Source organism: Marinobacter sp. (assembly GCF_965229985.1).
In the GTDB taxonomy this organism is placed as follows: Bacteria; Pseudomonadota; Gammaproteobacteria; order Pseudomonadales; family Oleiphilaceae; genus Marinobacter.
Map to the genome: position 1 here is coordinate 4,184,953 of NZ_OZ245935.1, position 54,646 is coordinate 4,239,598.

A 54,646-nucleotide genomic window follows, 5' to 3' on the forward strand; every position below is an offset into this window, starting at 1 on the left:
CGATAACCTCAAAGGAAATAGCCTGGCGAACTCTGTCTTTGGTTGATCTCATAGCAAGTCTTGTACGAAGGCGGGTCGTCCCGCGTTCACTGCCCGGAAAGGGTGGGGTCGTCCCCAGGAACTGGATGCGAAATTGATTTTAACAACTATATTCAGGGTGAGTTGGTCATAACGATGACAGGTTGACCCGTATTGTTTTACTGCTCGTACAGCACGTAGGGACTAACGTGTCTTGGAGGTGATTTCATGGATAGGCTACTTCCGTTCAGGCTTGCCTCGATTATAACTATTTTGCTCGCCTCGACCGTATCCTTCGCTTCGTCGAAAGATCCATACACTATAGGGGTTTTCGAGGGCATCGAGCGTGAAATTGCAGTCTCCGACGGTGAGCTGGTTGGCCGCTTCTCTCCTTATTACCGGTGCGTTTTCAACCGTGTTGAGGGTGACTTCAGGTTTCTGGAAATGCCGCTCGCGCAGATGCTTTATCGCCTCAAGAAAGGTGGAATAGCCGCCGGACTACCGCTGGTGCAAACTTCCGATAGGGATGAGTATGCCGACTTTGGCGGTCTGTTGTTCCAGACAGAGTATGTCTATCTTCTGATCGAGGATCTCCCACCATTAGATAGTCTGACAGGTCTCCGGTTCGCATTTGTCCGCAAGTTCGTTGGTGACAAGCTTTTGAGAGGTGATGACCCTCAGGTTATTGATGTGTCTGATTGGGCGCAGGCTGTTGAACTGCTCAAACGAGGACGTGTGGATGTTGTAGTTCTGCCATGGGCGCTCATCGACACCTACATGGCGGGTTATGACAATCCATACTTTGACAGGACGGCCGCCTGGGTAGATCTGTCCATGTATATTTCCCATCGCGTGGATGACAGTGATTTGACGCAAGATCTCAGGGAGGCAATAAGAGAATGCCGGTTCATTGCCGAGCAGAATCAGGGGGGATGGGATATTCCTCAGAGAAGCCGTGATTCAAAGAACTGACTACGCCATTTTGAAAGTCTCGCCATCGGAGAGGTGACCTGGTCAGGTTGTCTCCAGTGGTTGATCTCGCCTCTTAATCCCGATCAATGTAAAAAATTGTGTAAGTTTTAATCATGAGTGCTTATTCAAAATGATTCTCATCTATAGTGTGATTGTTAACAATTCTCTATAAGCTCTGTTCCTTATTTCACCAATGGAAGGCTTGTTTTGCGCTGAGTGGGAGTTCGGTTTTTGATTCCAAGTCGTTTTATTCCAATTCTTTTCGTGTTCCTCTGTTTTTCAGATTTGTCGGTTGCAGAAAATATAATTCGGGTTGGCATCAGCGAAGGGGTTTCTGGACTGGTGGATCATTCCGAGGGCCATCTTAGCGGCTCCCTGTCCTCGCTTTACACGTGTGTCTTTGAGACCTCGGGTCTGGAACCTCAATACGTTTCTATACCTTTGAAGAGAGGTCTGTATTACCTGGAAAGGGGGCACCTGGATGCTTTGCTACCTTTGGCAAGGACGCCCGATCGTGATGAGTCCCTGATATTTGCAGGTGAGTTGATTCGTGCCGAATATGCCTATGTCTCTTTCAAGCCCTTGCCTGAGGTTTCGGGCAACACGAGTCTGCGCTTTGGCATTGTGAGAGGCTTTGTGGGCCACTTATTCATCCCTGAATCGGCTTCATTGATCGAAGAGGTGACCAGCTGGTCACAACTGGTTCCGATGCTAGAGCGTGGAAGGGTGGACGCTTCCGTGATTCCCTCGATACTGGTAGACGATGTGCTGGGAGAGCGAGCTAAAGAAGCGGTTATTCAAAAGGCTGGAGAGCTTTCTGCCTCAATGTATATTTCACCGCGCCATGAACTGACCAATGTGTCCTTTCGGATCATGCACGCCGTTGAGGCCTGTCGCCCAGAGAACGGAATGTTATCCAGCCGCTAAAGGGTGGTTTGAAGGGCAAGTTGTCTTGCTGTAGTCAATTTGTAGTCAACCAACAAAAAGGGTCACGACGTGAATCGCAACCCTTTGAATCTTGGTAGCAAGGGGCGGAGTACTCGGGCCTGCGGCCTCACCCTTCGGGCCGTCGTCGCGTCGCTCCGACGTTCCTCCGCACGCGCTGCGTGCTCCGGTCGAACCGCCGACCCCAGCACTATGAGACCTGTGTGAGGCGTACAGTAAAGGACACAGGCGTTCAAAATCAGCTGCTTGCGTGTTCTGTCCAGCCGTTAACGGGCATTAAGGTACACGGCGGTAGGCTAGGGGGCAACCGACCTCAAGCCGATGCCCGGTTGTCTTCAACGGCCTCCAGCTTTACCCGAAAACCACAGGCAGCAGCGTATTTGTTAAGGGTGCTCCAGCTCGGGTTGCCCTTGCCATGCTCAAGCCGGGAAATGTTGCTCTTATTGGTGCCCAGCTTGTTGGCAACCTCCTCCTGGGTAAGACCAGCCGACGTTCTCATGGTGACCAGCTGATCAATGAGGTTGAACTCGTCCTGGAGTGCGTCGTACTCCCTCCGGACTTCGGGGTTTTCCAGTGCCTTCTTCTTAAAGTCGTTAAAGCTTTTCATTTCCTGACCTCCTTTAACCGCTCTTTCGCCAGCTCCAGGTCTTTCTTAGGTGTCTTCTGATCTTTCTTCACGAATACGTGCAGAATGACGATTCGTTTTCCCTGCATGTAGCAGAAGATGCCTCTGCCGATCCCCTCTTTCGCCTTGGCCCGGATTTCGAACAGCTCATCACCCAGCGGCTTTGTGTGCGGCTCCCCAAGATTGGCGCCGTGCTTCTCCATCAGCTCCATCAGGCTAATCATTCTCGCCTGAATTTTGGCTGGCATTGCTGCCAGGTCTTCGTCTACCTTTCCGTAAAGCTCGATTTCCCAAACCATTCGGTCTCCCATTTCCTTGGATTGTTATCATAAATGATAACCTGTGCCGGTGAGAAATATTTGTATGGAATAAGGCATGTCCTCCTTAATCTATGGTGGGAAAAGAAAACCGTTAACCCTGGAACGTCTGCTTGTCCCCTGTTTTTTTGTGGAGTCGTACTATTTAGTGGTATCAACTTATCTGTAAAGCTATGCAGTTGTGCCAAGAACATGCGTGACGCAGTCAATGTGGTTAATCAAAGGGATTGGAAATGTCGTCTGTAAAATTCTTCTCAGTGGTGATGGTCGTTTTTCTGTTAGCCGGATGCGCTACCCAGAATCAGTTCTCTGGTCCAGAAAGACCTGATTCTGAACTGGGGGTTCTCCATGTTGACGACGGGCTGTTAGTCGAGAGGATAAACGGAAAATGGCGAGGTGTTGGACTCATAGACACGTATAGATTTTTGCCTGGTGTTGCTTCTGTCGGAGTAAAAGCCAATTGGGGCCTAGTAGCCTCTGGCCGTCTTACACTGGAATTTGAGGCCGTAGCCGGCGAGGAGTATCAACTACTACTGATTCGATCGGGTAAGAATGAATGGACTGCCGAGATAATTGAATTAAGTAGTAAAACTGCAGTTACCCTAGACAAGAGTTATGACAAGAATGCGCTGTGGAGTCTTTAAAACTGAGCTTCGCTTTTGCCCCTCTGGTATCAAAACGGGACCCCTGAAGTCAGGGGCCGATTCGGAACCGTGCAAAGTAGTCGTTCCAGCTTTATCAGACCTGTGTGAGGCGTTCATTAAAGTGCACAGGTTTTAAAAATCAGCTACTTGCGTATTCTGTCCAGTCGTTAACCGCCACTAAAGTACATGGCGGTAGGCAAGGGGACATCCTAAACCGAGTCGACGTTTTTGCAAGTAGCCGCGCTTGAGGTGGGACTGCTCCTTTATGTTTTACCGATTCCACTTCTTCACTATTCTACATACCTCAGTCATTTTCTCATCTAGATCAAGAACATTCTTTAGGTCCTGTATTTCCATGTGCTTAATAATGTTCTCTGCAAGGACGCTCTTCTGTTTTCTATACTTGTCTCCGAGGCCTTTCTTGAAACCATTTATGTGAGAGAAGTAGTCGGCGTATTTTTCGGTAGGCGTAATTCTTTCACTTTCAAAAAAAGCCTTTGAAGCATTCTCAGGTATATAGTTTTCGATTTCTTTTCCTTTTGTTATCCAGCATAGCGCTCCAATCTTTTTAAACTCTGACTCGATTCTTCTTTTTGTAGAATTGACTGGGGTCTGTTGGTTTCTTTTGTCACTGTCGATAATAATTATCGCATTTCTATTTGTGTTGAGGATTGATATCCCTTCTTCACGTTCATCTGGTGTTATTCCTGAAAGGTGAGACAAAAGTCGACCTCCATAAAATATAATTTGATAGTGTGTCCCTTCTTTGAGTTCGCCTTTGCTCCACAATTCGATCCATCTGTTAAGGTAAATTCGATCAGACGGCCCCTCAACCCATATAATGCCGTTAGATTGAAGTAAGTCACTGGCGCGAATATCAAGGTCGTCCAGTATTCCATTGTTGTGGATATAAGTTGTTGCAGTCTCCGTGAAAGATTCTCCATTTGCATGCTTTACATGTACTATTTGGGCATCAGACTGTTTGCTAAATTGATCTATTAGCGTGTTCGAGTGCGTTGTGAGAAAATATACAAAATCGTGTTCAAGCGCGGCCATATAAACATACTCGTTTAAACGCCTAAGGAGGGCTGGGTGAATGTTGTTTTCAAGCTCTTCGAAAGCAAAAACAAAGTCTTTTAATGGCTTTTTTTCAATGTGAGGGGCGAGGATTAGGCTTGATATGACTAGAATTACAGTTTTAAGGCCACTCCCCGATTGTGATAGAGCTATTCGCCCTTTTTCTTCTTCCTCTAAGAATATTTCCCACGTGTCGTTTTCATGTAATTGGCACACAATGTCTGTGAAGTGTGCATCCTGTAAAAATACAGAATTTATAGCATTAAGTAAGTCTATTTCGACTAAGTTAGATGGAAGGCTTGAAAGATTAATAAAAGACTGTATGGTGTTGGTTAAGCCAATTCCATTGCTCTGGAATCCTAAATTTCCAATTTGCGCTTTTTCTGGAGCGATGTCCCTTTCTGCCTGAAGGCGTTTGAATAGCTTGCCTTCTAAAAATATCTTCAAATGTTGGCAAATTTTTTGTTCGTAGTTGTCGCTATTCTTTAGAGGCGGAGTTATCCCAGTGTCATCTACTTCAATCAGATCAGAGCTGAGCGAGCCTCCTGGCGACCTTCCTTTTCTGAGAAACTTTATTTTCCTTCCAAGATACTGTGCACCATACTCCCGGTGGTTTCGCCCTATCTTTCCTCCATGTGTACCTTGCGGAAAGGTAGCATTTATTTCTGATTCTTGTAGCTTTTTGGAGAATAGAACCTGTGGGTGTTGCCCCTTTCTCCAGGTGGATTGAGGAAATTCAAAATTTTTTTGCAAGTCGCTTCTATTATATCAATGAGTGACGACTTTCCAGAGTTGTTTCGCCCTACTATCAGATTTACTCTTCTTATATCATCAAATCCGGATTCTTTAGTGAAGCACTTGTAATTGGTTATCTTGACTGAAAGGTAATCCATGACGTTTTGCTCACTGTCCATCCTGAGAGTGTATTTTGATACTTTTTTTCTGAGAGCACTGAAGACTTCCCCCGGTGCTGCTGATGAGTGCCTTTTTCACGTCTACCGATCGTGGAACCATCTTTCCATGACTTTTTTCGTTACTGCTATCCCTCGGCTTGACTGTCTAACTTTGATTTCACTTCATCGTATTCGGGGCTAGTTTGTCCTACTTCTGGCGCGATTTTTCCACTGATTAGCCATAGAGCGTACTCAGGAAATATTTGCTGTAAGACCTCAGTTCATTTGTGCTGATCCTGATGTTTCTGTACCGAACGCTTTTCCATCTGGCGTGACCAATCTCGCTTTCTCTGATTAAGCGATCAAAGCCTGCCTTAGATATTAATTGCTTAGCTCTATCTTCTATCGATTACATATTGATCTAAAAAACAGGCGAAGTTGGGCGAGGTAAATTATTTACCTGTCGCGTTCAGTTTGATATTCGGGTCGTAGTTAAAATATTGAACTACCAATGTTGTGCTTTAAAGTCCGTTTTTGACGGTTTCGGACCTTGACCATGATAGATGAACAACTAGCCGAACGCATTAAACAGCTTAACTGGCCTCCACTTATGGACTGGCGCGAGTTCGCCGATTGGGTCCGCGTAGACCAGGGCGTAGTAGAGGGCTGGATCAAGCGCGCCTACATCCTGACCCACAAGATCGGTCGTCACCGCATGGTCAACATTCCCCGTCTCCTGGAACAGATGGAAGAAGAGGAGGTTTGACCATGAAGCCCCTGAACCGAGTCGGTCGAAAGACCCAGACCATCGTTCGTGTAGCCCACCAGAAAGGCCGCACCCTTTCCTGCACCTTCTACTTTTTCAACGGCTCTGAGTTCGTCGCGTCCTCTGACCGCCTGGGCCCGGCAAGAATGGTGAGACCTGGAACCGTGGCTGTCAGCAAGTCAGGCCGTCAGTGGTTGGCGGTTGGCGGTGATCACACCAACGGTGCCGCCGGCTGGCGCTTCGTCTTTTCCCAGGTCGACCAACCACCGGTTGGTGGCGACGTCGTCCGGTTTATCGACAACCCCAGGGCCCTGAAGATCCGCGCCAACCTCGATGCCTACCTGAACTACTACCAGAGTGTGAAGGGCGTTCTTCCTCGCTCTGTCGTGCTGCGTCGCGAACAACTGAGAGCCTGCGGGGCATCTCCAGGTCAGGATGAATGAGCGTGAAATGTCCTTCCTTACCATCGAGCAGTGCAATCAGCTCCTGGAGGAATGCTGGCAGAGTTCAAATGAGTTTGTCTGGTCGGGCGCGATGATTTGCCTGGCGACTGGTGCTAGGTGGATAGAGGCGGAAACCCTCATCAACTCAGGGTTTGTTTTAGGCAAGGTCATCTTCAGGGATACGAAGAACGGAAAGAGCAGGGCAGTGCCCATCGAGCCGAAGATCCAGGAACAGATCCTGGAGAATGCTTTACCTGGTCCAGGGCGTTTATTCGGTCCCTGCCGATCGGCATTCCGGGCTGCCTATAACGGTGTGGGTACTCGACGCCTCAACAGCTGACCCGCATCCTCAGGCACACCTTCGCCAGTCATTACATGATGAACGGGGGAGATATCCTCACGCTTCAGAGCATCCTTGGGCATGGAAACATCACCATGACCATGAAGTACGCGCACCTCTCGCCGGATCACCTTGAGTCGCCCATGAAGCTATCGCCGGTGTCTCAACTCTTGTCCTAGTAATCCTTAGAACCTTGAATCGTTTTCACATGGAATGCCGTCACCGTCGCCATCCATCTTTGTGTTTGGGCAGTTTCGGATAAAGAACTCTGCCTCTGACCTGGACGTCATCTGACTGCAGTGCTGCCGACCGTCACATTGGAAGCTCGTTACCCGTTTGGCTTCGTCGATCAACGCCTTGTGTTCAGCCATTGGGTTAGCCACTGGTGTGGGTTGGCTTTCGGGTTGTTTGGACTGATAGAACTGCCATGCGCCGAAGGCTACCAGGGCAATTAGAATGAGGTTCTTCAAAGTCACTTCCTTATGGTTATCTTGCTTCCGATAAAAGAGGTAGGCGGAATATTAACACCGTCCGGGGCAACGGGGGACAAAAAGGGGACAACCATAAAAAAAGGGTCACGACTTGCGTCGCAACCCTTTGAATCTTGGTAGCAAGGGGCGGAGTCGAACCGCCGACCCCAGCATTATGAGTGCTGTGCTCTAACCAACTGAGCTACCTTGCCATTTCGCTTTGGGCATCGCCCCAAACGAGGCGCGTATTTTCAGTATTTGGGCCCTTTCTGTCAAGGCTTGGGGCCCAGTTTTTCCTGAAAAATTACACGTTGAAGCGGAAGTGGATAACGTCGCCGTCTTTTACGATGTATTCCTTGCCTTCCAGGCGCCATTTTCCGGCATCCTTGGCCCCGGCTTCGCCGTTGTACTGCACGAAATCATCGTAGCTCACGACTTCTGCCCGGATAAATCCACGCTCGAAGTCGGTGTGGATCACGCCGGCGGCCTGAGGCGCTGTGGCGCCGATTTTTACGGTCCAGGCGCGGACTTCCTTCACCCCGGCGGTAAAGTAGGTCTGCAGGCCCAGCAGGCCGTAGCCGCCGCGAATAACCCTGTCGAGGCCTGGCTCTTCCATGCCCATTTCTTCCAGGAACATGGATTTTTCATCGTCTTCCAGTTCGGAGATTTCGGCCTCTATCTTGTTGCAGATAGGCACAACCACGGCATTTTCCGACTCGGCGATCTTGCGAACCGTGTCCAGATGCGGGTTGTTCTCGAACCCGTCTTCGCTGACGTTGGCAATGTACATGGTCGGCTTCACGGTCAGCAGGCAGAGCTCGCGGATCAGGGCCATCTGGTCTTTGTCCAGATTCATGCTGCGCACCGGTTTGCCCTCGTTCAGCACGGGCAGCAGTTTCTCGAACATCTCCAGCTGGGCCTTGGCTTCCTTGTCACCGCTCTTGGCCACGCGTTGAACGCGCTTGATGGCTTTCTCAACGGTGTCCAGGTCGGCCAGAGCCAGCTCAGTATTGATTACTTCGATGTCTGAGGCGGGATCTATCTTGTTGGCCACGTGAATGACGTTGCCGTCTTCAAAGCAGCGCACCACATGGGCAATGGCGTCGGTCTGGCGGATATTGGCGAGGAACTGGTTGCCCAGGCCCTCGCCCTTGGACGCGCCTGCCACCAGGCCGGCGATGTCGACGAATTCCATGGTGGTCGGGACGACCCGTTCCGGCTTTACGATCTCCGCCAGTTTGTTGAGGCGCGGGTCAGGCATGGCGACAACACCGGCGTTAGGCTCAATGGTGCAGAACGGGAAGTTTTCCGCGCCAATGCCGGATTTGGTCAGTGCGTTGAACAGGGTGGATTTGCCGACGTTGGGAAGGCCGACGATGCCGCAGTTAAATCCCATGGAATGCCTCTGCTGGTACTGGAAAAATTTGAGCGGATTATACCGGTTTGAAACTGTGCAGGCGATTCATGGCGGCGGGGAGTTTGCCGCAGGCTGCATCCGGTAATACCCGCATGATTTCGTCGATCACTGCGTTCAGTTCCTCGGTTTCCTGTTTGCCCAGGCGGCCGAGAACATAGCCGGTTACCCTGCGGCTGTCGCCGGGGTGGCCAATGCCGATGCGCAGTCTCTGAAAGTCGTTGGTGCCCAGGTGAGCAATGGTGTCACGCAGGCCGTTGTGTCCGCCGTGGCCGCCACCTTTCTTGAGCTTGGCGGTACCCGGAGGCAGATCGAGTTCGTCGTGGGCAACCAGAATCTGTTGGGGCTGAATCTTGAAGAAATCTGCCAGCGCCTTGATGGCCAGGCCGCTGCGATTCATAAAGGTAGTGGGATTCAGGAGGTGCAGGTCCAGGCCCTGCCATTGAATGCGGGCGTAGAGCCCGTGGTATTTCTTTTCGGGGCGGAGCGTCTGGCCCGCGGCGCGGGCCAGAGCTTCCACGAAGAGAGCGCCGGCGTTATGGCGGGTATTCTCGTAGTCAGCGCCGGGGTTCCCCAGACCAACCACCATGACAATATCCTGCGCCATTCGCCGTTGCCCTCCTCAGTGCAGGAGTGATTACTCCTTGTCTTCGCCTTCTTCGCCTTCTTCACCTTCTTCGGCGTCGTCGGCCTTGGCACCGCGCGGCTTATGGATAGCCACTACAGGCAGGTCGTGATCTTCACCCTGGAACAGGGCGGCAATCTTGACGTCTTTCGGCAGTTTCAGATCGCTCAGGTGAACTACCTGGTCCATCTCGACAGTGGTCATGTCCACTTCGATGAACTCGGGCAGGTTCTGCGGCAGACAGATCACTTCAACTTCGTTGATCTGGTGGTTCGCTACGCCGCCGTGGAGCTTGATAGCCGGTGCGGTGTCTTCGTTGATGAAGTGCAGCGGTACGTTGACGTGGATCTCGTGATCCTTGTCGACGCGCAGGAAGTCAGCGTGGGTCAGGATCGGCTTGTACGGGTGACGCTGCAGATCCTTCAGGATGACGCTTTCTTTCTTGCCGTTCAGCTCAACGGTCAGAACGTGCGAGAAGAAGGCTTCGTTTTCCAGAGCTTTTTTCAGCTCGTTGTGCCAGATGGCAACCGGAGTAGCGTCTTTTCCGCCACCATAGATGATGGCCGGAATTTTACGCTCCTCACGACGCAGGCGGCGGCTCGCACCTCTCCCCTGATCGTCGCGAGGAAATGCTTCGATAACAAATTCCTGAGACATGGTAATAACCTCAATCGTCACCTGAACTGCCCGCGACCAGGCGTTGGATCAGGTGATGTTTCTGAAAAGCCGGATTTTTCCGGCTGACTAAAAGGGTCGGGAGCCTGTGTAGGCTCCCGACCCGGTAACTGCTTGTAATGCCTTGATATTACGACCGGAAGGTCACTCAGGCATTCTCGAACATGGCGCTGATGGACTCTTCGTTGCTTACGCGGCGAATAGACTCCGCAAGCAGTCCGGCCATTCCGAGGACGCGGATTCTATCACAATTATGCGCTTTGTCACCCAGCGGGATGGTATCGCAGACCACGAGCTCATCCAGCTGCGAGGCATTGATGTTATCAATGGCCGGGCCGGAGAGAACCGGGTGGGTGATGTAGGCAACCACGCGGGCAGCGCCGTGTTCTTTCAGGGCGTTGGCCGCTTTGCACAACGTGCCGGCGGTATCGATGATGTCGTCCACCAGGATACAGGTCTTGTCTTTGACATCACCAATGATGTGCATGACCTGAGATACGTTCGCCTTCGGGCGACGCTTGTCGATGATGGCGAGATCGGCGTCGTCCAGGCGCTTGGCCACGGCACGGGCACGAACCACGCCGCCAACGTCCGGAGATACCACTACAAAGTTCTCGAAGCGCTGCTTGAAGATGTCTTCGAGCATGACCGGTGTGGCGTAGATGTTGTCCACCGGAATATCGAAGAAGCCCTGGATCTGATCAGCGTGCAGGTCGACGGTCAGAACCCGGTCTACGCCGATGCTGGAAATCATGTCGGCTACCACCTTGGCGCTGATGGCAACACGGGTAGAGCGTACCCGGCGATCCTGGCGCGCGTATCCGTAGTAGGGGATAACGGCGGTGACCCGTGTAGCGGAAGCACGGCGAAGTGCGTCGGCCATCACGATCAGTTCCATCAGGTTGTCGTTGGTGGGATAGCAGGTCGGCTGAATGATGAAGACATCATGGCCGCGGACATTCTCATTGATCTCGACGGTGGTTTCTCCGTCGCTGAAGCGGCCTACAGTGGCCTGACCCATGGGAATGTGGAGTTTGCGGGCAATCGCCTGTGCCAGTTCAGGGTTGGCGTTACCAGCGAAGATCATCAGTTTGGACACGACGGCATCCTTCTCAGTATCGGCGTTTGATTCAGAAGAAGCGGGAGAAAGGTGGCTGGGGTGGCAGGATTCGAACCTGCGCATGACGGGATCAAAACCCGTTGCCTTACCACTTGGCGACACCCCAGTATCGTGCTTTTTTGGCATCATTTCAGCTCTGTTAGCTTTTTGTGTAGAGGTGAACTGTTCACCCCTTTAGCTACGAACCCCGTGACGCCGGAGGGTTTGCTTTCCCAGATGATCCGGGCTGCGGATTCTGTCGGGAAACGTCCAAATATGCAAGCCCCGGTTCCGGTTAATCTTGCAGGTCCGAATTGTGAAAGCCATTCCAGGCTCTGGTTAACCTCAGGATACAGTTTTCGAACTACATCCTCACAGTCGTTTCGGTACCTCGAGGCGTCTCCCTCAAAAGCGGGCGCTATTTTGATTCTCGGGGTGTTCCTTGTCAACCCTTGCTCGGAAAAAATCTTGCCAGTGTTTATGTTGCAGCCAGGCTTGAGAACAACAAACCAGTCTTCCGGCGGATTTGCGTTGGTCAGTGTTTCACCAACGCCTTCGCCGAAGGCCGCGTGGCCACGAACAAACACCGGTACATCGGCGCCCAGGCTCAGGCCGACTTCTGCAAGTTCATCGATACTCAACTTGAGCTGCCAGAGGTGATTCAGTCCCAGCAGGGTGGTTGCGGCGTTGGAGCTGCCTCCGCCAAGGCCGCCGCCCATGGGTAGCCGTTTGGTGATGCCGATGGTAACTCCGGGCAGGTCACCCTGAGCCCGTTCCAGAAGAGCTCTGGCGGCGCGAATGATGAGATTGTCGTCATCTTCGACACCCGGAACGGGCTCCGCGAGCCTCACACCGGGCTCTCCGGGTGTGAGGGTAAAACTCAGGTCGTCGCCATAGTCGAGAAACTGAAACAGGGTCTGGAGTTCGTGATAGCCGTCGTCCCGGCGCCCGACAATGTGCAGGAACAGGTTCAGTTTGGCCGGTGACGGCAATATCAGGTCGGGTGTCATTCAGGCTGCTCCTGCCAGTCGCTTACCACCAGCCGGACACGCTTCTCTTCTTTGAGGGCGGTGATGCGGGCGGGGAGTGCAGGATAGCTGGAAAGGAAGCTCTGCCAGCGGTCGTAGCGGATTTCCCAGCCGTTCTGGCGGATTATGGCAAGGGTGCCCTGATCATCGAACAGCAGGCGGTAATCGCTGGCCGGAGAGGGCAGGCCCCGAATCCACCAGGTCAGGTTTTCCAGGGGCAACTGCCAGCCCGTGGCGGCCTCGACCAGCGCTTCCGGCTCACCCGAGCGGTAGGTTTCGCCGTTCGGCAGGGTCAGCTCAATAAAGCCGGGCACGCCTTTAAGGGTTGTGCTGCCCATACCGAGGAAAGATGAGGAAAGGGCAAGATTGTAGGCCTCGCCATCCTGGATCCAGTGATTGATGATGGCGGTTCCGCTGTCGGATGGCTGGCGCACGGCCAGCTTCCCGGACAGCTTCCAGTGGTCGAGTTCGCCGAGACTGGCCGCACGGGTGGTCCAGTTCGCCGGGGGTTGGTCTGTCATGCCCTCCGGCAATGGATCGATCTGAATCGTGGTACAGGCACCGAGGGTGGCAAACATCATCAGTGCTGCCAGGGTTCGGGCAAGTTTCATTCCGGCTCACCACCGTTGGTCAGCCGGTTTATGGTTTCTCTGAGTACTTCGTGGTCGCGGTCCTGCTCCAGGCCTTCCTGCCAGATAATCCGGGCCTGCTCTTCCGCTCCGTTCATCCAGAGCGCCTCACCGTAGTGGGCGGCAACCTCAGGGTCCGGGAAGGCGGCCCAGGCACGGGAAAGGTAGTCGAGCGCGGGCTCGATCTGACCTTCGAGGAACAGGACCCAGCCCATGCTGTCGAGGATTGCCGGGTTCTCCGGGTCGAGTCGCAGTGCTTTCTCGATATAGCCGCGGGCTTCTCTCAGCCTGTCCGTCCGGGTGGTCAGGATGTAGCCCAGAGCGTTCAGGGCCACGGCGTTTTCCGGCTCCTGTTCGATAATCTGCTTCAGATCGGCTTCGGCATCGGCAGGCTGCCCGATGCCGTCGTACAGCATGGCCCGGGCGTAGCGGATCTCGATATTGTCCGGATGTTCTTCCAGAGCTTCCGTGGCGGTGCTGAGGGCTTGCTGTTGCTGCTCCTGATCCAGCAACAGGTTTACCTCCAGCAGCCAGAAGTTCTCTGCCTGCCGGGGGTTGGCCTCGCGCAGCCTGCGGATGCGGTCAATGGCGTCCTCGAGCTGGCCGTTTTCTGCCAGCAGGGAGCTGGCGCGGGCCAGGGCCGGAAAGTAGTAATTACCCTGTTCCACGCTCTGGTAATAGCCAATGGCTTGCTCGGTGTTGCCGGCCTGGTCCTCAATGCGGCCCAGGTAGTAGTTGGCTTCGCTGGTATGATGGCCCTGTTCGGCCAGTTGGGTCAGCTCTTCCCGGGCCAGATCGGTCTGGCCATTCTCAAGGGCGACCAGCGCGTGGGATAGCCTCAGGCCCGGCGTGTCCGGGTAGCGCTTAACAAGACGGTTGAATTCGTCCTGGGCAGCCTGTAATTCGCCTTCATTTATAAGCATGCGGCCATAAAGCGTGCCCATCTGACGGTTGCCGGGAAAGCGGCGGGTGTTTGTCAGCAGGTAATCGAGGGCGCTGCTTTTCTGGCCGGTCTGGTAGAGCAGGTCCCCCTTGAGGATGATGGCCGGCTGGAAGTTCGGATTGTCCCGCAGCAGGGGTTCAAGCCTGTTCAGGGCTTGCTGCGGCTGACCGGTAACCTTCAATAGCAGCGCGATGCTGTACTCCAGTTCCGGGGTGTCGGGATGGCGGTCCGACATTTCATTATAGAGGGCCAGCAGCTCCTGTTGCTGTTCCGGTGGCAGATTTGCGGCCATGGCGGCCAGGCTGTCGAAGTCAGCGTCGCCACCCTGATCCATGATCCGCTCCATGTGATGGATGGCGGTCTGGAGGTCGTTGCCCTTTACTGCCTGGATAGCAGAGATGCGGTGGGCCTGAAGGCTATCCGGATCGATTTCCAGCCACAGTTCGGCCAGCTGCTTCTGGGCGTTGTCACCGTTCAGGGACTGGGCAATTCTCATGGCCCGCTCAATAACCACCTGGTCGCGGGATTGTTTGGCGGCCTTCAGGTAGTTCACCAGGGTAATGTCATAGCGGCCGCGCTGGGCCGCGATTTCGGCAGACAGGAGCAGATAGAGGGTTTCGGGCTCGAAATCGGCGTATTCAACCGGTGGCTGTGGCTCCGTCTTTTTCTCAATGGCGGCTTTTTCGCCAGTAGAAGGCGCTTCCTCAGTGCCGGTAAGGCTGGCACACCCTGCCAGTGTGAGGCCAAGCAGGCAGGTAACCAGAAACGGTACGGACTTGTGCATGCAACTTCCCATGGTCTGTCGAAAACGCATCAAAAATAACCACGCTCCAGCCCCTTTCTTGAGGTAGATCGGGTCCCGGCCTCAGCCGAATCCCTATAATGGCATAAGCGCCTGATCTTGCCCAACCTGTCCGCACTTGCCGAAGCTATGGCGGTTTTGGGTGGCAGCTCAGGCCGCTGACCGTTAAAATGTCCAGTAATTGCGCGTATCTGCACCGCTCATCGGCAAAAGGTTGTACAACCACGAAATGGCACTGGTAACGCTGGGAATCAATCATCGCACGGCCCCCGTTGAATTACGGGAGCGGGTGGCGTTTACGCCCGAGCGTATGGCGGAGGCATTTGCCGAGCTGAGGGCGACCTCAGGCGCCACCGAGGCCGCGATTCTGTCTACCTGCAACCGGACCGAACTGTATCTGGCCGGCGATGACGACTGCGCACCCATGGTGCTTCGCTGGATGGCGGGGTTTCATGGCCTGGATGCCGCAGAGCTTGAGGAAGCACTGTACGTGCATCGCGACGGTGATGCTGTCCGGCACATGATGCGCGTGGCCGCCGGCCTGGATTCCATGGTGCTGGGCGAGCCGCAGATCCTCGGGCAATTGAAGGATGCCTACACCCTGGCCCGTGAGCATGGCGCCAGCGGTTCGTTTCTGTCCCGGCTGTTTGAGCATACCTTCTCGGTCGCCAAGCGCGTGCGTACCCAGACCGCCATCGGTGAAAACCCGGTCTCCGTTGCCTATGCGGCGGTGAGCATGGCGCACCATATTTTTGCCGACATGTCCCGCAACAAGGCCTTGCTGATTGGTGCCGGCAAAACGATCGAGTTGGTGGCCCGGCACCTTGCGGATGCCGGCGTGAAGGATTTCCTGGTGGCCAACCGTACACTTGAGCGGGCTCAGGCGCTGGCAGAATCCCGTGGCGGCAAGGGCATTGTGCTGTCCGAGATCCCCGAGTACCTGGCCGATGTTGATATCATTATTTCGTCCACCGCGAGTCCATTGCCCATCCTGGGCAAAGGTGCCGTTGAACGGGCACTGAAGAAACGCAAGCACCGTCCCTATTTCATGGTGGACATTGCAGTGCCCCGGGATATCGAGCCGGAAGTGGCCTCGCTGGACGACGTCTATTTATACACGGTTGACGACCTGCGCCAGGTAATCGAAGAGAATATACGCTCCCGCGAGGGTGCGGCCCGGGAAGCGGAGAATCTGGTTGCGTCCGGGGTTCAGGATTTCCTGAACCAGCTGCGGGCGCTGGACGCGGTGTCCACTCTCAAACAGTTCCGTCAGCGCGCCGAAGTGCTGCGCGATGCGGAGACCGAAAAGGCCCTGCGCGCCCTGCGCAACGGCACAGATCCTGAAACCGTGCTGCGCAGTATGGCACGCGGCCTCACCAACAAACTCCTGCACGAACCCTCTGTGCAGGTACGAAAGGCCACCACAGAAGGTCGCACCGAGGTGACAGAGTGGCTGCGTGAGTTGCACCAGCTGGATGCACTGGACGCGGACACGACGACTACCCCGGAAAAACTATGAAGCCATCGATCCAATCCCGCCTCGAGCAGCTTACCGACCGCTTCGAGGAAGTCAGCGCATTGCTCAGTGATTCCTCCATCATCTCCCAGCAGGACAAATTCCGGGATCTTTCCCGGGAGTTCGCCGAGATTGAACCCATAGTTCAGTGCTTCCAGGCCTGGCAGCACTCGCTGGACGACATCGAGGCGGCCCGTGAGCTGGCGAAAGATGGCGACGCCGATATGCGGGAAATGGCCGAGGAAGAACTGCAACTGGCCCAGCAGAAAAGCGAGGAGCTGGATGAAGAGCTCCAGCGCCTGATGCTGCCGAAAGACCCGAACGACGGCAAGAACGTGTTCCTGGAGATTCGTGCCGGCACCGGCGGTGACGAAGCCGCCATCTTTGCCGGCGATCTGTTCAGGATGTATCTGCGCTATGCCGAGCGCCGGCGCTGGCAGGTTGAAGTTCTGAGCGAAAGCGAGGGTGAGCACGGGGGCTACAAGGAGCTGATTGCCCGTGTCGCTGGCGATGGGGTTTATGGTGCCCTGAAGTTTGAATCCGGTGCCCATCGGGTACAGCGCGTTCCGGAAACCGAGTCTCAGGGCAGGATTCATACTTCGGCCTGTACCGTGGCGGTGATGCCAGAGGCCGATGAGGCCGAAGCGATTGAGCTCAACAAGGCGGATCTGCGGGTAGACACTTTCCGCGCTTCGGGTGCTGGCGGTCAGCACGTGAACAAAACCGATTCGGCAATCCGGATTACGCACCTGCCAACGGGCATTGTCGTGGAGTGCCAGGAAGAGCGCTCCCAGCACAAGAACCGGGCGAAAGCTTTGAGTTTGCTGGCTTCGCGGCTGCAGAATGCCGAGACCGAGCGGCAGCAGAAGTCCATGGCCGAGACGCGCAAGAGCCTGGTTGGCAGCGGCGACCGTTCCGAGCGCATCCGCACCTACAATTTCCCCCAGGGGCGGGTTACGGACCATCGTATTAATCTGACCCTGTACAAGCTCGACGAAGTGATTGCTGGCGACCTGAATGCTGTAATTGTGCCTTTGCAGCAGGAGCACCAGGCCGAGCTGCTTGCCTCACTTGCCGATGACCAGTAAATCCTCGCTGACCTGTGAAGCCCTGTTAAAGAAGGCATCTGCCCGGATTGATAGCGATTCGCCGAGGCTGGATGCCGAGTTGCTGCTGAGCCATATTACGGGGCTTAGCCGGACCAGTTTCCGGGCCTGGCCGGAACGTGAGGTTACCGGTGCTCACGCCAAGGCCTTTGAGGCGCTTGTGCAGGACAGGGTGGCCGGCAGGCCCGTGGCGCACCTGCTGGGACAGCAGGAGTTTTGGTCTCTGCCGCTGAATGTCAGTGCCTCCACCCTGATCCCGAGACCGGATACCGAATGCCTGGTGGAGGTCGCTCTGGATTTGCCGTTGCCCCGGCAGGCCCACGTGCTGGATCTGGGTACGGGTACCGGCGCCATTGCCCTGGCGCTTGCCAGCGAGCACCCGGAATGGCAGATCACTGCATGCGATGCCGTGGCTGAGGCAGTGGCGCTTGCCCGTGACAATGCCGATGCGCTTGGCCTGACAGTGTCTGTGGTTCAGAGCTCCTGGTTTTCAGAGCTCACGCCCGGCAGATTTGATCTGATTGTCTCCAACCCGCCCTATATTCCGGATAACGACCATCACCTGAAGGAAGGTGATGTTCGGTTCGAGCCTGCCTCGGCTCTGGTATCCGGCCGAGATGGTCTGGATGACCTCCGGCTGATTGTGGATCAGGCGCCGGACTGGCTGCTTGAAGACGGATGGCTTCTGGTTGAGCATGGTTTTGATCAGGCGGAGGCCGTGGCAGAGTTGTTCCGCGCGCGTGGGTTTCAAGACGTTGAGACCCGCCAGGATTATGGCAACCGGGATCGCATGACGCTCGGGCGATGGTGTTCCGGCGCTGCGGTCATTACTCCGGCGCCTAACAGGGGAGATGCAGATGCTCAGTGACGACGAATTATTGCGCTACAGCCGGCAGATCCTGATGCCGCGGTTCGATATTTCCGGCCAGGAAAAGCTGCAGTCTGCCCGGGTTCTGGTGCTTGGGGCCGGCGGCTTGGGGTGCCCTGTCGCTCTCTATCTCGGCGCCGCAGGTGTCGGGACCCTGACACTGGTGGATGACGACAATATCGAACTAGCTAACCTCCAGCGCCAGATTGGTTTTGAAACTGCGCAGCTGGGTGAATCGAAGGCGGAAAGCCTCGCCGACCGGATTCGGCGGATCAATCCTCTGGTGTCCGTGACTGCCCTGAACCAGCGCCTTGAGGGTGAGGCCCTGGCGCGCACGGTAGCAGAGGCAACCCTGGTGGTCGATTGCACCGATAACTTCAACACGCGGTTTGCCCTGAACCGTGCCTGTGTGGCGGCGAAAGTGCCGCTGGTGTCCGGTGCTGCGATTCGTGGCGAAGGGCAGGTTTCAGTTTACGACAGCCGGCGGGACGACAGCCCCTGTTACCACTGTCTGTATCCGGAGCAGGGCAATGAGGATCTGACCTGTTCAGAGGCGGGGGTTATTGCGCCGCTGGTCGGGATGATCGGGGCGACCCAGGCGATGGAGGCCATCAAGGTGATTTCCGGGGTGGGGGCGCCTTTGATTGGGCGGTTGTTGATTCTGGATGCCTGGGAGATGCAGTGGCGGGAGATGAAGCTGGCGAGGGATCCTGATTGCCCGGTTTGTTCTGGCTGACTTTGGTGCAGGTGGGCTTGCGAGCTTTCGGGCTGCAGCGCCGGGGATAACCTTCCCAAAACACGCTCCTGGCGGCACGTCCATGTGACGCTTGGGCTCCGCCATCCATGGCTCCGCACAGTTTTGGGAAGGCCATCCCCGGCACTGCGTCAGAGTTCTGGAGTAGCCCGCCTCGTTGTGTGCATCAGTTTTTCAATTCCTGAAACTTTGCGATCGCCTCTTTCCTGCTTTCTTTGAGATCAACGATCTGTCGCGGATATCCCTTCGGAATCACACCGCCTTTCGCTCCCGGATCATGAATCCGTTTGCTGTCCAGTTTGGCCAGCTCAGGTAGCCATTCCCGGATGAAGTCGCCGTTGGGGTCGAAACGTTCGCTCTGGGTCACCGGGTTGAAGACGCGGAAGTAGGGAGCGGCGTCGGTTCCGGTGGAGGCGCTCCATTGCCAGCCGCCGTTGTTGGAGGCCAGGAAGCCGTCGATCAGTTTTGACATGAAGTAGGCTTCGCCCAGGCGCCAGTCGATGAACAGGTTTTTGGTGAGGTACATGGCGGTGATCATGCGAAGGCGGTTGTGCATCCAGCCGGTCTGGTTGAGTTGGCGCATGGCGGCGTCGACGATGGGGACGCCGGTGTTGCCGGTTTTCCAGGCTTCGAACTTGTCGCCCGGGGTGTTCCACTCCAGGGCTTCGGTTTCCGGTTTGAAGGCGCGGTGCATGCTGACCCGGGGGTAGTGGTACAGGATGTTGATGTAGAAATCCCGCCAGGCGATTTCGGTGATCCAGGTGCCCAGGCCTTCCTGGTTTCCTCCTGCGCCCTGTGCCTGTCTTGCTGCGATCAGGCATTGTCGGCCGGAGAGTACCCCGTTTGCCAGGTAGGGGGAGATCAGGCTGGTTCCGTCGATGGCGGGGAAGTCCCTGTTTTCCTTGTAGGCACCGCCGCGTTTTTCCAGGAAGCGTTCAAGCTGGTCGTGGGCGGCCTGTTCTCCGGTGGGTACCAGAGGCTCCGGGGCGTCCCGAAAGGCTTCCGGGACTGTGTCGATCTGTTCCGGGGTAACCGCGTCGCCCGTCGCTTTGGGAATCGAAAACAATCCGGGATGGGTTTCTTCGATCCAGCTGCGCCAGCGTCTCGAAAACGGTGTGAACACGGAGTAGGGCTCGTTCTGTTGGGTCAGGATCTCGCCTACCGGGGCGACGGTCTGGTCGCGGTATTTGCGAACCGCAATTCCGAGCTCGTCAAAGCGGTGCTTGACGGCTTTATCGCGTTTGCGTTCGTTGACGCCGTACTCCTCGTTGAAGTGCAGTGCTGTAACCTTGTGCTCTTCACAATGGCTCTGCAGTTTACCGATGCTGTCGTCGAATCGGTCGGCATATATAAAGGATAGGGGAATGCCGAGCCGGGCCAGTTCTTCAGCAAGGGCGTTGGCATGGGCTATGACGAATTGCACCCGGGACGGAGACCAGTCGTGTTCCTGCCATTGGTCCGGGGTGAGAATAAAACAGGCCCGCACTTCTTCGCTGCTCTCGCAGGCGGCGGTGAGGGCGGGGTTGTCGGCAACCCGGAGATCGTTTCGGAACCAGACCAGTTGCGTCATCCGTAATCCATAGTTGTCTGAGGGATTGATATAAGTGTAATTACAGTCCGGTGTTTCAATAAAATCACCAACTTGGATATTCGCCCGGGGTGGCTGATTGGATTATAGTTAAAACACTTTTTAAGCAATTCAGCCGACCGATCTTGAGGGAGTTCTGTGGCAGGAATGGAGAACAGTACCGAGGGTCGTCGTGATGGCGTTTGGGCCCAGCCGTATTCTCTGGCTTCTGGGCAAACCCAGTTTCATCAGCTTGGTCATATTCGTTTATGGGTCACCCTGCTGGATCAGGAGTGGCAGATTCGTTCCGAAGCGCTTGAGCTGGACACTGATCCGGCCAGTTGGACAGAAACCATTGGCCACACTCTGCCGTCTGCTTCCGTGCCGCTGCAACGATTCATCCGGGAAAATCAGTCGTCCACGGTCACGTTCCTGCCGGCTCTCGCCAACCTGCCTACCGTGATTCGGCCTTTCCAACCGCTGACCATTCCCGCCGGTGGCCGGTGCACGATCTATGTGGGAACCCTGGTCTGGATGAAGGTCTGTGTCGGAGACAAGCAAGTCGTTCTGACGGAGATCCCCCTGGCGTCGCCCTCGATGACCTGGGTGGGCAGAAATACCATGGAGGGCGAGCTTTGTTATGCCTCGCCGAGTTTTGCCAGATTGGTGCTTGAGGCAGTGCCCAAGCGCCCCTGGCGAGCGGTAACGCCGGTGACCCTGATCAACCGCCGGGAAGAACCCTTGTTGCTGGAGCGTTTCAGCCTGCCGACGCCGTTGCTGTCCCTGCATCAGAACGAGCGCGGCCAGTTGTGGACGCCGGGTGTAACCGTTGAGGTGGAGACCGATATGAACTCCGCCAGTCTGCATGTAGAACAGTCATTGTTTGCTGCTGCGGGTGCTTGCCGGCATGTGGCAGATGCCCGGGAGAAGATGGCCCGTGGTAGGCTGGTGCGGGCTTTTGACCGAATGTTTGGCTAAAAAACACCGAAGGGAGTCGACGCTTTGCTGGAAACAATAGAAACAGGCGTGATGAAGGTGTTCACGGATATCGCCTGGGGGCAGTGGATCAGTTCCGCTTTTCTTGTCGTGCTCGGGCTGTTTCTCGGTTCCCTGGCGGCCCGAAGTGTTGGCCGTTTTATGGCGCAGCGCACCTCCCGCCATCATACCGTCATGGTTCGACGGCTGGTGTTCTATGTCATTGTCGTTCTGTTCTTTGTGGCGGCCCTCCGGGAGGCCGGCTTTTCCCTCGATGTGGTGCTCGGCGCCGCAGGTATCCTGACCGTAGCCATCGGTTTTGCCTCGCAGACCTCGGCATCGAACATGATCAGCGGTCTGTTTCTACTGGTGGAAAAGCCCTTCGAAATCGGGGATTTCATCGAGGTGGACGCAACCCTTGGCGAGGTGGTGGGCATTGATATGCTCAGCGTGAAATTGCGTACACCGGACAACCTGTACGTGCGTATTCCCAATGAAACCCTGATCAAGACCCGGGTGGTTAACCGTTCCCGGTTTCCGATACGGCGGCTCGACCTGACCGTGGGGATTGCCTACGCTGAAGATGTAGAGCGCGTGGAAAGCCTGCTGCTGGATCTTGCGGAAAAGAACCCGGTCTGTCTCGAAGAGCCCAAGCCGTTCACGCTGGTAACAGCGTTTGGCCCTTCTTCTGTGGACATCCAGTTCTCGTACTGGGTGCCCAAGGAGAAAGTGCTCGAGGGTCGAAGCGGCATGATGGTCGCGATCAAGAAAACCCTGGATCGGGAAGGCATTGAAATTCCGTTCCCCCACACCAGCGTGTATGCGGGTAGCCATTCAGAGCCGTTCCGTGTTCAGCTGTTGGGGCCGGAACAAATCACTGAAAAGGATCTCCCGGATGTCGACAAAGACAGCTGAAGTTATCAAAACCATCGCCCCGACACCGGCCGAGAATAAAATGAGTCTTGGCTGGCGTGAGTGGGTGGCGCTTCCAGACCTTGATATCAGTCGTATCAAGGCAAAAATCGACACCGGAGCCCGAACTTCCTGTCTCCATACGTTTCGTACCGAGCCCTACACGGAAAACGGAGAGCGGCGGGTACGCTTCTGGGTCCATCCGGTGCAGAACGATCTGCACCAGGTCGTGGAGTGCGACGCGAAGGTGCTGGACGAGCGGAACGTCTCCGACTCCGGCGGCCACAAGGAAATGCGCCTGGTCATCGAAACCACGCTGCTGATTGGCGGCCAGAAATGGCCCATTGAAATGACATTGACCAACCGTGATTCCATGCGGTTCCGGATGTTACTGGGCCGTACCGCTATGTCCGGGCGCTCACTGATCTATCCCGAAGCTTCCTATCTTGCCGGCGAACCGGCCTTAAGGACTGAAAAATGAAAATTGCGGTACTGTCGCGAAACCGTCACCTCTATTCGACCCGTCGGCTGGTGGAGGAAGGCATCAATCGTGGCCACGAAGTGAAGGTGATTGACTGCCTGCACTGCTCCATGAACATTACCTCGGCCAACCCACAAATCCATTATCACGAGGAAGTCCTTGAGGATTTCGATGTGGTGATTCCGAGGATCGGTGCATCGGTGACCTTCTACGGTACGGCGGTATTGCGCCAGTTCGAGATGATGGGAGTATTCCCCGTTAACGAATCTGTTGCCATCACCCGTTCCCGTGACAAGCTCCGGTCTCTGCAACTGCTTGCCCGCAAGGGCGTCGGCATGCCGATTACCGGCTTTGCCAACAAGCCGGATAACGTGCCCGAGCTGCTGCAGATGGTGGGCGGCGCCCCGGTAGTTATCAAACTGTTGCAGGGCACCCAGGGCATTGGTGTGGTGTTGGCGGAAACCCGGAAGGCGGCTGAGAGTGTGATTGAAGCCTTCATGGGGCTGAAAGCCGATATTCTGGTGCAGGAGTTCATCAAGGAAGCTGGCGGCGCCGATATCCGTTGCTTTGTGATCGGCGACAAGGTGATTGCCGCCATGAAGCGTCAGGGTGCCGAAGGCGAGTTCCGGTCCAACCTCCACCGGGGTGGCAGCGCCTCTCTGGTGCGGATAACGCCGGAAGAGCGCCGCACTGCCATTACCGCCGCCAAATCCATGGGGTTGAACGTGGCCGGCGTCGATTTGCTGCGTTCCAGCCGCGGCCCGCTGGTGATGGAGGTGAATTCCTCGCCGGGCCTTGAGGGCATCGAGAATGCCACTGGCAAGAACGTAGCCGGTATGATCATCAACTGGACCGAGAAAAATCAGAAGCCCTGGAAAACCCGGACCAAGGGGAGAGGCTAAAGCATGGCCCGTGCCCCCTATGAAATTGCCGGCACCCAGGTAAAGGCCGGCACCCGGCAAACCGTGGAAGTTCCGGTCGCCAAGCTTTACACGCACACGCCGCTGCATATTCCCGTTGAGGTTGTGCACGGCAGGCGGGACGGTCCGGTATTGATGGTGTGCGGCGCCATCCATGGCGATGAGATCAATGGTGTCGAGATTGTCCGCCGGGTGCTCACCAATTCGGCCCTGAGGCACCTTCGGGGTACGTTGGTTGCGGTACCCATCGTCAATATTTTTGGATTTGTACAGCGCACTCGTTACCTGCCGGACCGGCGGGACCTGAACCGCTGTTTCCCCGGTAGCGAAAGCGGGTCTCTGGGGGGGCGCATTGCCTATCTGCTGCGTACCCAGATCATGGAGCGGGTCACTCACATCATCGATTTGCACACCGGGGCGATCCATCGGTTCAACCTGCCGCAAATCCGGGCCGAACTGAAAAACCCGGAAACCGTGCGTATGGCCGAAGCCTTTGGTGCGCCGATCATTATCAACGCCGGCCTGCGTGAGGGGAGTCTTCGTGCCTACGCTGATTCACAGGATATTCCGGTGATCACCTTCGAGGGTGGTGAGGCGCTGCGCTTCGACGACGTGGTGATCGGCAGCGGTGTGAAAGGGGTAATTCGGGTCATGCGTGAACTGGAAATGATCCCGGCGAAAAAAGGGCCCAAGGCACCGAGAAAGCGGTCTGAAACCGCTGCCAACTCCCAGTGGGTGCGAGCAGACATTGATGGCATCATGCGGCCGGTTGCCCGCCTGGGGCAGAAGGTGCGCAAGGGGCAGCGTCTGGCCATGGTGGCGGATCCCTTTGGCGAATCGGAAACCGCAGTGGTGTCACCCTGCTCGGGTATTGTTATCTGCGTGAACAACCTGCCGCTGGTGAATGAGGGCGAGGCAATTTATCACGTTGCCCGGTTTGACGAGCTAAGCGAGGCGGAAAAAGCCATGGATTATTTCCGGAGCAGCTACGAAGGGGATGTCGGCGACGATGTGGTTCCGGTGCACCCCTGGGATGACCGCCAGAAATAAGCGAGAGGACAGTCATGATCTGGGATCAGTCGTTTATCGAGTTGGCGCCGCTTCCACGGGGCTTTCATCTGGTCACCAATGAAATCCTGGACCAGGCGCCGGATCTCACCAACTGCGAGGTTGGGTTACTGCACCTGTTCATCCAGCACACCTCTGCATCCCTCGCGGTGAATGAAAACGCAGATCCGGATGTGCGGAGCGATCTGGAACGCCACTTCAATGTCATGGTTCCGGAGAATGCGCCGCACTATGAGCATGTAATGGAAGGGCCGGACGATATGCCGGCTCACATCAAAAGCATAATGATCGGGCCGTCTCTGACCCTTCCGGTAAGTCATGGTCATCTGGCCCTGGGAACCTGGCAGGGGCTTTACCTCTGCGAGCACCGGGACCGGGCCGGTAGCCGGCGTATAGTGGCAACCTTGCAGGGGCGTTGGTAACTCTGCGCCGATAACGTCCTTTAAGACTCACGTGTCGACTTTCACCCATTGGTTTCTCCTCTATGGGTGGATATCCACCCATTTTCCTGCCTGAATCCTCTCCTGATTTCAGTAATACACTGTTTTAAATAGTTAATTTGGAACTGGTCTGCTCCTTGCTGACAGGGTTACCCACCGAAGCCATTCGAGCTTCGTTGAGCACCCAACAAACAAAATGAATCGGGAGCATTCTCTATGAAAACCCAAGCCGTAATGGCGGTAGCATTCGCCTCCACCTTCGCCGTCGCAACCCCCGCTGCTGCTCAGGACCGCTCAGATTGGCCGAGCAACTTCACCGTTGGTACTGCCAGCCAGGGTGGGACCTACTTTGCCTATGGTTCCGGCTGGGCCAACTTTGTGGCTGAAAACCTGGGCGTCTCCGGCGGTGCGGAAATTACCGGCGGTCCGGTGCAGAACATGGCCCTGGTGCATACCGGCGACCTGAAGTTCGGCCTGACCACCATGGGCCCGGCCCGGGAATCCATGGATGGCAATAGCCCGCTTGCGCCGGGGATGAAAATGGACAACGTTTGCGCCATGTTCCCGATGTACGAAACGCCGTTCTCGGTAACCGCGCTCTCCAGCTCCGGCATCACATCCATTGCCGACATCCCCGATGGTGCCACCATTGGCTTCGGCCCGGCGGGCTCCACATCTGACACTTATTTCCCGCGCATGATGGAAACCCTGGGTGTGGACTTCGAACGCCGTAACGGCAGCTGGTCTGATCTGGGCGGTCAGCTTCAGGATGGCCTGATTGATGTGGTCGCGTTCGCGGCAGGTATCCCCATTCCGGCGGTCAGCCAACTGGAAGTCCAGACCGACGTAAACATCATCGGTATGACCGATGCCGAGGCGGAAACCATTATAAATAACTTCCCGGTATCCGAGTTCATCATTCCGGCGTCCACCTACCAGTCTCTGGAAGAGCCGTCCCGCGTGGTGTCCATGTGGAACTTCGCCATGGTTAACTGTGATGTTCCGGAAAGCTTCGTGTATCAGATCACCAAGCTGACCATGGAGAACAACGACAAAATGGTCTCCATCCACAAGGCGGCCCGTAATTCGGTTCCCGAGAACTATACGAAGAACAACGTTCTGCCCTGGCACCCGGGCGCTGCGCGTTGGTTTAACGAGAACGGTTACCCGATCGAAGACAGCCGGATCAAGTAACAGTGCTCGAGCGGGGGGCTGCCTGGCGGCCCCTCGCAAATGACGGCCAGCAGGGTTCTGGCCCCGATTTGCCTGCAAGCAGGGTGTGTCATGACTACCGAACAAAACTCCAAAGATCTTCCGGACATTGAAGTGGGCGAGGACCATGTGCTCGCCCACAACGTGGACGATGAACCGGTTGAAGCCAACCGCCGGCTGTTTGAAGGCGGCCTGCTGAAATTTGTCGCCATGCTGGCGATCGCCTATTCAGCCTTTCACCTCTATTCCCTGAACATAGCGCCCCTGGAAACCTGGTCGTTCCGGATCGTTCATATTGCCGGCGCCCTGGTGCTGGGTTTCGTGCTGTTTGCCGGCGCCCGGTTCGTGTCATCGGAAGAGGGCGGCGCCCGCCATCGGTGGACAACCTGGGTCAGTGCTGGCGCCATGCTGCCGGCCCTCTATGTTCTGTACCAGACGTTTTCGTTTTGGCAGATGGTCCAGAACGGCGCCATGCGGATCCCGGTCGAGCTGGAGGTGTGGCACTTTGGCTGGCCTCTGCTGGCGGCAACCGGTATTGGCATTATCATGAGCTGGTTCCATCAACGGCAGCGATCGGTATTCAGTGTTCCCGATCTGGTGTTGATCGTCTGTTCCCTGGCTGTGGCCGCCTATTTCCTCGTGGTCTATAACACCTCCATGCGGATGTCGACCGGCACTTCTTTCGCGCCGGTGGGTATCTCGTTCGCAGCCATTGCCGGTACCGCTCTGATCATGGAGCTGACGCGGCGTGTCGCCGGTATGGCTCTGGTCATCATCGGCCTGGTGTTCCTGGCTTACGTGTTTGCCGGCCCCTATCTGCCGGGTTTCCTCGGGTACCCGGGGCTTTCGGTTCAGCGATTCTTTAGTCAGGTTTATACCGATGCCGGCATCCTCGGGCCGACCACCGCGGTATCCTCCACCTACATTATTCTGTTCATCATTTTTGCCGCCTTCCTGCAGTCCTCGAAGGTGGGCGACTACTTCGTGAACTTTGCCTTTGCGGCAGCCGGTCGTTCCCGGGGTGGCCCGGCCAAGGTCTCGATCTTCGCATCCGGTTTGATGGGCATGATCAACGGCACCAGTGCCGGCAACGTGGTCTCCACCGGTTCCTTGACGATTCCACTGATGAAGAAAGTGGGCTATAGCAAGCAGTCTGCCGGCGCTGTCGAGGCGGCTGCGTCCACCGGCGGGCAGATCATGCCGCCGATCATGGGCGCTGGCGCCTTTATCATGGCGGAGATCACCGGCATTCCCTACACCGAGATTGCCATTGCCGCCATCATTCCGGCGATCCTGTATTTCGCCTCGGTCTACTTCATGGTGGATTTTGAGGCCGCCAAGACGGGCATGCGCGGCATGCGTGAGGATGAGCTGCCGAAGCTCAAAACCATGATGAAGCAGTGCTACCTGTTCGTGCCGATCATTATCCTGATCGTGGCCCTGTTCATGGGTTACTCGGTGATCCGGGCAGGTACCCTGGCTACCGTCTCCGCCGCTGTGGTGAGCTGGATTTCCCCGAACAAGATGGGATTGCGTCACATACTGCAAGCACTCGAGATTGCCTCTTACATGGCGATTCAGATCATTGTGGTGTGCGCGGCGGCCGGGGTAATTGTTGGCGTTATCTCCCTGACCGGGGTGGGCGCACGCTTCTCCGTGTTGTTGCTGGACGTTGCTGCCACGAGCCAGTTGCTGGCGTTGATCTTCGCCATGTTCATTTCCATTCTTCTGGGTATGGGGATGCCGACCACGGCGGCCTATGCGGTTGCCGCCTCGGTGGTAGCGCCTGGCCTGGTGCAGCTGGGCATTGAACCGTTGACGGCGCACTTCTTCGTGTTCTACTTCGCTGTGGTGTCCGCCATCACGCCACCCGTTGCGCTTGCCTCCTATGCCGCAGCAGGGATTTCCGGCGCCAACGCCATGGAAACCTCTGTGGCCTCGTTCCGGATTGGCATTGCGGCGTTCATCGTGCCCTTCATGTTCTTCTACAACGGCGCTCTGTTGATGGAAGCTGGCTGGTTCGAGATCGCCAGGGCACTGGTAACTGCAACCTTCGGCGTATACATGCTGTCTGGCGGTGTGCTGGGCTGGTTTGCGCGGGTTTCCGCCTCCTGGCTAACCCGAGTCCTTCTGATTGCGGCCGCGTTGCTGATGATCGAGGGCGGTCTGTGGACAGACCTAACCGGTATTGCCCTGGCGGTTCTGGCCTTCGTTATCCAGAAACAGCGAAAAACTCGCCTTGCTACAGCAGGTGCCCTGTAAAGAGGCAAGCCGGGAATGATCTGCGGCGGAACAACTGTGCCATATGACCCATGGTACGGTTGTTCTGCCCGCGGCCTGCCTATACTCTAGCGGCTTTCCACGGTTTTTCAGGAACCGGATGCTATGTCCTACCGGATCGGTGCTGTTCTCGTTTTCGTTGTCACACTGGTGGTGTCCTGGCTACTTGGTGGCTGGGTCGGATACCGGCAGGTGGAGCAGGAGAGCCTGGAAGAGTCGTTCCGGTACCGGCAACTGGTTGCGAATGAATTGAACCGGTATCTCCCGGTGCCAGAGTTGATGGCAGAGCATCCACTGCTTGAGCGGGCGCTCACGGAACCGGGCAATCCCGACGTTATCCTGCAGGCCAACGAGCAAATGCAACGCATGGCCACCATTGTGGGCAGCTCCGACGTTTATCTGATGGATGTAAACGGCCTCACCATCGCTGCCAACAACTATCAACAAGCTGACAGCTTTGTCGGCAGCAACTACGCTTTCAGGCCCTATTTTTCAGAAGCAGTGTCTAATCGGGATTCGGCCATCTATTTTGCTTTGGGGCTGATGTCGGGGGTCCGGGGCCTGTACTTTTCCCACCCTGTCATCGACGATTCTGGCCGTCTGCTGGGTGTGGTGGCTGTGAAGGTTCTTGTTCATGACCTGGAATCCCAGTGGGATCGGCCTGCTTCTCTCAGGGAAGCAGAAATGGTCGTACTGGATGATGCTGGCATCAGTTTTCTGGCAAGCAAACCCAATTGGTTGTATCGGAACTTTTCGTATCAGGGGTTGGCCCCGGACGCGGCTTCCCGTCAGCGATACCCGGACCGGGACCTGAACCTGAACCCCATCGAATTCGATAGCCTGGGTAAGCCCTGGGGCTTGTCGGAGAATTCCACTGCCATCAATATTCTTGAAAACGGCGAGACCAGAGAGTATCTCAGCGTTCGAACGCCGCTGCCGAGACTGGACTGGAATCTTCAGGTGATGGTGAGCACACGCTCTGTGGTCTGGACCCGGCTTGGGTTTCTGGTTGGTGGCGCCGCGCTGTTTTTTGGAGGTCTTCTGACCTGGCTTTACCTGCGTGAGCGATACCGCCGGGAAGCCGAGCTGGCCCTGAGGGGGGAGCAGTTGGAGCGACGTGTGGCCGAGCGAACTGCGGATCTTGAGAGTTCCAATAGCAAGTTGCTGGAAGAGATCAGGGAACGAGAACGTACCCAGACGGAGCTTCGGGAAACCCAGCAGGAACTGATCCAGGCGGCCAAGCTGGCTGTATTGGGGCAGATGTCTGCTGGCCTGAACCATGAAATGAATCAGCCCCTCACGGCAATCCAGACTTACGCCAGGAATAGCCGGCGATTCCTTGAGAAGGGCGCCGAAGACATGGTGGATGCTAACCTTTCAGAGATCATTGCGCTGTGCGACAAAATGGCCGAGCTGACACGCCAGTTCAAGGTGTTTGCCCGCAAATCCGAGGGGCCGCCCGCCTTGGTTGACCTCAGGCAGTCGGTGGACGCGTCTCTCAAGATTATCGTGGCGCAAAAATCCAGTGCTGATATTGATATCCAGTGGGCTCGGCCGGAGTATCCGGTGATGTGTCATGGCGACCTGATACGGATCGAACAGGTCATGGTGAACCTGATTGCCAATGCGGTGCAGGCTGTCGAGGGTGGCCCGAATCCCCAGGTACGAATTGAAATTGAGGAGAAGGAGGATTGCTGGAAGTGTCTGGTACGGGATAACGGACCGGGGTTGCAGGGCAACACTGAACAGATCTTCGAGCCATTTTTTACCACCAAGTCGGTCAAACAGGGACTGGGCCTGGGATTGTCCATTTCCCGCCAGATTGTTGATGCGCTCGGTGGCAGCCTGATTGGTCGCAACCGCATGGATGGCCCGGGCGCCGAATTTGTCTTAACCCTCAAGAAGCGGGAGGCCACGGAATGACAGAACCCTCGGTAATCTTTGTGGATGATGATCCACATATCCGCCAGGCCATTGCCCAGACGCTGACTCTGGAGGACCTGCCGGTCAGCTGCTTTGAGGACGCGCCGTCGGCGCTCAGGAACCTGGATGCCGACTATGACGGTGTGGTTCTGTGCGATTACAACATGCCGGGGATGGATGGCCTGGAAATGCTGGATCGGATCCGTGCCATAGATGACACCATTCCGGTCATCATTCTCACCGGGCAGGGGGACATAAGCACCGCCGTAACGGCCATGCAGCAGGGGGCCTACGATTTCATTGAGAAGCCCTTTGATCATGACGAGCTGATTGAGCTGCTACGCCATGCCCTGGAGAAGCGACACCTTGCCCTCGAAAACCGTCGTCTCAAGGCCCAGTTACGGCATCTGGCGAAGCCGGGCCCCCGGATTCTTGGCGATTCGCCGTCCATGCAGAAAGTCATGGCCACTATTGATCCGATTCTGGATATCTCTGCCAATATACTGCTGCATGGAGAGACCGGTTCGGGCAAGGACGCGCTGGCCCGGTATATCCACGAGAACAGCGGCCGCAGCGCCCATAATTTTGTTGCGATTAACTGCGGTGCGGTTCCCGAAAACCTGATTGAAAGCGAGTTGTTCGGTCACGAAGCCGGTGCCTTCACCGGGGCGGAAAAACGCCGGATCGGCAAGATTGAGCACGCCCACAAAGGCACTCTGTTCCTGGACGAAGTGGAAAGCATGCCCATGCCGTTGCAGGTCAAGCTGTTGCGGGTGCTGGAAGAGCAACGGGTGGAGCGCCTCGGTAGCAATCAGGTCCAGGAAGTGGATGTGCGGATCATCGCCGCCACCAAGGCCGACCTGAAAAAGCTCAGTGACGGGGGTGAATTTCGGTCCGACCTCTATTACCGGCTGAACGTTGTGAAAGTGGACATTCCGCCGTTACGGGAGCGCAAGGAAGATATTCCGATGCTTTTCCACCACTTCGTTCTTATTGCGGCGGCCCGTTATGACCGCGAGAGTATTCCCCTGGATGCCGGCCAGGCGGCCCGGCTGATGCAACATTCCTGGCCCGGTAATGTCCGCGAACTCCGGAACCTGGCGGAGCGCTATGTGTTGTTGGGGCCGGCAGCGCTGGATGAAAACGAGCCCTCGGATACAGCCAACGTGGCGGGCCGACAGACGCTGGCGGAGATGATGGACGGTTTCGAACGCTCCGCCATTATCAGTGCCCTCAACGCCTGCCACGGCAGCATCAAGGACACCATGGTGCAGCTCGGCATTGCCCGTAAAACCCTGTACGACAAGATGCGTAAGCATGGGTTGGACAAAGCTCAGTTCAAGGATTGAGCTGGGAGTCGCCGTTACAGAGTGTATCCAAAATTCACAGGATCTCCGATGCAAACTTAACTACCTATTAGGTAGTATCCTTGTCTTTCCCAAGTGGCCGGATTGACCGGTCGTTTCCTGCAACGGACCTAAGATCTCCCCCTCATGAAGAACCTGACAATTCAGACACGGGTGCTTTTACTCGCTCTCGTTCCAGTGATCGTACTCACTGCTTTCCTCACTGCTTTCAACCTCAATCAGGCCCGAGATATTGGTGGCGGGGCTGTAGCCAGCTTTTCGTCGGATATGGAGATGAGCAAGAGGCAGGAGCTGAAAAACTACATGTCACTTGCGCGCTCCTCGATCTCTCACCTTTATGAGCAACCTGGTTCGGCGAATGATCCAGAAGTCAGGGAGCAGGCCTGGGAAATTCTGCGACAGCTGCGCTTCGATGATTCAGGCAGTGTCGGATATTTCTTCGTCTCTGAGACCGATGGCATGAACTTGGTCCATGGGGTGAATCAGGCTGTGGAGGGTAAGAATACCTGGGATTTCAAAGATCCTGGTGGCGTCTATTTTATCCGTGAGCTGGTCAAAGCAGCGCGCAACGGTGGGGGCTATGTTTCCTATAGCTGGAAAAATTCCGATACAGGCGAGGTTGCTCCAAAACTGGGCTACGCGGAAATGCTGCCAAAGTGGAATATCGTAATTGGAACCGGCTTCTGGGTGGACGGTCTTGAGAAACAGGTAGCCGCCATGGATCGCACGGTCAAGAATTCCCTTGAGGACGCCGTCATCGGTTCAATCAGCACCTCGCTTGTTGCGCTGGCGCTTATCGTCCTGCTTGCCCTGATTGTTGTTCGCAGCATTATTAGCCCCCTGAAATCTGCGGTTTCAGCCATGAACGATATTGCCAGCGGCGATGGCGATCTGACCCGGCGCCTGGATGTCTCCGGCAAAGATGAGCTTGGACAGCTGGCAACCGCCTTCAACAGTTTTGCCGACCAGGTGCATGGTCTGGTTGAGCGTGTGTTGTCATCCACCCGGACATTGAACGAGGCCACGGCTGACCTGAATCAGGTCATGAATGAGGCCGAGCAGGGCGTCGAGCGGCAGAAGTCCGAGAGTGATCAGGTGGCAACGGCCATGAACGAAATGACTGCCGCGGCCCAGGAGGTTGCCAGCAACGCAAGCGAAGCGTCCACGGCTGCTGACCACGCCAACGGCCAGGTCTGCGATGCCCAGGGTCTGGTGCACCAGGCCACCGAGGTTATTGGCGGGCTTTCGGAGCAAGTGGGTGAGGGCGTTCGGGTTATCGAGCAGCTGGGCGCCGACTCCAGACGCATCGACAGTGTGCTGGAAGTCATTCGTGAAATTGCTGATCAGACCAATCTGTTGGCCCTGAACGCAGCCATAGAGGCAGCCCGGGCCGGTGAGGCCGGTCGAGGTTTCGCAGTGGTTGCCGATGAGGTGCGCACGCTGGCTCGCCGTACCCAGCAGAGCACCCAGGAAATCCAGGACATGATTGAGCGGCTGCAATCCGGTGCGGGCAATGCCGTCAAACTGATCGGCTCAATCAGTGAGCGCAGTGAAGCCACCGTCGAAGAAACTCGACAGGTGAACGAAGCGCTTCAGCGTATTGGTCAGGCGGTGGCAACGATCACGGATATGAATACCCAGATTGCCAGCGCTGCGGAAGAGCAGACCAGTGTTTCCGAGACCATCAACCAGAACGTGCATGAAATTGTTGCCATTACCGAGCAGACCGCTCAGGGAACACGTCGCGCAGGTGATGCCACCCAACGGCTCAGGGATTTGGCTTCCGAGATGTCGGATCAGGTGAGCCGCTACCGGGTCTAGACCCGTTTTGAAATCCGAAATGAGAAGGGGGCAGAACGCGGGTTCTGCCCCCTTTTTTTGCCGTGTAGCGGCTCGCGAGTGTCAGAGATTGGCCTCGGCAAATTCTGCCAGCAACGACCGGGGAACCCCCTGCAGGTGGATGTGGGCCCCATGGCGGAAGCCCTTGAATCGCTCGGTCATGTAGGTGAGGCCCGAACTCAGGGCACTCAGATAGGGCGTGTCGATCTGGGCAAGGTTGCCCAGACAGATCACCTTTGAGCCGTTGCCGGCCCGGGTAATGATGGTCTTGATCTGATGGGGAGTCAGGTTCTGGGATTCATCGATGATGATCAGGCTGTGCTGGAAGCTTCGGCCCCGGATGTAGTTCATGGATTTGAAGTGCAGAGGCACTTTGCTGAGGATGTAGTCAACGCTCGCCGTCATGTTCTCATCGTCTTCATGGAGTGCTTCCAGGTTGTCGACGATGGCGCCCAGCCAGGGCTCCATTTTTTCCGCCTCGGTACCCGGCAGGAACCCGATGTCCTCATCCAGCCCCTGGGTGGAACGGGTGGCGATGATGCGCTTGTACAGCTTGCTGGCCACGGTCATCTCGATGCACGCGGCCAGGGCGAGGATGGTTTTGCCCGAGCCGGCGGAACCGGTGAGGTTGACCAGATGAATGTCCGGGTCCAGCAGCAGGTTCAAAGCCATGGCCTGATAGATGTCCCTGGGTACCAGGCCCCAGACTTCTTCATTCATCAGGTCGTGCTGGTGCAGGTCCTTGATAACCAGCTGGGTGTCGGTGATATCAACTACCTTGCCGACGAAGCCCATTTCATCGATAACAAATTCGTTGATGTTCAGCTTCGCCAGTTCGCCTTCCCGTTTCAGGATGTGCTCGGTCGAGCCTTCCCGCTGAACGGTTTCCACTTTTTCAATGGTGTCCCAGAAGGAGTTCGGGAACTCCCGGTAGCCCTTGGGCAGAAGGTCGATGTCGTCCAACAGCTGGTCGTTGTGGTAATCCTGGGCCTCAACACCGAAGCCGCGGGCCTTCAGGCGCATGTTGATGTCCTTGGACACCAGGATGATATCGCGGGACTTGTGGCGGTTCTGGAGCGCGGCCAGGGTATTGATGATCTTGTTGTCGTTCAGGTGCTCTGGCAGCGAGTGGTTGCCACTGTCACCGGTGCTCATCAGGATCGAAAGACTACCCAGGGGCTCGGCCTTCTTGCCACGAACAATGGGGACGCCCTTCTCGATCACCTTCGGGCTGGCATCGCCCAACAACTTGTCGATGTTGCGAATGGCCTGGCGGCAGTCAGCGGCCACGGCCTGTTTGCCGGATTTGAGGCTGTCGAGTTCTTCGAGGACCGTCATCGGGATGATGACATCGTGTTCTTCAAAGTTGAGGAGGGCGTTCGGGTCGTGGATCAGGACGTTGGTGTCGAGGACGTACATCTTTCGGCGAGCTTGCGGTGCTCTGGGCATAAGTGGCGCTACCTCTCTGGTGGCTCAGTCGTTATCGGCGCAGCGTTGCGTGAGTGCCTCATCCGAGATCACTTTCAGCATATCGTAAGTCGTTATGATGCCAGTGATTTTTGAATCACTGGTGACAAAGATCCGGTGCAGGTGTTCGCGCATCATGATATTGGCAATGTCGCGCACCGGCGTCTTCTCGTCAACCGATAAAACGATGGGGGTCATGATGTCGCGGACTTCCACTGGCACCTTCCCCATTTCTTCAAAGATCACCATCCGCAAACGCCGGGCTTCCTCCCGTTCTTCCGGTGTCAGGTGCCGGTCGGCATCGGAGCGTGTGGCGTTCCAGCGGAATTCGGTGATGTCTTTCAGGGTGGCAATGCCGACAATCTCGCCGTCATCGTCGGTGACGGGGCTGCCGGTTATTTCGTTGTCGGTGAGAAAGCGCGCCAGCCGGTCCATGGTCCAGGACTGGGGAACGGCCTTGATGCTGGGGGTCATGATCTCGTAAGCGAGAACGGTCATTGATCTGGGCTGCCTTTTGAAGTCCTTTCTGAAAGCTTAGCGCGTGATGCCTTGTGCGTCATCCCTTCATGGCTAATGGTTCAGGGAGCAGGCGGTCTGACACCGGTCAGTTGGCCCTTTTCGTCGTAGACCAGTTGATAGCCCTGATACTTTTTCCGGTTGGCAACGCGCTCCAGCTCCTCCATGGAACGCACGGGAATATCCACCAGCAGGGAGTTCACCAGCCAGCCCGGTAACGAGCCATTGGGGTCGGTGTGCTGAACCCAGACCATCCGGGTCTTGTCCCCTTCTGGCGTGAATCGGTACAGGGTGTCGGACCGGTCAACCCGCACCCGGCTGCCGCTCTCAGCCCGCTGGTCGGGCATGGCGTTCAGGTCCATGACAATCTCACCGGAAGCCTTGTCGCCCCGGGTCCGGATACGCAGGACATAGTCGCGGTCGGTCACCGGCCAGGGCATGTCGTTCACTGAATAGGCAAAGCGATCCTGGAACTCGCCATCGCCGAAGGCATAGGATTCGGTGCAGTTGTGCACCCACTCGACGCAGGAACCGGGGTTGGCCATGACGGCCATCAGGTTTTCGATGGGCGCATCGAGCACCGCCTCGGCCTTGAAGGCCTTGAAGCTGGAGTCTGGCTGGTCGATGGTATACACCCGGATATGATCGGCTTCCTTTCGTAACGTCCATTCCCCGTCGGTCTCATTGGGCAGTTCAGCCCGGGCACTGGCGGCGACAGCAAATACCAGCAATGCACAGACCAGCCCGCTGATGACCGAGGCCCAGCCCGATATGCCATGGGCTATGCTCTTTCTCATAGGGTACACTTCCTTGCAGATGGTGGGCCGAGTCTAGCATGAGGTTTTTACTGACATGGCCACAGAAACAGTGGTTTGTGAACCAGGTAGCGACCCGCTGATTTGATTCACTGAATTGGCCTGATCTGACGACGACTATGACAATGGAAAAGCTGATCAACGGTAAAGGACAGATAGTTCCCGGGTTGCTGGATGAGCCGGTCAAAGAGATTAACTATCTGGACTATGACCTGCGCACGGTGATGGACCGCCCCCGTTCACGGCTGGCCAGGCGCTGGCGCTTCAACCAGTTCCAGTTTGTCAGCGCCATGGGCCCGGGATGGGTGTTTGGCCTGGCGGTGGTGGATCTGAAACTGCTGGGAAGCGGATTTTTCTATCTTTACGATTTCGAGACCGGCCAGATGATGGAGCAATCGTTCCTTCAGCCACTGGCCAGGCAAACCCGGATCGAACCACTGCCAGAGGAAGGCGTGGCGACGTTCAGTAAGGGCGAGGTTGCTGTGCGAATCGCGCCTTCCGCTGATGGCCGAACGATGACGGTCTCCGCCCCCGGCGGTATCCGTATCGAACTTACCCTGAAAGAGGATCGGGATCCGCTCCGGCTGGTTTGCCCGGCTGGCTACAATGGCTGGGTTTTTACCCGCAAGTCGGCGGGCTTGCCGGTGGAAGGGGAAGTGCGTTGGGATCACCGTATCTGGCGCTGCGACGAGCAGACCCGGGGCACCATTGACTGGAGTTGCGGCTTCATGCGCCGGGAGACCGCGTGGAATTGGGCCTGTCTGACGGGCCAGCTTCCGGATGGCAGATCTCTGGGGCTGAACCTGGCTGCCGGGGTCAATGAAACAGGGATGACAGAAAATGCGCTCTGGCTGGATGGTGTCTGCCACAAGCTGGGCGCGGCAAGATTCCGTTTTGATCGCTATCAACCGGGCAGTGACTGGCATGTGACCACGGAGGATGGGCGGATTGATCTGCATTTTGTCCCGGCCGGTGTCCGCAAGGAAAAACTGAACGCCTGGGTGCTGGCATCCAACTTCCGGCAGTACGTGGGCACGTTCAATGGAACGGTGACGGACGAAGCTGGCGGGAAAATCGAGGTGAAAGGTCTGCGGGGCCTGATGGAAGACCACTTTGCAAGGTGGTAAGAGTTGGCCTGCCCCATCCGGGACAGGCCAGATCAAACGGTCTATCGCTCCGGTAGCGTGACGTTCAGCTCCAGCACCGAGCAACTTTCGTTGCGGTCCACTTCAACCTGAACCATGTCGTCGCTGATCTGAACGTACTTGCGGATAACCTCAAGCAGCTCCTGCTGAAGCTGGGGCAGGTAATCCGGCTGCTCGCGCTGGCCCCGTTCGTGGGCCACTATGATCTGCAGGCGCTCTTTGGCAACGCTTGCGGATTTGTTTTTCTTGCCCTTGAAATAATCGAGGAAACTCATCCCTTAGCCCCCCTTGAACATCCGTGAGAAGAAACCCTTCTTCTGGGACGTCATGAAACGGTGTTCCCGTTCCTCACCCAGCAGGCGTGCGACTGCGTCTTCATAGGCCTGGCCGGCATCGCTGTCCTCTTCGAGGATAACGGGCAAGCCCTGGTTTGACGCATTCAGTACAATCTGGCTTTCGGGAATGACTCCCAGCAGCGGAATCGCGAGGATCTCTTCCACATCCGCCACGGACAGCATCTCGCCCTTTTCAACCCGGGAGGGGTTGTAGCGGGTCAGAAGCAGGTGTTCCTTGACCGGATCCTGGCCCATTTCGGCACGACGGGACTTGCTCTGCAGAATGCCCAGAATGCGGTCGGAATCCCGAACGGAGGATACTTCGGGATTGGTAACCACAATTGCTTCATCGGCATAATACAGCGCCATCAGCGCGCCATGCTCAATGCCGGCGGGGGAGTCGCAGACGATGTAATCGAAGGTCTCGGAAAGCTCGTTAATGACCTTCTCGACACCATCCTTGGTCAGTGCTTCCTTTTCCCGGGTCTGGGAGGCCGGAAGGATATAGAGGGTATCGACCCGCTTGTCGCGGATCAGGGCCTGGTTCAGGGAGGCTTCGCCCTGAATCACGTTTACGAAGTCGTACACCACGCGACGCTCGCAGTTCATGATCAGGTCCAGATTGCGCAGGCCCACGTCAAAATCGATGACGACTGTCTTATGGCCCCGTTTGGCAAGGCCGGTGCTGATCGAGGCGCTGGTGGTGGTTTTGCCAACGCCGCCCTTTCCTGAGGTAACGACAATAATTCTAGCCAAGGTTCTGTTCCTGTTTCTCGGTGGATTCGTCGTGTCTGCCGAATTATCCGGTCAAGTTATTGTATTCAGCTCCAATATCAGGCCTTGTCCAGTGGCGTTACCACCAGCAGGTCGTCCCTGAGCTGGATTTGCACAGCGCTTTTCCAGCCATTGTCCTGAAGATCTTCGGAGATTTTATAGTGTCCCGCGATGGACACAAGCTCCGCTTCTAGGGATTGGCAGAAAACCCGTGCGGATTCTGCGCCATGAATGCCGGCCAGCGCCCGTCCCCGCAGGGGGCCGTAAACATGGATGTTGCCTGCCGCAAGCACCTCGGCACCGGCCTGCACCGGTGCCAGAATAACCAGGTCACCGTCCGGTGCGTGGACCTGCTGGCCGGAGCGCACCGGCTGGGAGATGATTTTGGCCGGGGGTGGGTCGCCGGCAGCGCCCGTCGGGGCAGCAACAGCCGCGGTTTCTGCTTCCTTTGCGGCGGCCTGTTCGGCTTCATGGGTGCGATCGCGCTGGCCGTTGCCCGGTAGCAATGCCAGTGCAGCGCCCCGGGCGAGACGGCGCTGGTCGTCGGTGCCACCGCGCACGCCAATTACGTGGATGTTGTTGCGCCGACAGGTGCCGATGATCTTGAAAAAATCCAGTTCGCTGTCCAGCCCCTGGTATTTCTCCAGACTGATGATCAGCGGAATGTCCTTGAAGAACCCGGGTGCCTGGCTGATCTTGTCCCGCAAAACCTCTTCGAACTCGCCGTCGTCAAAGTAGTAGAGCTCCAGGGCTGTCATGGACACGCTGGCGCTTTTTAGCTGAAAACCCTGTTTTACCCCGGAGGTGGCGGTATCGCTCATGAAGGCGTCTCTTCCCTGGTCATGTTGTCGGTTGGGTTCGGGCGCTGCCGGAGTGGCACGCCTTCGAATCGGATGCCTGACCATCCGGTGCTGATGAACTGGCGGATGTTGCCATGGCTCTCGCCAGTCGGATCGTCCAGAACCTGCTGATAGTGCTCGGCAAACAGTTTGAGCGTGTCCACTTCGCTCAGGTTGCAGTACTGGCCAAGGCCGAAGATCCGGCAGGACCCGGCGTTCTCGCCCTCTGCGTTCACCAGCGGGCCGTTGCGGAAGCTACAGGGCTGGTACTCAAAATGCTCTTCGATCAGCGCCAGGGAGTCTTTGAAGCTAGCGTGACCAGCGTCCAGGGATGCCAGATGGATCCTCACGGCATCATTGACACTCATTATTTATGATCCTGCTTGGGGCTCGTCTGGTAGAGGGCTTTCCAGTCCTCATAGGGCATGCCGTAAATCTCTTCACGGGCTTGCGGGTCAGAAATCTCGAAACCCCGCTCATCCGCCTCTGCCCGGTACCACTTGGACAGGCAGTTGCGGCAGAAACCTGCGAGGTTCATCAGGTCAATGTTCTGTACATCGGTGTTGTCACGCAGGTGTTTGACCAGCCGACGAAAGGCTGCGGCTTCAATTTCGGTGCGTTCTGCTTCAGGAATCGGGTTGCTCATGATGGCCTCGCAATGGTTGATGCGCCGGTTATTAGGGTTCCTGACATTCTCTGCATGTTAGCTTAAGATACAAGGCTGTATAAATGTACAGAAAGTCGACGCGAGCCCCCTGATTATGCCACAACGCAAGATCATCCATGTGGATTGTGACTGCTTCTACGCGGCCGTGGAAATGCGGGACGATCCCAGTCTCCGGGATGTGCCGCTGGCAGTGGGCGGTGATGGTGGTCGGGGCGTGGTAACCACCTGCAATTACAAGGCCCGCGCGTACGGTGTGCGTTCGGCGATGCCAGGTAGCGAGGCGCGTCGGCTGTGCCCGGGGCTGGTGACGGTACCGACGGACATGGGCCGTTACCGGGCGGTGTCACAACAGGTGATGGCCATCCTGCGGGAACTGACGGATCTGGTGGAACCTCTTTCCCTGGACGAGGCCTTTCTTGATGTCTCTGATGTGACCGATCACAAGGGCAGTGCCACCCTGATGGCTCGCCACCTTCGGGAGCGGGTGCGCCAGGAAGTGGGCATCACCATTTCCGCCGGGGTCGCGCCCAACAAGTTCCTCGCCAAGATTGCCAGCGACTGGGAAAAGCCGGACGGGCTGTTTGTGATTCGCCCGGAGGACGTTGAGGGTTTCGTCCAGGGATTGCCGGTTGAGAAGCTGTTTGGCGTAGGGCAGGTAACGGCCTCGAAACTGCACGCACTTGGCGTCAAAACCTGCGGCGACATGCAGGCGCTAGGGGCCGATGTTCTGATCGAGCGGTTTGGCAAGCAGGGCTACCGCCTCCATGAGATGGCCCACGGTCGGGATGACCGGGCGGTGGTGGTGTCGCGGATCGCTAAGTCGGTCAGCGTCGAACGAACCTTTTCCCAGGATTTGCCGGATATGGCCGCCTGCGAGACCGTCATGGCCTCCCTGGTTGCGGATCTCAACCTCCGCCTGTCGCGCAAGGCCCGTCGGAAACCGATTCACAAGCTCTTTATCAAGATCCGCTACAGCGATTTTTCAACCCATACCCTGGAGCGGGTCCGGGAACAGGTTAAAGAGCCTGCCCTGGAAGATTATCTGCCGCTGCTGGCAGAACTGGTGACCAACCGGGAGCGACCGGTGCGGCTGCTGGGGCTGGGCGTGCGTTTTCGAAATGATGACGCCCCGGTTACCCAGTTGCGCCTGTTTGATTAGCGTTCAGACAGACCTGGCAAATATGGTCACGAAATCGGAGTGCAGCCAGCTCATGGCTACGTAGCCCATCAGCCCACCGATCAGGGCGCCTGCAGCGACGTCGCTGGGATAGTGCAGGCCCAGGACCACCCGTGAAGCGGCAACACTGAGGGTAAACGGGAGTACGATCAGCGCCAGCGCCGGTTCGGCCACGGTGAGCATAACCTGAAAGCAGGCGGCGTGAAGTGTGTGGCCGGAGGGAAAACTGTAGCGGTCCAGGGGCGGTGTGCCGCAGTTGATGGCCGGGAAGGATATAAACGGCCGCTCCCGGATAAGCCAGCGTTTAAGCAGCTTGTAGCTGACGGTACAGGTAAGTCCCGTCAGCGCCATGAGCAGGGCCAGGCCCGGGCCCGATTGCGGATAGAGAAACGGAATGGAAAGGATCAGGGCGTACCAGAACCAGCCGTCTCCGAGTCGGCTTACCAGTCGGAAATAGCCAAGGGCTGGCCGGAAACGAACAGCGCGGTTAATAGACTGGCAGAAAGCGACTTCCCGCTGGTCTGCCAGTTCAAAGAAGCGAGACGCTTTGCTTGTTGATGGCATGGTATCCGGCCTTTGCGGTTTGATTGAAAACCAGTTGTTCAAACTGTTCGATCTGCGAATTCCAGCTCTGTTCCAGGGCGTCCAGCCTTGCCTGGGCCCTGATCCGGTTCAGCAGGGTGGGCTGATCGGCCAGTCGGAGGGCACTGTCGACGTAAGCCTCGTCCTGATCCAGGGGCACTTTCATGCCGTTTTCCTCGTGGCGGATGTGCTCAGCTGCTGCAGCGTCGTCAAAGCTGACAACACCCAGGCCGCTGGCCATCGCCTCCAGCACCACGTTGCCAAAGGTATCGGTCTTGCTCGGGAACAGGAACAGATCACCTGAGGCAAAATGTCGGGCCAGGTCGTCACCACGCCGGGTGCCGCAGAACACGTAGTCCGGGTGGCGTTCCGCCAGTTGACGCCGAAGCGGACCGTCGCCAACCAGGACGAATCTGGCCTGGGGGTGGAGGCCCCGGATCCGCTCGAAGCAGGCAACCGCCATTCGCAGGTTTTTCTCCGGTGCCAGCCGGCCGACGTACAGAATGGCCCGGTCGTTGGGCTGGAGCCCCCAGGATTCGCGCAGCGCGGTGTCCCGCTTGTGTGGCGTGAATCGATGGCAGTCCACGCCCCGACTCCAGAGCCCGGTTGCCGGAATACCCATGGCCCGAGTGGTCTGTTGCATTTTTCGGGTGGGCACCAGGGTGATGGCGGTGCGGTTATGGAACCAGCGGCCGTAAAGACACAGCAACCGTTCCAGCATGCCGACGCCGTAATACCGACTGTAGCTGTGAAAGTTGGTGTGGAAGCCGGAGCTCACCGGAATGCCCATCTGACGTGCCGCTGATGTGGCGGCGACACCCAGTGGACCCTGGGTAGCAACGTAGAGGGCATCGGGCCGGTCGGTGGCCAGGAGCTTTTTCAGGTGGCTGGTCCGGGCCAGGCCAAAGCGCAGGTCCGCGTAGCCGGGCAGAGGCAATCCGGTCACCACATGCTCACGGGTGAACAGGGCCTCGCCGGCACTGGCGAAGTTGCCTTTGCGCTCATGTTGCTGTCGCGGCCGTATAACCGTCACCCGGTGTCCACGCTGCATCAGTCCCTGGCATAGATGCCTGAGCGTGTTTGCCACGCCATTGATTTCCGGCGGAAAAGTCTCCGAAACAATGGTAATGTGTTGTTGACGCCGGTTGGCCTGCATGGTCTCGGTCACGGTGTATCCTGTGCTTCCTTTGACATGCCCCTACTATGAAAAGCTGGCATGACAGTTATGCGACACTCCCGTGACATTCCCTTTACCCGTTAACCGAACCGAATCGGAGACGATATGCAAACGAGAAAGCTTGGCAAGACGGATCTCGACGTTACCCTGATTTGCCTGGGTACCATGACGTGGGGCGAACAGAACACCGAAAAGGAAGCGTTTGAGCAGCTGGATTACGCGGTAAATGAGGGCATTAACTTTATTGATGCCGCCGAAATGTACCCGGTGCCGCCAAGGGCGGAAACCCAGGGGCTGACCGAGACCTACCTGGGTAACTGGCTGGCCAGAAGAGGCAAACGCGACGACCTGGTGATTGCTTCCAAAGTGGCAGGGCCGGGCAACGGTCTGAAGTACCTGCGCAATGGTCCGAGATTGACCCGCGATCACATTGTGGAAGCCTGCGACGCCAGTCTGAAACGCCTGCAGACAGACTACATCGATCTGTACCAGGTGCACTGGCCGGATCGCAGCACGAACTTTTTCGGCAAGCTCGGTTACGAGCACAATCCGGACGAGTCTTTTACGCCGATTGAGGAAACACTTGAGGCGCTGGATGAGCTGGTGCGCTCGGGCAAGGTAAGGCACATCGGGCTGTCCAATGAGACACCCTGGGGCACCATGGAGTATCTTCGCCTGGCCGGTGAGAACGGCTGGCCGAGGGTGGCCAGTATCCAGAATCCCTATAACCTTCTTAACCGCTCGTTCGAAGTGGGGATGGCGGAAATTGCCCACCGGGAGCAGGCCGGTTTGCTGGCTTACTCGCCGCTGGCGTTCGGCATGCTGTCAGGCAAGTATCTGGGGGGCAAGTGGCCCGAGAAAGCCAGAATGACCCTGTACGAGCGATTCAGCCGCTATACCAGCGGCCGTGGCATGGATGCCACCCGGGCCTACGTTGAGCTGGCTGAGCAGAACGGGTTGTCTCCGGTCCAGATGGCGCTGGCTTATGTAAACAGCCGCAGTTTCGTTACCAGCAATATCATCGGTGCAACGTCCATGGAGCAGTTAAGGGAGAACATCGGGTCGGCGCAGGTGACCCTGAGCCCCGAGGTGCTGGAGGCCATTGAGTCCATCCATCAGGAATTTACCTATCCCTGCCCCTGAACCGGTCGGTTTTCGGTTTACATCTCCGGTCAGCAGCTGCTGGCCGGGGGTGTAGTTACAATTTGAAATATTGGGGATCATAAATTGACAAAAATAGGCTGATCCCGTGACAAAAAGTCGGCGCCTTTGTGTGCAGATTCACATCTTTCCGACCCTTAATCATTAGACTTAAGCCTAAGGTATCCGTAGACTCCCGTGTCGGAAAAAAGGTCTCAGGCAGTGTCATGATTATTCGCATCTTTGTCGCATTACTCGCTCTCAATCTCGTTGCATTCGTCGTTCGCGCCGAAGCATCCGAGCGCGTCTTCGAACAGGTCGAAAGCACGACAACCAGCGAGCAGATTTTCGAGATGCAGGAACGGGTTTCCGGCGACTATGAAGAAGACAGCTCCGAGGCGTTCACCGAAATCGGCTCCCGCCTGCTCAGCCTTTCACTGACCCGGTCGAAGAGCTCCGGCAAACACTATGCGTCGGATCCGGCTCAGGCCGACCATGGCATTGCACTTCTTAACGAGGGCGCCTGCCTGAATCTTAAGTGGAACTTCTGAGTCTTTCCCGCACCTTCTGAATTCCTCAAGACCTTCAAACCGCAGAATCATGATCTGGCGCATTGTCTGTGCCCGATCCTCGTGTGATGATCCCCGTTAGATTAGCCGATAAGGAGCTTGGTAATGGCGGGTGATAGAGGGCAGTTATCGAACGACGTGAACGCCTGTGTTGATGAGGTGATTCGCCGGGTTGGCAAGGAAATCACATTGGGTTTGCCGCTTGGGCTTGGCAAACCGGTCCGTTTTGTTAATGCGCTGTACCAGCGGGCCAAGGACGATCCGGAAATCCGTCTGCACATTGTCACGGCACTGTCGCTGCTAGCGCCAAAGGGCGGCTCTTCGCTCGAGAAGCGCTTCATGGGACCGTTTGTCGAGCGCCTCTATGGTCGAATTCCCGAACTGGCCTATGCCCGAGATGTCTCAGCCAATCGCCTCCCGAAGAATGTCCAGGTCTCGGAGTTTTTCTTCAAGGCCGGCAGTTACCTGAACAATCGTTCCCAGCAGCGGCATTACGTTTGTACCAACTACACCCATGCCGTTCGCGATCTTATGGCCGTGGGGGTCAATGTGGTCGCCCAGATGGTGTCTCCGGGCGACGCCCATGGGCAGCCAGGGCGAGTCAGTCTGAGTTGCAATCCCGACCTGACGCTGGACCTGATTCCTCTGCTGAGGGAGCGGGAAGCAGCCGGCACGCCGGTTGCGCTGGTGGCCGAGATGAATCAGAACCTTCCCTGGTTCGGGCACCATGCGGCCATTGAGGCAGACCGGTTCGATGTGTTGCTGGACCAGCCCTCCAGCGATTACCCGCTATTTTCAGCCCCCCAGATGTCGGTCAGCCCGGAAGACCATATGATCGGGTTTTATGCCAGTGCCTTGTTGAAGGACGGCGGCACCCTTCAGGTTGGCATCGGCTCATTGGGCGCTGCTCTGGTCCACAGCGCCATACTCCGGCACAGCCACAACGATGCCTGGCGGAAGGTGTTTGATCATCTGAACGTTGACCAGAACTTTCCTGTGGCCAGGGAAGATGGCGGCACAGGGCCCTTTGAACAGGGGCTGTATGGCTGCAGTGAAATGATGGTTGACGGCTTTCTGTACCTGATGCAGGAGGGCATCCTCACCCGTGAGGTATACGATCACGCCGGTCTTCAGGCGCTGATCAACCGTGGTGATATCAGCGGTGAGGTGTCGCTCGCGACTCTGGATGTCCTGCGTCGTGAGAAGCTGATCGATAGCCCGCTCCGGGCACGGGATGTCCATTGGCTGGTTCGGCATGGCATCTTCAGAGAGGCTGTGGAATTCAAGGGTGGCCGGTTGCGTGTTGGTGATCAGTCGGTGGAGGGCGACCTGGACAACCCGGAAGCCCGGGAGGCCATCGAAACCCTGATCCTCGGGGAGCGGCTGACGGGTGGCATCGCCATGCACGGTGGCTTTTACGTTGGCCCCGAGCAGTTCTACCAGTACCTGAGAGAGCTGACCGACGAGCAGCGTGCCAAAATCTGCATGACCAGCGTGAATTTCATCAACCACCTGTACGATCACCCGTTTGGCGACCAGAAGCTGAAAGCCGCGCAGCGCGTCCATGGCCGCTTCATCAACTCGGCCATGATGTACACCCTCAACGGTGCCGGGGTATCGGATGGCCTTGACGACGGCCGGGTAGTCAGTGGTGTTGGCGGTCAGTACAACTTCGTTGCCATGGCCCACGAGCTGCCGGGCGCCCGCTCCATACTGTCCCTGCGCAGTACCCGCTCATCCCACGGCAAGGTGCTCTCCAATATTGTCTTCAATTATGGTCATTGCACTATTCCCCGCCATCTGCGGGATATTGTGATCACCGAATACGGCATTGCCGACCTGAGGGGGCAGTCAGACGAGCAGGTCTTCCTCCGGCTGATCCGCATCGCCGACTCCCGGTTCCAGCAGGAGCTTCTGAAAAAAGCCCAGAAGGCAGGCAAGGTGGATCCTGCGTTCAAGCTGCCTGCCGACTGGTGTAACAATACCCCGCAAGCCATCCGGCGTGCCGTTGCGGCAGCGGGAGATGCCGGCATGTTCCCGCCGTTCCCGTTTGGCAGGGACTTTACCGATGAGGAGCTGACGTTGGGGAAAGCCCTTAAGGGTCTCAAGGCCGCAACGGCCACTCGCCGTGGTAAACTGTCGACTCTGTTACAGGCCCTCCGGGCCCGGGATGACGAAGGCCGTTATGGAGCCCTGCTTGAGCGCATGGGTCTGAGCAACCCTTCAGGATTGCGGGACAAGCTGGATCAGCGACTGGTAATTCATGGCCTGCAACAGCTCGAAACACCACCGGATACAGGAAACTCGAAAACCTGATGACAGCTTCACAAGCAAGACCCGACGTTTTTACCGTTCACTACGTACTGAAAAACAAGATCGGCGAGCTGGTTGATACTTCCGAAGGCAGTGAGCCCCTGCACTTTGTCTACGGCAGCCCCGAGATTATTGAAGGGATTCAGCAGGCGGTAAAAGACCGCAATGTTGGGGATTGCCTGGAGGTAACGGTGCCGCCGGCCATGGCGTATGGCGAACACAAGCCGGAGCTGGTGCGCAAGGTGCCGCGCTCACTGTTTGAAGGCATCGAGAACCTGCAGATTGGCATGAAATTCCAGACCAACACCGGCGATGAAGCTCAGATCGTGCAGGTTGTCGGGATCGATGGCAATCTGGTGAAGGTGGATGCCAATCACCCGCTGGCGGGCTTTACCCTGTACTTTGATCTGGAGATCGTGGGCCGCCGTGAAGCGACGGAAGATGAGGTAGCCCAGGGCCGTCCCCTGTTCTGAGGGGGTCCGTTGCCGGCTCGTCGTATTCGCCGCTGTATACCCGCGTCAGGCCGTCGAGAACGGTTTCTCGAAGGCGGGCGGCCAACTCACCGGATGGAGCCTGATCCGACCGGTACACCGGTGCGTGGAAGACAACGTCGACCCGGGCAGAGGGCTGTCTGAGCATTCTCAGCAGATGGCTGTGGAACTCGTCGTCTCCAATGAAGGGGGCCAGATGGTCGGGGCGTCCGTCTCTGCGATAGGCGATGGTGACGGGCTGGACTGGTGTCTTGCTTTGCGGTGCGGCCTTGAGTAACAGGCCGTGGAACGGTAATACGGTCAGACCTGCGCTGGTGGTTCCTTCCGGGTAGACCAGGACATTCTCTCCAGCCTGCAAGTTCTCAATAATCTGGTCCCGAACGCGGCGGGCCTGACCGCCTCCCCGCCGGATGAAAAGCGTGCCGGCCTGTCGTGCTAGCCAGCCTATGACCGGCCACTGGCCAACCTCGGCTTTCGACAGGAACCGGATCGGTGCCAGGCTCCCCAGAATCGGAATATCTGACCAACTGATGTGGTTGCTGACGAACAGAACGGTATCGTCTGAGGGTGAGCCATGCTGGTGTATACGCAGTCCCAGGCACCGGCAGGCCCACCGGAAACAGAATCTGGCCCAGGGTGTCCGATCGATGGCTTTGCGGGTAACCACTTCAGTGACCCGCAGACCGGCGGCCAGCATCGTGGTGGCTGCCAGAAAAGCCATAAAGGCAGTGATCCGAACGCAGAGTCTCAGCCAGCTCATCTCACAGACTCCCGGTTTCAGGACGCCGTGCGCATGAAGTGCCGGCTGTAGCGGCCGGCCAGTTTGCTGACCTCCAGCACAACCAGCAGATCGGCACAACGGAAATCCGGATCCCAGCAGGGTTCACCGCAGACCCGGGCGCCCAGGCGCATGTAGGCACGGATCAGGGCGGGGACGTCCACCGGGCGATCGTTGTCCCGTGTGTGGGTCAGGTGCGGCATTGCCCGGAGCGGTTTGACCAGAAAAGCCGGGTCGGCCAGGTACTCGTTCTGAAGATGGCGGGCGATGCGCCAGGCCTTCAGCCCTCCGTCAGACATGCCGATGCTCGCGCAGCCGATCATGTAGTCAACACCGCGTTCAACCAGGTATTCGGCCACTGCCGACCAGAGCAGGCTGATGGTTGCGCCGTTGCGGTAGTCCGGGTGAACGCAGGTGCGACCCAGTTCTGCGATGGTGCCGGGGAGTTGTTCCAGGGCACTCAGATCAAACTCGCCTGCCGAGTAAAAGCCGCCAACGGCTGCCGTGTCTGCCTGATGCAGGATTCGCGTGGTCGCTACCAGCTCGCCGGAATCCAGGTCGGTGACGATCAGGTGGTCACACACGGTGTCGAACTCGTCGGCGTCGATGCCTGGCGTCTGTGCTCCCAGGTCGCTGCCATACTCTTCCGAAAACACCCGGTAACGCAGTCGCTGGGCCGCCTCCACCTGTTTCGGGCACCGGGTCATGTCGGTTTTCAGGCGACGGGCGCTGCGGCGGGCTTTCGCGGTTTGTGTGGTCATGGCGTCGTCTCTTTTGTTTCCATTTCCCGACAAGCCTATGAAGCCGGTATGACACATCAGTGACCAAGAGGTGACGTGTCTGTGACACCAGGGAATGAATTGACGCTCGCGGTACCTGTGTCACAGGGTGTAACGAAGCAGCGGTTCCATGTATATTTCTGAATAGCATGTATAATTGCTGTTACAGCAGGTTGCCTGTATTGTCAGGTACACAGAATGACCTGAAACCGGAATAACAAAACCAGAGATGGATGGCGTGGAACAGACAAACGAAAGTTGGCGAATTCTGATTGTCGAGGACGACGAGCGGTTGGCAGAGTTAACCCGTGAATATCTTGAAAGCAACGGGTTGACTGTCTCCCTGGAAACCCACGGCGGCCCCGCGGTAGAGCGGATCCGCAATGAGCAACCGGATCTGGTGGTGCTGGATCTGATGTTGCCGGGTGAAGACGGGCTGTCCATATGCCGTCGGGTGCGTCCTTTCTATTCCGGCCCGATCATCATGCTGACCGCCCGCACCGATGATCTGGACCAGGTTCTGGGCCTGGAAATGGGTGCGGACGACTACATCGGCAAGCCGGTCAAACCCCGGGTGTTGCTTGCACGCATACGCGCCATGCTGCGTCGGGTTACCGAGACGGGCCAGGGAGCGGGTGACGAAGCAAGTGGCGAAGAACCGGTGCGTCTCCAGTTCAACGACCTGGTTGTTGACCGCTCCATGCGCGAAGCCTGGCTGAACGATGAAAGCATCGATCTGACCAGTGCCGAATTCGATCTGCTCTGGTTACTGGCCAGCAACGCCGGCCGTGTTCTCAGCCGGGAAGAAATCTTCACCGCTTTGCGCGGCATTGAGTACGATGGTCAGGACCGTTCCATTGATGTGCGCGTGTCCCGGATTCGCCCCAAAATTGGCGATGACCCCATCCATCCGCGGCGCATCAAGACCGTTCGCAGCAAAGGCTACCTGTTCGTAAAGGAAGCCTGACGATTCAGTCTCTTGAGCCGGTGTGCCATCCGCCCGCACACCGGTGTTCCATGCCAGGGTTGGTATCATGCCCCTGAAGTTCTTCCTCAAGCTCTATGCCCGCCTTGCCGGCCTGACCGCGCTGGTCGTTCTTTTATGTGTTCTGCTGTTCACCGGTATCAATACGGTACGCTCACAGTTCTGGCACGAACGTTTTCCCGAGCCCCTGATGCGCTGGCTGGCGGCCGCTCCGGCACCGGTACAACAGTACCATTGGCTGACCTCGACGGTGGATCTCCGCATGGGCGCCCCTTCCAGGTTCAATCTGTCCCCGGTGGCCCTGGAGCGACTTGGTTACGGTCAGGTGGTTGGTATTGAGAGTGGCGTGGGGTATCGGGTTCTGGTAACCGGGCTTGCCGGAGAGGTTCTGCAGCTCCGTCTGAACGAGCCCTACCGGGACGTTTCAGAAACCATTGGGCTGATCTTCCGCTGGCATCTTGATTCAGCCTGGGCGGATGACCGTCTCAATGTTGCTTCGCAAATGGCCCGGTCTCTCAATGTAGAAGTTCACTCTCTGGACGATGCCGCTCTGCTGCCGGACCCTGACGTTCTGGACCAGGTTGCCGAGCGTGGTCTTGCCTTTTACACCGACGAATCGGACGGTTGCGGCCGGGTGATCGTTCAGTTATCCGATGGCGAGCTGTACCGGATCGATATGCCAACTGCGTTTAATGCCTGGGCCTGGCCGGTTGTCTTGCTGCTGGTGCTGGTACTGGGTGGGGTGCTGGCCGTTGCCCTTTTCCTGGCGCTCCGGGAGGTGGACAGTAATCTCAGAACCGTTGAGTCGGTCGCGGTCCGAATCGCTCGTGGCGAGATGGGCGCCCGGGTCCAGACGGGCGAAGGAACACTGGTTACCCGCTTGGCCTCGTCTTTCAACGGGATGGCCGAACATATACAGCGCCTGGTGCAGGTGCAGCGGGAAATGATCCATGCCGTTTCTCACGAATTACGTACCCCGGTGGCCAGGATCCGCTTTGGTGTCCAGATGATTGAGGACTGCCAGGACCAGGCTGCACTTCAGAAGCAGCTGGATGGTATTGATGGCGATATCCAAGAGCTGGACGAGCTGATCGACGAGATCCTGACCTATGCCCGGCTGGAGCAGGGTGGTCCGGTATTTTCCCTTCAGGAAAACTCGGTCACCGACATTGTCCGTCAGGTAGTTTCTGAACAACAGATGGTTCGGCCCGAGCTGAACATTGAAGGTGATATCGATGAGGTTTCCGAACGTTGGGCATTGTCGGATATCGAGCCTCGCTACCTGCACCGGGCGATCCAGAATCTGGTGGGCAATGCCGGTCGCTATGCCGCGGGCAAGGTGCTGGTAAGTTGCCACTTTGATGAGGACAACTGCCGCATCGACGTCGAAGACGATGGGCCCGGCATTCCTGAGGAAGACTGGGAGAAGGTGTTTACCGCGTTTGCCCGTCTGGATGACAGTCGTACCCGAACCTCCGGCGGCTACGGCCTCGGTTTGTCTATTGTTCGCAGGATTCTGTACTGGCATGGGGGCCACGCTTTCGTCAGCAGGAGTGATACGCTCGGCGGCGCAAAATTCAGCCTGGTCTGGCCCCGGAAAAAACCTGTGGACTCAATTGTGTGAAGCAGGGCTCATCGCCTCACCTGATGTAACAAAGTGACTACACAAGCACTACTGAAGTGTTTGGCTGCCGGGTTAATAATCGAAAGCGTAAGGGATGACTTTTGAGGTTGTAGTTCTTACGAACTTTCCTTGTTTCATTCGTCATTTGAGGGCCGGTTTTCCGGCCCTTTTTTTATGTCCTTTCCCAAATTCCGTATCGGTCACCCTTTCCCGGCTGCTCTGCTGTTAGAATCTCAGGAAACAACAGGAGGCCATCCATGACCCGCTATCTGCTCGCCATTGACCAGGGGACAACCAGTTCCCGTGCCATTGTTTTCGACCACACGGGAAACAGCGTTGCCACTGACCAGCAGGAATTTCACCAGTATTTCCCGAAAGATGGCTGGGTAGAGCATGATGCCCAGGAAATCTGGGACAGCACTCTGGCGGTGTGTCGTGGCGCCCTCGACAAAGCAGGCATCGAGGCCTCGGAGCTGGCGGGCATCGGCATCACCAACCAGCGTGAAACAACGGTGATCTGGGACAGGGGAACCGGCGAGCCGATCTACCACGCCATCGTCTGGCAGGACCGTCGAACGGCGTCCTGGTGTACCAAGCTGAAATCTGACGGCCATGAGGACATGGTTGTAGAGCGCACAGGGCTGTTGATTGATCCCTACTTCTCGGCCACGAAGATAGCCTGGATCCTGGATAACGTGGAGGGCGCCCGTAGCCGGGCTGAATCCGGTGAGCTGGCTTTCGGAACTGTGGACAGCTGGCTGCTCTGGAACCTGACCGACGGCAAATCCCACTGTACCGATGCCACCAATGCGTCTAGAACAGCGCTCTTCAATATTCACAAGCAGGACTGGGACGACGACCTTCTAGCCCTGTTCCGCGTGCCCCGGGCCCTGCTGCCGGAGGTCCTGGACAGCGCCGCAGATTATGGCACCGCCGAAGCCCGTTGGTTGGGCAGTCCCGTCACTATTGCCGGGATTGCAGGGGACCAGCACGCTGCTCTGGTGGGGCAGGCGTGCTTTCGCCCGGGCATGGCGAAAAGCACCTACGGTACCGGCTGCTTCCTTATGCTTAACACCGGTGATCAGGCCGTCCGGTCCGAGAACCGGTTGCTGACCACTATGGCCTATCGCCTGAACGGCAAGCCCTGTTACGCGGTGGAGGGCAGTATTTTTGTCGCCGGTGCTGCCATGCAATGGCTGCGGGACGGGCTGAAGCTGATCGCTCACGCCAACGAATCTTCGGCCCATGCCGAGGCAGTCGGAGTCGACAATCCGGTGTATCTGGTTCCTGCATTTACCGGTCTGGGGGCGCCTCATTGGGACCCTCACGCCCGCGGCGCCATCATGGGTCTGACCCGGGATACGGGAATTGGCGAGATTGTTACTGCCGGTCTGCAGTCGGTCTGCTATCAGACCAAGGATCTGGTGCGAGCGATTCAGAACGACGGTGCCCGGCTTGAATCGCTGCGGGTAGACGGCGGTATGGTGGTGAACGATTGGGTCATGCAGTTCCTGGCCGACATACTGAATGTCACTGTTGACCGCCCCCGTGTCACCGAGACAACTGCGCTGGGAGCGGCCTATCTGGCGGGGCTGCAGACCGGTGTTTTTGAAAGCCTAGAGCAGATATCCGGGCTCTGGGAATGCGAGCGGCAGTTCCACCCGGAAATGCGTCCGGCTCTTCGAGAATCGCTCTACGCTGGCTGGCTGGATGCTGTTGAGCGCGTGTGCAACAACTAGAGTCAGGCGGTGCGCTCGAAGGCAATCAGGTGATCCGCTTCGACCCGCACCGGGACATGCTCGCCAAGATTGAAATCCAGATGACTTCGGAACAGGGCCTCGAACTCCGTGTCCTCGGAACATCGGAAACGGTACAGGGTTGAAGTGCCAGCAAAGGTTTTCTCAACTACCTTTGGCTGCAGATCCGAGTCGGGGTCATGAACGATGTCATCAGGGCGGATCAGGACGTCAACCAGAGTGCCGGGCTCCCATTTGTAGGCCCGGTTACCATGGATAACTCCCAGCTCGGACTCAATGGTATCCGGCCCAAGGGCCGTGCCGGGGATAAACCCACCCTGGCCAACGAAGCTGGCAACGAAACGATTCGCTGGTTCGTGGTACAGGTTGTAGGGTACGTCCCACTGCTGGATCCTGCCATCGCGCAACACCGCGACCTGATCGCACATGGCAAAGGCTTCCTGCTGGTCGTGGGTGACAAGGATAGCGCTGATGCCCAGAGTCTTCAGGATTTCGCGAACATCCAGGCTCAGCCGCCGGCGCAGATCTGCGTCCAGGTTGGAAAACGGCTCATCAAGCAAAATCAGGGTGGGCTCGGGTGCCAGGGCGCGGGCCAGGGCAACCCGCTGTTGCTGGCCGCCAGACAGTTCATGGGGGTAGTTGTCTGCCAGATCCTGCAGGTGCACGACATTCAGGAGTTCCATGACCTTCTGCCGTTTTTCTGCCTTGTTCAGATTACGCAGACCGAACCCCACGTTGTCTGCAATGGTCAGGTGCGGAAACA

58 protein-coding genes and 2 tRNA genes (2 of these 60 running past the window's edge) are annotated in these 54,646 nt (G+C 57.0%); 31 read left to right on the forward strand and 29 right to left on the reverse strand.

All coding sequences use genetic code 11. The features are described 5' to 3' along the window. Positions 1–52, reverse strand: partial view of a PACE efflux transporter gene (locus ACO06L_RS19195; RefSeq protein ID WP_202347071.1) — the start only. Its footprint begins 383 nt before the window's first position; only the first 52 of its 435 coding nucleotides appear in the window; the start codon lies at positions 50–52; the stop codon falls past the left edge of the window. Positions 53–246: 194 nt separating this feature from the next. Here ACO06L_RS19195 and ACO06L_RS19200 point away from each other — a divergent pair, with 194 nt between their 5' ends. Beyond that, a complete protein-coding gene (locus ACO06L_RS19200; RefSeq protein ID WP_202347072.1) occupies positions 247–990 on the forward strand; it encodes a transporter substrate-binding domain-containing protein in 744 nt (247 codons plus the stop codon). 231 nt (positions 991–1,221) lie between these two features. Further along, positions 1,222–1,917, forward strand: coding sequence for a transporter substrate-binding domain-containing protein (locus ACO06L_RS19205; RefSeq protein WP_202347073.1), 696 nt, complete (start codon positions 1,222–1,224; stop codon positions 1,915–1,917). A 331-nt stretch (positions 1,918–2,248) separates the two neighbouring features. Here ACO06L_RS19205 and ACO06L_RS19210 read toward each other — a convergent pair whose 3' ends face one another. Together ACO06L_RS19210 and ACO06L_RS19215 are read right to left on the reverse strand one after the other, a co-directional pair. After that, positions 2,249–2,542, reverse strand: a complete 294-nt coding sequence (locus tag ACO06L_RS19210) for a helix-turn-helix domain-containing protein (RefSeq protein ID WP_202347074.1) — start codon at positions 2,540–2,542, stop codon at positions 2,249–2,251. Beyond that, positions 2,539–2,859: a type II toxin-antitoxin system RelE/ParE family toxin gene (locus ACO06L_RS19215; protein WP_202347075.1), complete on the reverse strand. Its 321-nt coding sequence runs from the start codon at positions 2,857–2,859 to the stop codon at positions 2,539–2,541. Before ACO06L_RS19215 ends, ACO06L_RS19210 begins: the two co-directional genes overlap by 4 nt. 251 nt (positions 2,860–3,110) lie before the next feature. Between ACO06L_RS19215 and ACO06L_RS19220 the strand changes: the two genes are divergently transcribed. Next, positions 3,111–3,521, forward strand: a complete 411-nt coding sequence (locus ACO06L_RS19220; protein WP_202347076.1) for a hypothetical protein — start codon at positions 3,111–3,113, stop codon at positions 3,519–3,521. A gap of 270 nt (positions 3,522–3,791) precedes the next feature. On the opposite strand, the gene ACO06L_RS19225 is transcribed toward ACO06L_RS19220, so the two are convergent. Then, on the reverse strand, positions 3,792–5,351 hold the full coding sequence (locus ACO06L_RS19225; protein ID WP_202347077.1) for an ATP-dependent nuclease: 1,560 nt from the start codon (positions 5,349–5,351) through the stop codon (positions 3,792–3,794). Continuing rightward, positions 5,258–5,512, reverse strand: a complete 255-nt coding sequence (locus ACO06L_RS19230) for an AAA family ATPase (protein ID WP_413816175.1) — start codon at positions 5,510–5,512, stop codon at positions 5,258–5,260. Before ACO06L_RS19230 ends, ACO06L_RS19225 begins: the two co-directional genes overlap by 94 nt. Positions 5,513–6,047: 535 nt before the next feature. Between ACO06L_RS19230 and ACO06L_RS19235 the strand changes: the two genes are divergently transcribed. The 4 genes from ACO06L_RS19235 to ACO06L_RS19250 are packed head-to-tail and all read left to right on the forward strand — an operon-like array spanning position 6,048 to position 7,219. Beyond that, positions 6,048–6,257 (forward strand): hypothetical protein, encoded by a 210-nt coding sequence (locus ACO06L_RS19235; RefSeq protein ID WP_202347079.1) that lies wholly within the window; start codon positions 6,048–6,050, stop codon positions 6,255–6,257. Between the two features lie 2 nt (positions 6,258–6,259). Further along, complete coding sequence (locus ACO06L_RS19240; RefSeq protein WP_202374532.1) at positions 6,260–6,700, forward strand: hypothetical protein; 441 nt, start codon at positions 6,260–6,262, stop codon at positions 6,698–6,700. After that, the gene (locus ACO06L_RS19245) at positions 6,693–7,040 is read left to right on the forward strand and encodes a hypothetical protein (protein ID WP_202347081.1); all 348 of its coding nucleotides are present in this window, start codon (positions 6,693–6,695) and stop codon (positions 7,038–7,040) included. The genes ACO06L_RS19240 and ACO06L_RS19245 overlap by 8 nt, the downstream gene beginning before the upstream one ends. Positions 7,041–7,078: 38 nt before the next feature. Continuing rightward, positions 7,079–7,219 (forward strand): hypothetical protein, encoded by a 141-nt coding sequence (locus ACO06L_RS19250; RefSeq protein WP_265103191.1) that lies wholly within the window; start codon positions 7,079–7,081, stop codon positions 7,217–7,219. A 6-nt stretch (positions 7,220–7,225) separates the two neighbouring features. Here the strand turns inward: ACO06L_RS19250 and ACO06L_RS19255 are convergent, their stop codons facing one another. From ACO06L_RS19255 to ACO06L_RS19300, 10 genes are all read right to left on the reverse strand, one after another. Then, complete coding sequence (locus ACO06L_RS19255) at positions 7,226–7,411, reverse strand: excalibur calcium-binding domain-containing protein (RefSeq protein WP_320407636.1); 186 nt, start codon at positions 7,409–7,411, stop codon at positions 7,226–7,228. Positions 7,412–7,645: 234 nt separating this feature from the next. Then, positions 7,646–7,722: transfer RNA gene (locus ACO06L_RS19260), tRNA-Met, on the reverse strand. A gap of 92 nt (positions 7,723–7,814) precedes the next feature. Beyond that, complete coding sequence (ychF, locus tag ACO06L_RS19265; protein WP_064228294.1) at positions 7,815–8,906, reverse strand: redox-regulated ATPase YchF; 1,092 nt, start codon at positions 8,904–8,906, stop codon at positions 7,815–7,817. A gap of 37 nt (positions 8,907–8,943) precedes the next feature. Next, positions 8,944–9,531 carry an aminoacyl-tRNA hydrolase gene (gene pth / locus ACO06L_RS19270; RefSeq protein ID WP_202347084.1) on the reverse strand — a complete coding sequence of 196 codons (588 nt, stop codon included), beginning with the start codon at positions 9,529–9,531 and terminating at the stop codon, positions 8,944–8,946. A gap of 30 nt (positions 9,532–9,561) precedes the next feature. Beyond that, complete coding sequence (locus ACO06L_RS19275; RefSeq protein ID WP_202347085.1) at positions 9,562–10,206, reverse strand: 50S ribosomal protein L25/general stress protein Ctc; 645 nt, start codon at positions 10,204–10,206, stop codon at positions 9,562–9,564. A gap of 166 nt (positions 10,207–10,372) precedes the next feature. Then, positions 10,373–11,323, reverse strand: coding sequence for a ribose-phosphate diphosphokinase (locus tag ACO06L_RS19280; RefSeq protein ID WP_008176348.1), 951 nt, complete (start codon positions 11,321–11,323; stop codon positions 10,373–10,375). Positions 11,324–11,375: 52 nt separating this feature from the next. Beyond that, positions 11,376–11,450: transfer RNA gene (locus tag ACO06L_RS19285), tRNA-Gln, on the reverse strand. A gap of 19 nt (positions 11,451–11,469) precedes the next feature. Then, positions 11,470–12,333: a 4-(cytidine 5'-diphospho)-2-C-methyl-D-erythritol kinase gene (gene ispE / locus ACO06L_RS19290; RefSeq protein ID WP_202347086.1), complete on the reverse strand. Its 864-nt coding sequence runs from the start codon at positions 12,331–12,333 to the stop codon at positions 11,470–11,472. Continuing rightward, a complete protein-coding gene (gene lolB, locus ACO06L_RS19295; RefSeq protein ID WP_202347087.1) occupies positions 12,330–12,962 on the reverse strand; it encodes a lipoprotein insertase outer membrane protein LolB in 633 nt (210 codons plus the stop codon). The genes ispE and lolB overlap by 4 nt, the downstream gene beginning before the upstream one ends. Continuing rightward, positions 12,959–14,707, reverse strand: coding sequence for a tetratricopeptide repeat protein (locus ACO06L_RS19300; RefSeq protein ID WP_202347088.1), 1,749 nt, complete (start codon positions 14,705–14,707; stop codon positions 12,959–12,961). The genes lolB and ACO06L_RS19300 overlap by 4 nt, the downstream gene beginning before the upstream one ends. 247 nt (positions 14,708–14,954) lie before the next feature. Between ACO06L_RS19300 and hemA the strand changes: the two genes are divergently transcribed. From hemA to ACO06L_RS19320, 4 genes are read left to right on the forward strand one after another with little or no spacing between them, the layout of a single operon-like run. Continuing rightward, positions 14,955–16,244 (forward strand): glutamyl-tRNA reductase, encoded by a 1,290-nt coding sequence (hemA, locus tag ACO06L_RS19305; protein WP_202347089.1) that lies wholly within the window; start codon positions 14,955–14,957, stop codon positions 16,242–16,244. Then, positions 16,241–17,329, forward strand: a complete 1,089-nt coding sequence (gene prfA, locus ACO06L_RS19310; protein ID WP_064228300.1) for a peptide chain release factor 1 — start codon at positions 16,241–16,243, stop codon at positions 17,327–17,329. Before hemA ends, prfA begins: the two co-directional genes overlap by 4 nt. Beyond that, a complete protein-coding gene (gene prmC / locus ACO06L_RS19315; RefSeq protein ID WP_421846142.1) occupies positions 17,319–18,215 on the forward strand; it encodes a peptide chain release factor N(5)-glutamine methyltransferase in 897 nt (298 codons plus the stop codon). Before prfA ends, prmC begins: the two co-directional genes overlap by 11 nt. Then, positions 18,205–18,951, forward strand: coding sequence for a molybdopterin-synthase adenylyltransferase MoeB (locus ACO06L_RS19320; RefSeq protein ID WP_202347091.1), 747 nt, complete (start codon positions 18,205–18,207; stop codon positions 18,949–18,951). Before prmC ends, ACO06L_RS19320 begins: the two co-directional genes overlap by 11 nt. Before the next feature lie 184 nt (positions 18,952–19,135). On the opposite strand, the gene phrB is transcribed toward ACO06L_RS19320, so the two are convergent. Next, entirely contained in the window at positions 19,136–20,539 is a 1,404-nt protein-coding gene (gene phrB, locus ACO06L_RS19325) for a deoxyribodipyrimidine photo-lyase (protein WP_202347092.1), read from the reverse strand. A 165-nt stretch (positions 20,540–20,704) separates the two neighbouring features. Here phrB and ACO06L_RS19330 point away from each other — a divergent pair, with 165 nt between their 5' ends. The 11 genes from ACO06L_RS19330 (at position 20,705) to ACO06L_RS19380 (ending at position 33,935) form a co-directional block, all read left to right on the forward strand. Beyond that, positions 20,705–21,514, forward strand: coding sequence for a hypothetical protein (locus ACO06L_RS19330; RefSeq protein ID WP_202347093.1), 810 nt, complete (start codon positions 20,705–20,707; stop codon positions 21,512–21,514). A gap of 51 nt (positions 21,515–21,565) precedes the next feature. Further along, the gene (locus tag ACO06L_RS19335; protein WP_202347207.1) at positions 21,566–22,426 is read left to right on the forward strand and encodes a mechanosensitive ion channel family protein; all 861 of its coding nucleotides are present in this window, start codon (positions 21,566–21,568) and stop codon (positions 22,424–22,426) included. Beyond that, a complete protein-coding gene (locus ACO06L_RS19340; RefSeq protein ID WP_064228305.1) occupies positions 22,407–22,904 on the forward strand; it encodes an ATP-dependent zinc protease in 498 nt (165 codons plus the stop codon). The genes ACO06L_RS19335 and ACO06L_RS19340 overlap by 20 nt, the downstream gene beginning before the upstream one ends. After that, the gene (rimK, locus tag ACO06L_RS19345) at positions 22,901–23,806 is read left to right on the forward strand and encodes a 30S ribosomal protein S6--L-glutamate ligase (RefSeq protein WP_104322119.1); all 906 of its coding nucleotides are present in this window, start codon (positions 22,901–22,903) and stop codon (positions 23,804–23,806) included. Before ACO06L_RS19340 ends, rimK begins: the two co-directional genes overlap by 4 nt. Positions 23,807–23,809: 3 nt before the next feature. Beyond that, positions 23,810–24,874 (forward strand): succinylglutamate desuccinylase/aspartoacylase family protein, encoded by a 1,065-nt coding sequence (locus ACO06L_RS19350; protein ID WP_064228307.1) that lies wholly within the window; start codon positions 23,810–23,812, stop codon positions 24,872–24,874. Positions 24,875–24,888: 14 nt separating this feature from the next. Continuing rightward, positions 24,889–25,314 carry a secondary thiamine-phosphate synthase enzyme YjbQ gene (locus ACO06L_RS19355; RefSeq protein WP_202347094.1) on the forward strand — a complete coding sequence of 142 codons (426 nt, stop codon included), beginning with the start codon at positions 24,889–24,891 and terminating at the stop codon, positions 25,312–25,314. A 234-nt stretch (positions 25,315–25,548) separates the two neighbouring features. Beyond that, entirely contained in the window at positions 25,549–26,526 is a 978-nt protein-coding gene (locus ACO06L_RS19360) for a TAXI family TRAP transporter solute-binding subunit (protein ID WP_202347095.1), read from the forward strand. Positions 26,527–26,616: 90 nt separating this feature from the next. Next, the gene (locus tag ACO06L_RS19365; protein ID WP_202347096.1) at positions 26,617–28,806 is read left to right on the forward strand and encodes a TRAP transporter permease; all 2,190 of its coding nucleotides are present in this window, start codon (positions 26,617–26,619) and stop codon (positions 28,804–28,806) included. A gap of 123 nt (positions 28,807–28,929) precedes the next feature. After that, complete coding sequence (locus tag ACO06L_RS19370) at positions 28,930–30,747, forward strand: sensor histidine kinase (protein WP_202347097.1); 1,818 nt, start codon at positions 28,930–28,932, stop codon at positions 30,745–30,747. Continuing rightward, positions 30,744–32,096, forward strand: coding sequence for a sigma-54-dependent transcriptional regulator (locus ACO06L_RS19375; RefSeq protein ID WP_202347098.1), 1,353 nt, complete (start codon positions 30,744–30,746; stop codon positions 32,094–32,096). The genes ACO06L_RS19370 and ACO06L_RS19375 overlap by 4 nt, the downstream gene beginning before the upstream one ends. 144 nt (positions 32,097–32,240) lie before the next feature. Beyond that, positions 32,241–33,935 carry a methyl-accepting chemotaxis protein gene (locus ACO06L_RS19380; protein ID WP_202347099.1) on the forward strand — a complete coding sequence of 565 codons (1,695 nt, stop codon included), beginning with the start codon at positions 32,241–32,243 and terminating at the stop codon, positions 33,933–33,935. Between the two features lie 81 nt (positions 33,936–34,016). On the opposite strand, the gene ACO06L_RS19385 is transcribed toward ACO06L_RS19380, so the two are convergent. The 3 genes from ACO06L_RS19385 to ACO06L_RS19395 form a co-directional block, all read right to left on the reverse strand. Then, positions 34,017–35,402: a PhoH family protein gene (locus ACO06L_RS19385; RefSeq protein WP_064227079.1), complete on the reverse strand. Its 1,386-nt coding sequence runs from the start codon at positions 35,400–35,402 to the stop codon at positions 34,017–34,019. Positions 35,403–35,426: 24 nt separating this feature from the next. Then, positions 35,427–35,918 carry an HPP family protein gene (locus tag ACO06L_RS19390; RefSeq protein WP_064227080.1) on the reverse strand — a complete coding sequence of 164 codons (492 nt, stop codon included), beginning with the start codon at positions 35,916–35,918 and terminating at the stop codon, positions 35,427–35,429. 80 nt (positions 35,919–35,998) lie between these two features. Then, positions 35,999–36,733, reverse strand: a complete 735-nt coding sequence (locus tag ACO06L_RS19395; protein WP_202347100.1) for an START domain-containing protein — start codon at positions 36,731–36,733, stop codon at positions 35,999–36,001. A gap of 137 nt (positions 36,734–36,870) precedes the next feature. Here ACO06L_RS19395 and ACO06L_RS19400 point away from each other — a divergent pair, with 137 nt between their 5' ends. Then, positions 36,871–37,878 carry a DUF2804 domain-containing protein gene (locus ACO06L_RS19400; RefSeq protein WP_202347101.1) on the forward strand — a complete coding sequence of 336 codons (1,008 nt, stop codon included), beginning with the start codon at positions 36,871–36,873 and terminating at the stop codon, positions 37,876–37,878. Between the two features lie 41 nt (positions 37,879–37,919). On the opposite strand, the gene minE is transcribed toward ACO06L_RS19400, so the two are convergent. From minE to ACO06L_RS19425, 5 genes are all read right to left on the reverse strand, one after another. Continuing rightward, positions 37,920–38,171, reverse strand: coding sequence for a cell division topological specificity factor MinE (minE, locus tag ACO06L_RS19405; protein WP_064227083.1), 252 nt, complete (start codon positions 38,169–38,171; stop codon positions 37,920–37,922). A 3-nt stretch (positions 38,172–38,174) separates the two neighbouring features. After that, a complete protein-coding gene (gene minD / locus ACO06L_RS19410; protein ID WP_064227084.1) occupies positions 38,175–38,987 on the reverse strand; it encodes a septum site-determining protein MinD in 813 nt (270 codons plus the stop codon). A gap of 77 nt (positions 38,988–39,064) precedes the next feature. Beyond that, entirely contained in the window at positions 39,065–39,826 is a 762-nt protein-coding gene (minC, locus tag ACO06L_RS19415; RefSeq protein ID WP_202347102.1) for a septum site-determining protein MinC, read from the reverse strand. Next, positions 39,823–40,212 carry a HopJ type III effector protein gene (locus ACO06L_RS19420; RefSeq protein WP_064227086.1) on the reverse strand — a complete coding sequence of 130 codons (390 nt, stop codon included), beginning with the start codon at positions 40,210–40,212 and terminating at the stop codon, positions 39,823–39,825. Before ACO06L_RS19420 ends, minC begins: the two co-directional genes overlap by 4 nt. Then, positions 40,212–40,490 carry a DUF1244 domain-containing protein gene (locus ACO06L_RS19425; protein WP_202347103.1) on the reverse strand — a complete coding sequence of 93 codons (279 nt, stop codon included), beginning with the start codon at positions 40,488–40,490 and terminating at the stop codon, positions 40,212–40,214. The genes ACO06L_RS19420 and ACO06L_RS19425 overlap by 1 nt, the downstream gene beginning before the upstream one ends. A 115-nt stretch (positions 40,491–40,605) precedes the next feature. Between ACO06L_RS19425 and dinB the strand changes: the two genes are divergently transcribed. Further along, complete coding sequence (gene dinB, locus ACO06L_RS19430) at positions 40,606–41,670, forward strand: DNA polymerase IV (protein ID WP_202347104.1); 1,065 nt, start codon at positions 40,606–40,608, stop codon at positions 41,668–41,670. Between the two features lie 3 nt (positions 41,671–41,673). Here the strand turns inward: dinB and ACO06L_RS19435 are convergent, their stop codons facing one another. After that, positions 41,674–42,252: a phosphatase PAP2 family protein gene (locus tag ACO06L_RS19435; protein ID WP_064227088.1), complete on the reverse strand. Its 579-nt coding sequence runs from the start codon at positions 42,250–42,252 to the stop codon at positions 41,674–41,676. Then, positions 42,218–43,426, reverse strand: a complete 1,209-nt coding sequence (locus ACO06L_RS19440; protein WP_202347209.1) for a glycosyltransferase family 4 protein — start codon at positions 43,424–43,426, stop codon at positions 42,218–42,220. Before ACO06L_RS19440 ends, ACO06L_RS19435 begins: the two co-directional genes overlap by 35 nt. A 126-nt stretch (positions 43,427–43,552) precedes the next feature. On the opposite strand from ACO06L_RS19440, the gene ACO06L_RS19445 reads away from it, so the two are divergent. From ACO06L_RS19445 to ACO06L_RS19460, 4 genes are all read left to right on the forward strand, one after another. Then, positions 43,553–44,590: an NADP(H)-dependent aldo-keto reductase gene (locus tag ACO06L_RS19445; RefSeq protein WP_202347105.1), complete on the forward strand. Its 1,038-nt coding sequence runs from the start codon at positions 43,553–43,555 to the stop codon at positions 44,588–44,590. 224 nt (positions 44,591–44,814) lie between these two features. Beyond that, positions 44,815–45,138 carry a hypothetical protein gene (locus ACO06L_RS19450; RefSeq protein ID WP_064227090.1) on the forward strand — a complete coding sequence of 108 codons (324 nt, stop codon included), beginning with the start codon at positions 44,815–44,817 and terminating at the stop codon, positions 45,136–45,138. A 123-nt stretch (positions 45,139–45,261) separates the two neighbouring features. Continuing rightward, complete coding sequence (locus ACO06L_RS19455) at positions 45,262–47,472, forward strand: acetyl-CoA hydrolase/transferase C-terminal domain-containing protein (protein ID WP_202347106.1); 2,211 nt, start codon at positions 45,262–45,264, stop codon at positions 47,470–47,472. Then, complete coding sequence (locus ACO06L_RS19460) at positions 47,472–47,942, forward strand: FKBP-type peptidyl-prolyl cis-trans isomerase (protein ID WP_008176279.1); 471 nt, start codon at positions 47,472–47,474, stop codon at positions 47,940–47,942. Before ACO06L_RS19455 ends, ACO06L_RS19460 begins: the two co-directional genes overlap by 1 nt. Here ACO06L_RS19460 and ACO06L_RS19465 read toward each other — a convergent pair. Both ACO06L_RS19465 and ACO06L_RS19470 read right to left on the reverse strand, forming a co-directional pair. Next, positions 47,860–48,720, reverse strand: a complete 861-nt coding sequence (locus ACO06L_RS19465) for a lysophospholipid acyltransferase family protein (protein ID WP_202347107.1) — start codon at positions 48,718–48,720, stop codon at positions 47,860–47,862. The two genes, ACO06L_RS19460 and ACO06L_RS19465, sit on opposite strands and share 83 nt — an antisense overlap. A gap of 17 nt (positions 48,721–48,737) precedes the next feature. Further along, complete coding sequence (locus ACO06L_RS19470) at positions 48,738–49,499, reverse strand: GNAT family N-acetyltransferase (RefSeq protein WP_202347108.1); 762 nt, start codon at positions 49,497–49,499, stop codon at positions 48,738–48,740. A gap of 247 nt (positions 49,500–49,746) precedes the next feature. On the opposite strand from ACO06L_RS19470, the gene ACO06L_RS19475 reads away from it, so the two are divergent. The 3 genes from ACO06L_RS19475 to glpK all read left to right on the forward strand — a co-directional run bounded on the left by ACO06L_RS19475 (position 49,747) and on the right by glpK (position 53,865). Then, entirely contained in the window at positions 49,747–50,484 is a 738-nt protein-coding gene (locus ACO06L_RS19475; protein ID WP_088829104.1) for a response regulator, read from the forward strand. Between the two features lie 22 nt (positions 50,485–50,506). Further along, the gene (locus ACO06L_RS19480; RefSeq protein WP_320407630.1) at positions 50,507–52,126 is read left to right on the forward strand and encodes an ATP-binding protein; all 1,620 of its coding nucleotides are present in this window, start codon (positions 50,507–50,509) and stop codon (positions 52,124–52,126) included. A gap of 257 nt (positions 52,127–52,383) precedes the next feature. Beyond that, entirely contained in the window at positions 52,384–53,865 is a 1,482-nt protein-coding gene (gene glpK, locus ACO06L_RS19485) for a glycerol kinase GlpK (RefSeq protein WP_202347109.1), read from the forward strand. Between the two features lie 2 nt (positions 53,866–53,867). On the opposite strand, the gene ACO06L_RS19490 is transcribed toward glpK, so the two are convergent. After that, on the reverse strand, positions 53,868–54,646 hold the 3' portion of the coding sequence (locus ACO06L_RS19490; protein WP_064227096.1) for an ABC transporter ATP-binding protein. The gene runs 295 nt beyond the window's last position; 779 of the gene's 1,074 nt are visible here — the last part of the coding sequence; the start codon falls outside the window, past its right edge; its stop codon occupies positions 53,868–53,870.

Coding starts and splice junctions, on each gene's coding strand:
- ACO06L_RS19250 (WP_265103191.1), top strand. CDS start 7,079: ATGAACGGGGGAGATATCCTCACGCTTCAGAGCATCCTTGGGCATGGA.
- minE (WP_064227083.1), bottom strand. CDS start 38,171: ATGAGTTTCCTCGATTATTTCAAGGGCAAGAAAAACAAATCCGCAAGC.
- pth (WP_202347084.1), bottom strand. CDS start 9,531: ATGGCGCAGGATATTGTCATGGTGGTTGGTCTGGGGAACCCCGGCGCT.
- ACO06L_RS19455 (WP_202347106.1), top strand. CDS start 45,262: ATGGCGGGTGATAGAGGGCAGTTATCGAACGACGTGAACGCCTGTGTT.
- ACO06L_RS19400 (WP_202347101.1), top strand. CDS start 36,871: ATGACAATGGAAAAGCTGATCAACGGTAAAGGACAGATAGTTCCCGGG.
- ACO06L_RS19320 (WP_202347091.1), top strand. CDS start 18,205: ATGCTCAGTGACGACGAATTATTGCGCTACAGCCGGCAGATCCTGATG.
- dinB (WP_202347104.1), top strand. CDS start 40,606: ATGCCACAACGCAAGATCATCCATGTGGATTGTGACTGCTTCTACGCG.
- ACO06L_RS19275 (WP_202347085.1), bottom strand. CDS start 10,206: ATGTCTCAGGAATTTGTTATCGAAGCATTTCCTCGCGACGATCAGGGG.
- ACO06L_RS19460 (WP_008176279.1), top strand. CDS start 47,472: ATGACAGCTTCACAAGCAAGACCCGACGTTTTTACCGTTCACTACGTA.
- ACO06L_RS19240 (WP_202374532.1), top strand. CDS start 6,260: ATGAAGCCCCTGAACCGAGTCGGTCGAAAGACCCAGACCATCGTTCGT.
- ACO06L_RS19335 (WP_202347207.1), top strand. CDS start 21,566: ATGAAGGTGTTCACGGATATCGCCTGGGGGCAGTGGATCAGTTCCGCT.
- ACO06L_RS19375 (WP_202347098.1), top strand. CDS start 30,744: ATGACAGAACCCTCGGTAATCTTTGTGGATGATGATCCACATATCCGC.
- prfA (WP_064228300.1), top strand. CDS start 16,241: ATGAAGCCATCGATCCAATCCCGCCTCGAGCAGCTTACCGACCGCTTC.
- ACO06L_RS19355 (WP_202347094.1), top strand. CDS start 24,889: ATGATCTGGGATCAGTCGTTTATCGAGTTGGCGCCGCTTCCACGGGGC.
- ACO06L_RS19210 (WP_202347074.1), bottom strand. CDS start 2,542: ATGAAAAGCTTTAACGACTTTAAGAAGAAGGCACTGGAAAACCCCGAA.
- hemA (WP_202347089.1), top strand. CDS start 14,955: ATGGCACTGGTAACGCTGGGAATCAATCATCGCACGGCCCCCGTTGAA.
- ACO06L_RS19330 (WP_202347093.1), top strand. CDS start 20,705: ATGGAGAACAGTACCGAGGGTCGTCGTGATGGCGTTTGGGCCCAGCCG.
- prmC (WP_421846142.1), top strand. CDS start 17,319: ATGACCAGTAAATCCTCGCTGACCTGTGAAGCCCTGTTAAAGAAGGCA.
- ACO06L_RS19395 (WP_202347100.1), bottom strand. CDS start 36,733: ATGAGAAAGAGCATAGCCCATGGCATATCGGGCTGGGCCTCGGTCATC.
- ACO06L_RS19340 (WP_064228305.1), top strand. CDS start 22,407: ATGTCGACAAAGACAGCTGAAGTTATCAAAACCATCGCCCCGACACCG.
- ACO06L_RS19470 (WP_202347108.1), bottom strand. CDS start 49,499: ATGACCACACAAACCGCGAAAGCCCGCCGCAGCGCCCGTCGCCTGAAA.
- ACO06L_RS19390 (WP_064227080.1), bottom strand. CDS start 35,918: ATGACCGTTCTCGCTTACGAGATCATGACCCCCAGCATCAAGGCCGTT.
- ACO06L_RS19215 (WP_202347075.1), bottom strand. CDS start 2,859: ATGGTTTGGGAAATCGAGCTTTACGGAAAGGTAGACGAAGACCTGGCA.
- lolB (WP_202347087.1), bottom strand. CDS start 12,962: ATGAAACTTGCCCGAACCCTGGCAGCACTGATGATGTTTGCCACCCTC.
- ACO06L_RS19230 (WP_413816175.1), bottom strand. CDS start 5,512: ATGGACAGTGAGCAAAACGTCATGGATTACCTTTCAGTCAAGATAACC.
- ACO06L_RS19245 (WP_202347081.1), top strand. CDS start 6,693: ATGAATGAGCGTGAAATGTCCTTCCTTACCATCGAGCAGTGCAATCAG.
- ACO06L_RS19365 (WP_202347096.1), top strand. CDS start 26,617: ATGACTACCGAACAAAACTCCAAAGATCTTCCGGACATTGAAGTGGGC.
- ACO06L_RS19425 (WP_202347103.1), bottom strand. CDS start 40,490: ATGAGCAACCCGATTCCTGAAGCAGAACGCACCGAAATTGAAGCCGCA.
- ACO06L_RS19235 (WP_202347079.1), top strand. CDS start 6,048: ATGATAGATGAACAACTAGCCGAACGCATTAAACAGCTTAACTGGCCT.
- ACO06L_RS19370 (WP_202347097.1), top strand. CDS start 28,930: ATGTCCTACCGGATCGGTGCTGTTCTCGTTTTCGTTGTCACACTGGTG.
- ACO06L_RS19445 (WP_202347105.1), top strand. CDS start 43,553: ATGCAAACGAGAAAGCTTGGCAAGACGGATCTCGACGTTACCCTGATT.
- ychF (WP_064228294.1), bottom strand. CDS start 8,906: ATGGGATTTAACTGCGGCATCGTCGGCCTTCCCAACGTCGGCAAATCC.
- ACO06L_RS19435 (WP_064227088.1), bottom strand. CDS start 42,252: ATGCCATCAACAAGCAAAGCGTCTCGCTTCTTTGAACTGGCAGACCAG.
- minC (WP_202347102.1), bottom strand. CDS start 39,826: ATGAGCGATACCGCCACCTCCGGGGTAAAACAGGGTTTTCAGCTAAAA.
- rimK (WP_104322119.1), top strand. CDS start 22,901: ATGAAAATTGCGGTACTGTCGCGAAACCGTCACCTCTATTCGACCCGT.
- ACO06L_RS19440 (WP_202347209.1), bottom strand. CDS start 43,426: ATGCAGGCCAACCGGCGTCAACAACACATTACCATTGTTTCGGAGACT.
- ACO06L_RS19385 (WP_064227079.1), bottom strand. CDS start 35,402: ATGCCCAGAGCACCGCAAGCTCGCCGAAAGATGTACGTCCTCGACACC.
- glpK (WP_202347109.1), top strand. CDS start 52,384: ATGACCCGCTATCTGCTCGCCATTGACCAGGGGACAACCAGTTCCCGT.
- ACO06L_RS19420 (WP_064227086.1), bottom strand. CDS start 40,212: ATGAGTGTCAATGATGCCGTGAGGATCCATCTGGCATCCCTGGACGCT.
- ispE (WP_202347086.1), bottom strand. CDS start 12,333: ATGACACCCGACCTGATATTGCCGTCACCGGCCAAACTGAACCTGTTC.
- ACO06L_RS19200 (WP_202347072.1), top strand. CDS start 247: ATGGATAGGCTACTTCCGTTCAGGCTTGCCTCGATTATAACTATTTTG.
- ACO06L_RS19360 (WP_202347095.1), top strand. CDS start 25,549: ATGAAAACCCAAGCCGTAATGGCGGTAGCATTCGCCTCCACCTTCGCC.
- ACO06L_RS19475 (WP_088829104.1), top strand. CDS start 49,747: ATGGATGGCGTGGAACAGACAAACGAAAGTTGGCGAATTCTGATTGTC.
- phrB (WP_202347092.1), bottom strand. CDS start 20,539: ATGACGCAACTGGTCTGGTTCCGAAACGATCTCCGGGTTGCCGACAAC.
- ACO06L_RS19350 (WP_064228307.1), top strand. CDS start 23,810: ATGGCCCGTGCCCCCTATGAAATTGCCGGCACCCAGGTAAAGGCCGGC.
- ACO06L_RS19450 (WP_064227090.1), top strand. CDS start 44,815: ATGATTATTCGCATCTTTGTCGCATTACTCGCTCTCAATCTCGTTGCA.
- ACO06L_RS19300 (WP_202347088.1), bottom strand. CDS start 14,707: ATGCACAAGTCCGTACCGTTTCTGGTTACCTGCCTGCTTGGCCTCACA.
- ACO06L_RS19255 (WP_320407636.1), bottom strand. CDS start 7,411: ATGGCTGAACACAAGGCGTTGATCGACGAAGCCAAACGGGTAACGAGC.
- ACO06L_RS19220 (WP_202347076.1), top strand. CDS start 3,111: ATGTCGTCTGTAAAATTCTTCTCAGTGGTGATGGTCGTTTTTCTGTTA.
- ACO06L_RS19465 (WP_202347107.1), bottom strand. CDS start 48,720: ATGAGCTGGCTGAGACTCTGCGTTCGGATCACTGCCTTTATGGCTTTT.
- ACO06L_RS19380 (WP_202347099.1), top strand. CDS start 32,241: ATGAAGAACCTGACAATTCAGACACGGGTGCTTTTACTCGCTCTCGTT.